This window comes from bacterium (assembly GCA_030704665.1).
Taxonomy (GTDB): Bacteria; Patescibacteriota; Microgenomatia; order Woykebacterales; family RBG-16-39-9b; genus JAUYID01.
Window position 1 is genome coordinate 832,098 of sequence record JAUYID010000009.1, and the last position, 52,395, is coordinate 884,492.

Annotated in this window: 73 protein-coding genes and 1 tRNA gene (1 of these 74 cut by a window edge); 16 read left to right on the forward strand and 58 right to left on the reverse strand. The window is 42.9% G+C overall.

The genetic code is table 11. The features are described from left to right. The first annotated feature begins 1 nt into the window (after position 1). Positions 2-625, forward strand: coding sequence for a hypothetical protein (locus tag Q8P13_04855; GenBank protein MDP2671755.1), 624 nt, complete (start codon positions 2-4; stop codon positions 623-625). A 272-nt stretch (positions 626-897) separates the two neighbouring features. Here the strand turns inward: Q8P13_04855 and Q8P13_04860 are convergent, their stop codons facing one another. The 9 genes from Q8P13_04860 to Q8P13_04900 all read right to left on the reverse strand — a co-directional run bounded on the left by Q8P13_04860 (position 898) and on the right by Q8P13_04900 (position 12,188). Continuing rightward, positions 898-1,350 (reverse strand): terminase small subunit, encoded by a 453-nt coding sequence (locus tag Q8P13_04860; protein MDP2671756.1) that lies wholly within the window; start codon positions 1,348-1,350, stop codon positions 898-900. A gap of 181 nt (positions 1,351-1,531) precedes the next feature. Continuing rightward, on the reverse strand, positions 1,532-1,891 hold the full coding sequence (locus Q8P13_04865; GenBank protein MDP2671757.1) for a hypothetical protein: 360 nt from the start codon (positions 1,889-1,891) through the stop codon (positions 1,532-1,534). Positions 1,892-1,952: 61 nt separating this feature from the next. Beyond that, positions 1,953-3,005 carry a YifB family Mg chelatase-like AAA ATPase gene (locus Q8P13_04870; protein ID MDP2671758.1) on the reverse strand — a complete coding sequence of 351 codons (1,053 nt, stop codon included), beginning with the start codon at positions 3,003-3,005 and terminating at the stop codon, positions 1,953-1,955. 47 nt (positions 3,006-3,052) lie between these two features. Further along, positions 3,053-4,051 carry an AI-2E family transporter gene (locus Q8P13_04875; protein ID MDP2671759.1) on the reverse strand — a complete coding sequence of 333 codons (999 nt, stop codon included), beginning with the start codon at positions 4,049-4,051 and terminating at the stop codon, positions 3,053-3,055. Positions 4,052-4,079: 28 nt separating this feature from the next. Then, a complete protein-coding gene (locus Q8P13_04880) occupies positions 4,080-7,145 on the reverse strand; it encodes an Ig-like domain-containing protein (GenBank protein ID MDP2671760.1) in 3,066 nt (1,021 codons plus the stop codon). Between the two features lie 575 nt (positions 7,146-7,720). Next, entirely contained in the window at positions 7,721-8,752 is a 1,032-nt protein-coding gene (locus Q8P13_04885; GenBank protein ID MDP2671761.1) for an AI-2E family transporter, read from the reverse strand. Between the two features lie 6 nt (positions 8,753-8,758). Further along, positions 8,759-9,796 (reverse strand): AI-2E family transporter, encoded by a 1,038-nt coding sequence (locus Q8P13_04890; protein ID MDP2671762.1) that lies wholly within the window; start codon positions 9,794-9,796, stop codon positions 8,759-8,761. A gap of 26 nt (positions 9,797-9,822) precedes the next feature. Next, entirely contained in the window at positions 9,823-10,842 is a 1,020-nt protein-coding gene (gene miaA / locus Q8P13_04895) for a tRNA (adenosine(37)-N6)-dimethylallyltransferase MiaA (protein MDP2671763.1), read from the reverse strand. A gap of 80 nt (positions 10,843-10,922) precedes the next feature. Next, entirely contained in the window at positions 10,923-12,188 is a 1,266-nt protein-coding gene (locus tag Q8P13_04900) for a trehalase family glycosidase (protein ID MDP2671764.1), read from the reverse strand. A 349-nt stretch (positions 12,189-12,537) separates the two neighbouring features. Between Q8P13_04900 and Q8P13_04905 the strand changes: the two genes are divergently transcribed. Together Q8P13_04905 and Q8P13_04910 are read left to right on the forward strand one after the other, a co-directional pair. After that, positions 12,538-13,371, forward strand: coding sequence for a PD-(D/E)XK nuclease family protein (locus tag Q8P13_04905; protein ID MDP2671765.1), 834 nt, complete (start codon positions 12,538-12,540; stop codon positions 13,369-13,371). 32 nt (positions 13,372-13,403) lie between these two features. Then, positions 13,404-13,802, forward strand: a complete 399-nt coding sequence (locus tag Q8P13_04910) for a hypothetical protein (protein MDP2671766.1) — start codon at positions 13,404-13,406, stop codon at positions 13,800-13,802. Positions 13,803-13,865: 63 nt separating this feature from the next. Here the strand turns inward: Q8P13_04910 and Q8P13_04915 are convergent, their stop codons facing one another. The 6 genes from Q8P13_04915 to Q8P13_04940 all read right to left on the reverse strand — a co-directional run bounded on the left by Q8P13_04915 (position 13,866) and on the right by Q8P13_04940 (position 19,112). Then, the gene (locus Q8P13_04915) at positions 13,866-14,441 is read right to left on the reverse strand and encodes a permease-like cell division protein FtsX (GenBank protein ID MDP2671767.1); all 576 of its coding nucleotides are present in this window, start codon (positions 14,439-14,441) and stop codon (positions 13,866-13,868) included. Beyond that, positions 14,438-15,625, reverse strand: a complete 1,188-nt coding sequence (locus Q8P13_04920) for a radical SAM protein (GenBank protein MDP2671768.1) — start codon at positions 15,623-15,625, stop codon at positions 14,438-14,440. Before Q8P13_04920 ends, Q8P13_04915 begins: the two co-directional genes overlap by 4 nt. A 105-nt stretch (positions 15,626-15,730) precedes the next feature. Then, on the reverse strand, positions 15,731-16,006 hold the full coding sequence (locus Q8P13_04925; protein MDP2671769.1) for an HU family DNA-binding protein: 276 nt from the start codon (positions 16,004-16,006) through the stop codon (positions 15,731-15,733). A gap of 14 nt (positions 16,007-16,020) precedes the next feature. Beyond that, the gene (locus Q8P13_04930; GenBank protein ID MDP2671770.1) at positions 16,021-16,809 is read right to left on the reverse strand and encodes a TIGR00282 family metallophosphoesterase; all 789 of its coding nucleotides are present in this window, start codon (positions 16,807-16,809) and stop codon (positions 16,021-16,023) included. Between the two features lie 55 nt (positions 16,810-16,864). After that, positions 16,865-18,337: a ribonuclease Y gene (gene rny, locus Q8P13_04935; protein ID MDP2671771.1), complete on the reverse strand. Its 1,473-nt coding sequence runs from the start codon at positions 18,335-18,337 to the stop codon at positions 16,865-16,867. A gap of 115 nt (positions 18,338-18,452) precedes the next feature. Further along, positions 18,453-19,112: a RecX family transcriptional regulator gene (locus Q8P13_04940; protein MDP2671772.1), complete on the reverse strand. Its 660-nt coding sequence runs from the start codon at positions 19,110-19,112 to the stop codon at positions 18,453-18,455. Between the two features lie 73 nt (positions 19,113-19,185). Here Q8P13_04940 and Q8P13_04945 point away from each other — a divergent pair, with 73 nt between their 5' ends. Next, positions 19,186-19,644 carry a hypothetical protein gene (locus Q8P13_04945; GenBank protein ID MDP2671773.1) on the forward strand — a complete coding sequence of 153 codons (459 nt, stop codon included), beginning with the start codon at positions 19,186-19,188 and terminating at the stop codon, positions 19,642-19,644. 54 nt (positions 19,645-19,698) lie between these two features. Here Q8P13_04945 and recA read toward each other — a convergent pair whose 3' ends face one another. Beyond that, positions 19,699-20,727 (reverse strand): recombinase RecA, encoded by a 1,029-nt coding sequence (gene recA / locus Q8P13_04950; protein MDP2671774.1) that lies wholly within the window; start codon positions 20,725-20,727, stop codon positions 19,699-19,701. Between the two features lie 144 nt (positions 20,728-20,871). On the opposite strand from recA, the gene Q8P13_04955 reads away from it, so the two are divergent. The 3 genes from Q8P13_04955 (at position 20,872) to Q8P13_04965 (ending at position 22,119) form a co-directional block, all read left to right on the forward strand. Further along, positions 20,872-21,078 carry a hypothetical protein gene (locus Q8P13_04955; protein MDP2671775.1) on the forward strand — a complete coding sequence of 69 codons (207 nt, stop codon included), beginning with the start codon at positions 20,872-20,874 and terminating at the stop codon, positions 21,076-21,078. A gap of 180 nt (positions 21,079-21,258) precedes the next feature. After that, positions 21,259-21,333: transfer RNA gene (locus Q8P13_04960), tRNA-Pro, on the forward strand. A gap of 66 nt (positions 21,334-21,399) precedes the next feature. Then, positions 21,400-22,119: a sulfite exporter TauE/SafE family protein gene (locus Q8P13_04965; GenBank protein ID MDP2671776.1), complete on the forward strand. Its 720-nt coding sequence runs from the start codon at positions 21,400-21,402 to the stop codon at positions 22,117-22,119. Between the two features lie 175 nt (positions 22,120-22,294). Here the strand turns inward: Q8P13_04965 and Q8P13_04970 are convergent, their stop codons facing one another. Further along, positions 22,295-23,011 carry a plastocyanin/azurin family copper-binding protein gene (locus tag Q8P13_04970; protein MDP2671777.1) on the reverse strand — a complete coding sequence of 239 codons (717 nt, stop codon included), beginning with the start codon at positions 23,009-23,011 and terminating at the stop codon, positions 22,295-22,297. Beyond that, positions 23,008-23,496: a copper resistance protein CopC gene (locus Q8P13_04975; protein ID MDP2671778.1), complete on the reverse strand. Its 489-nt coding sequence runs from the start codon at positions 23,494-23,496 to the stop codon at positions 23,008-23,010. Before Q8P13_04975 ends, Q8P13_04970 begins: the two co-directional genes overlap by 4 nt. A 251-nt stretch (positions 23,497-23,747) precedes the next feature. On the opposite strand from Q8P13_04975, the gene Q8P13_04980 reads away from it, so the two are divergent. Next, the gene (locus Q8P13_04980) at positions 23,748-24,323 is read left to right on the forward strand and encodes a hypothetical protein (protein ID MDP2671779.1); all 576 of its coding nucleotides are present in this window, start codon (positions 23,748-23,750) and stop codon (positions 24,321-24,323) included. A gap of 85 nt (positions 24,324-24,408) precedes the next feature. Here Q8P13_04980 and Q8P13_04985 read toward each other — a convergent pair whose 3' ends face one another. Continuing rightward, a complete protein-coding gene (locus Q8P13_04985) occupies positions 24,409-24,693 on the reverse strand; it encodes a hypothetical protein (GenBank protein MDP2671780.1) in 285 nt (94 codons plus the stop codon). Then, positions 24,690-25,019 carry a DUF5674 family protein gene (locus Q8P13_04990; GenBank protein MDP2671781.1) on the reverse strand — a complete coding sequence of 110 codons (330 nt, stop codon included), beginning with the start codon at positions 25,017-25,019 and terminating at the stop codon, positions 24,690-24,692. Before Q8P13_04990 ends, Q8P13_04985 begins: the two co-directional genes overlap by 4 nt. Before the next feature lie 170 nt (positions 25,020-25,189). On the opposite strand from Q8P13_04990, the gene Q8P13_04995 reads away from it, so the two are divergent. Further along, a complete protein-coding gene (locus tag Q8P13_04995) occupies positions 25,190-25,735 on the forward strand; it encodes a helix-turn-helix domain-containing protein (protein ID MDP2671782.1) in 546 nt (181 codons plus the stop codon). Between the two features lie 110 nt (positions 25,736-25,845). Beyond that, complete coding sequence (locus Q8P13_05000) at positions 25,846-26,271, forward strand: DUF1801 domain-containing protein (protein MDP2671783.1); 426 nt, start codon at positions 25,846-25,848, stop codon at positions 26,269-26,271. 19 nt (positions 26,272-26,290) lie between these two features. On the opposite strand, the gene Q8P13_05005 is transcribed toward Q8P13_05000, so the two are convergent. After that, positions 26,291-27,619 (reverse strand): hypothetical protein, encoded by a 1,329-nt coding sequence (locus Q8P13_05005; protein ID MDP2671784.1) that lies wholly within the window; start codon positions 27,617-27,619, stop codon positions 26,291-26,293. Positions 27,620-27,738: 119 nt separating this feature from the next. Here Q8P13_05005 and Q8P13_05010 point away from each other — a divergent pair, with 119 nt between their 5' ends. The 3 genes from Q8P13_05010 (at position 27,739) to Q8P13_05020 (ending at position 29,696) form a co-directional block, all read left to right on the forward strand. Continuing rightward, on the forward strand, positions 27,739-28,224 hold the full coding sequence (locus tag Q8P13_05010; GenBank protein ID MDP2671785.1) for a hypothetical protein: 486 nt from the start codon (positions 27,739-27,741) through the stop codon (positions 28,222-28,224). A 204-nt stretch (positions 28,225-28,428) separates the two neighbouring features. After that, positions 28,429-29,370 (forward strand): lysophospholipid acyltransferase family protein, encoded by a 942-nt coding sequence (locus Q8P13_05015; GenBank protein ID MDP2671786.1) that lies wholly within the window; start codon positions 28,429-28,431, stop codon positions 29,368-29,370. A gap of 110 nt (positions 29,371-29,480) precedes the next feature. Then, positions 29,481-29,696, forward strand: a complete 216-nt coding sequence (locus Q8P13_05020) for a hypothetical protein (GenBank protein ID MDP2671787.1) — start codon at positions 29,481-29,483, stop codon at positions 29,694-29,696. A 68-nt stretch (positions 29,697-29,764) separates the two neighbouring features. Here Q8P13_05020 and Q8P13_05025 read toward each other — a convergent pair whose 3' ends face one another. The 3 genes from Q8P13_05025 to Q8P13_05035 form a co-directional block, all read right to left on the reverse strand. Then, the gene (locus Q8P13_05025; GenBank protein MDP2671788.1) at positions 29,765-30,550 is read right to left on the reverse strand and encodes a hypothetical protein; all 786 of its coding nucleotides are present in this window, start codon (positions 30,548-30,550) and stop codon (positions 29,765-29,767) included. Positions 30,551-30,691: 141 nt separating this feature from the next. Then, a complete protein-coding gene (locus tag Q8P13_05030) occupies positions 30,692-31,243 on the reverse strand; it encodes a GNAT family N-acetyltransferase (GenBank protein ID MDP2671789.1) in 552 nt (183 codons plus the stop codon). A gap of 14 nt (positions 31,244-31,257) precedes the next feature. After that, the gene (locus tag Q8P13_05035; GenBank protein ID MDP2671790.1) at positions 31,258-32,232 is read right to left on the reverse strand and encodes a phosphotransferase; all 975 of its coding nucleotides are present in this window, start codon (positions 32,230-32,232) and stop codon (positions 31,258-31,260) included. A gap of 75 nt (positions 32,233-32,307) precedes the next feature. Here Q8P13_05035 and Q8P13_05040 point away from each other — a divergent pair, with 75 nt between their 5' ends. Beyond that, positions 32,308-32,691: a hypothetical protein gene (locus Q8P13_05040; GenBank protein MDP2671791.1), complete on the forward strand. Its 384-nt coding sequence runs from the start codon at positions 32,308-32,310 to the stop codon at positions 32,689-32,691. A 522-nt stretch (positions 32,692-33,213) separates the two neighbouring features. Here the strand turns inward: Q8P13_05040 and Q8P13_05045 are convergent. The 9 genes from Q8P13_05045 to Q8P13_05085 all read right to left on the reverse strand — a co-directional run bounded on the left by Q8P13_05045 (position 33,214) and on the right by Q8P13_05085 (position 39,481). Beyond that, positions 33,214-35,472 carry a copper-translocating P-type ATPase gene (locus Q8P13_05045; GenBank protein MDP2671792.1) on the reverse strand — a complete coding sequence of 753 codons (2,259 nt, stop codon included), beginning with the start codon at positions 35,470-35,472 and terminating at the stop codon, positions 33,214-33,216. 28 nt (positions 35,473-35,500) lie between these two features. Further along, a complete protein-coding gene (locus Q8P13_05050; GenBank protein ID MDP2671793.1) occupies positions 35,501-36,205 on the reverse strand; it encodes a peroxiredoxin family protein in 705 nt (234 codons plus the stop codon). Next, the gene (locus tag Q8P13_05055) at positions 36,186-37,079 is read right to left on the reverse strand and encodes a cytochrome c biogenesis CcdA family protein (GenBank protein ID MDP2671794.1); all 894 of its coding nucleotides are present in this window, start codon (positions 37,077-37,079) and stop codon (positions 36,186-36,188) included. Before Q8P13_05055 ends, Q8P13_05050 begins: the two co-directional genes overlap by 20 nt. A 5-nt stretch (positions 37,080-37,084) precedes the next feature. Then, on the reverse strand, positions 37,085-37,231 hold the full coding sequence (locus Q8P13_05060) for a YHS domain-containing protein (GenBank protein ID MDP2671795.1): 147 nt from the start codon (positions 37,229-37,231) through the stop codon (positions 37,085-37,087). Positions 37,232-37,288: 57 nt separating this feature from the next. Further along, positions 37,289-37,474 (reverse strand): hypothetical protein, encoded by a 186-nt coding sequence (locus Q8P13_05065; protein ID MDP2671796.1) that lies wholly within the window; start codon positions 37,472-37,474, stop codon positions 37,289-37,291. A 6-nt stretch (positions 37,475-37,480) separates the two neighbouring features. After that, a complete protein-coding gene (locus Q8P13_05070; protein MDP2671797.1) occupies positions 37,481-37,741 on the reverse strand; it encodes a metal-sensitive transcriptional regulator in 261 nt (86 codons plus the stop codon). Positions 37,742-37,860: 119 nt separating this feature from the next. Continuing rightward, positions 37,861-38,631 (reverse strand): ZIP family metal transporter, encoded by a 771-nt coding sequence (locus Q8P13_05075; GenBank protein MDP2671798.1) that lies wholly within the window; start codon positions 38,629-38,631, stop codon positions 37,861-37,863. Continuing rightward, positions 38,621-39,046 (reverse strand): transcriptional repressor, encoded by a 426-nt coding sequence (locus Q8P13_05080; GenBank protein MDP2671799.1) that lies wholly within the window; start codon positions 39,044-39,046, stop codon positions 38,621-38,623. Before Q8P13_05080 ends, Q8P13_05075 begins: the two co-directional genes overlap by 11 nt. A 63-nt stretch (positions 39,047-39,109) precedes the next feature. Beyond that, on the reverse strand, positions 39,110-39,481 hold the full coding sequence (locus tag Q8P13_05085) for a response regulator (protein MDP2671800.1): 372 nt from the start codon (positions 39,479-39,481) through the stop codon (positions 39,110-39,112). A 560-nt stretch (positions 39,482-40,041) separates the two neighbouring features. On the opposite strand from Q8P13_05085, the gene Q8P13_05090 reads away from it, so the two are divergent. Together Q8P13_05090 and Q8P13_05095 are read left to right on the forward strand one after the other, a co-directional pair. Next, positions 40,042-40,422 (forward strand): VOC family protein, encoded by a 381-nt coding sequence (locus tag Q8P13_05090; GenBank protein MDP2671801.1) that lies wholly within the window; start codon positions 40,042-40,044, stop codon positions 40,420-40,422. A gap of 56 nt (positions 40,423-40,478) precedes the next feature. Further along, positions 40,479-40,676, forward strand: coding sequence for a hypothetical protein (locus Q8P13_05095; protein ID MDP2671802.1), 198 nt, complete (start codon positions 40,479-40,481; stop codon positions 40,674-40,676). A gap of 34 nt (positions 40,677-40,710) precedes the next feature. Here Q8P13_05095 and rpsI read toward each other — a convergent pair whose 3' ends face one another. The 25 genes from rpsI to rpsC form a co-directional block, all read right to left on the reverse strand. Further along, entirely contained in the window at positions 40,711-41,175 is a 465-nt protein-coding gene (gene rpsI, locus Q8P13_05100) for a 30S ribosomal protein S9 (protein ID MDP2671803.1), read from the reverse strand. A gap of 3 nt (positions 41,176-41,178) precedes the next feature. After that, the gene (gene rplM, locus Q8P13_05105) at positions 41,179-41,655 is read right to left on the reverse strand and encodes a 50S ribosomal protein L13 (GenBank protein MDP2671804.1); all 477 of its coding nucleotides are present in this window, start codon (positions 41,653-41,655) and stop codon (positions 41,179-41,181) included. Next, positions 41,618-42,103: a 50S ribosomal protein L17 gene (rplQ, locus tag Q8P13_05110; GenBank protein MDP2671805.1), complete on the reverse strand. Its 486-nt coding sequence runs from the start codon at positions 42,101-42,103 to the stop codon at positions 41,618-41,620. The genes rplM and rplQ overlap by 38 nt, the downstream gene beginning before the upstream one ends. Before the next feature lie 5 nt (positions 42,104-42,108). Further along, a complete protein-coding gene (locus Q8P13_05115) occupies positions 42,109-43,005 on the reverse strand; it encodes a DNA-directed RNA polymerase subunit alpha (GenBank protein ID MDP2671806.1) in 897 nt (298 codons plus the stop codon). A gap of 55 nt (positions 43,006-43,060) precedes the next feature. After that, entirely contained in the window at positions 43,061-43,684 is a 624-nt protein-coding gene (rpsD, locus tag Q8P13_05120) for a 30S ribosomal protein S4 (GenBank protein MDP2671807.1), read from the reverse strand. Continuing rightward, complete coding sequence (gene rpsK / locus Q8P13_05125) at positions 43,685-44,056, reverse strand: 30S ribosomal protein S11 (protein MDP2671808.1); 372 nt, start codon at positions 44,054-44,056, stop codon at positions 43,685-43,687. It lies immediately after the preceding gene. Beyond that, complete coding sequence (gene rpsM / locus Q8P13_05130; protein MDP2671809.1) at positions 44,056-44,478, reverse strand: 30S ribosomal protein S13; 423 nt, start codon at positions 44,476-44,478, stop codon at positions 44,056-44,058. Before rpsM ends, rpsK begins: the two co-directional genes overlap by 1 nt. Positions 44,479-44,587: 109 nt before the next feature. Continuing rightward, positions 44,588-44,701 carry a 50S ribosomal protein L36 gene (gene rpmJ / locus Q8P13_05135; GenBank protein ID MDP2671810.1) on the reverse strand — a complete coding sequence of 38 codons (114 nt, stop codon included), beginning with the start codon at positions 44,699-44,701 and terminating at the stop codon, positions 44,588-44,590. A gap of 103 nt (positions 44,702-44,804) precedes the next feature. Then, positions 44,805-45,044 carry a translation initiation factor IF-1 gene (gene infA, locus Q8P13_05140; protein MDP2671811.1) on the reverse strand — a complete coding sequence of 80 codons (240 nt, stop codon included), beginning with the start codon at positions 45,042-45,044 and terminating at the stop codon, positions 44,805-44,807. 29 nt (positions 45,045-45,073) lie between these two features. Further along, positions 45,074-45,817, reverse strand: coding sequence for a type I methionyl aminopeptidase (gene map / locus Q8P13_05145; protein MDP2671812.1), 744 nt, complete (start codon positions 45,815-45,817; stop codon positions 45,074-45,076). Beyond that, complete coding sequence (locus Q8P13_05150; GenBank protein MDP2671813.1) at positions 45,798-46,331, reverse strand: nucleoside monophosphate kinase; 534 nt, start codon at positions 46,329-46,331, stop codon at positions 45,798-45,800. Before Q8P13_05150 ends, map begins: the two co-directional genes overlap by 20 nt. Then, positions 46,331-47,617, reverse strand: a complete 1,287-nt coding sequence (gene secY, locus Q8P13_05155) for a preprotein translocase subunit SecY (GenBank protein ID MDP2671814.1) — start codon at positions 47,615-47,617, stop codon at positions 46,331-46,333. The genes Q8P13_05150 and secY overlap by 1 nt, the downstream gene beginning before the upstream one ends. Next, complete coding sequence (rplO, locus tag Q8P13_05160) at positions 47,610-48,041, reverse strand: 50S ribosomal protein L15 (GenBank protein MDP2671815.1); 432 nt, start codon at positions 48,039-48,041, stop codon at positions 47,610-47,612. The genes secY and rplO overlap by 8 nt, the downstream gene beginning before the upstream one ends. Continuing rightward, on the reverse strand, positions 48,038-48,592 hold the full coding sequence (rpsE, locus tag Q8P13_05165) for a 30S ribosomal protein S5 (protein ID MDP2671816.1): 555 nt from the start codon (positions 48,590-48,592) through the stop codon (positions 48,038-48,040). The genes rplO and rpsE overlap by 4 nt, the downstream gene beginning before the upstream one ends. Further along, a complete protein-coding gene (gene rplR, locus Q8P13_05170) occupies positions 48,592-48,942 on the reverse strand; it encodes a 50S ribosomal protein L18 (GenBank protein ID MDP2671817.1) in 351 nt (116 codons plus the stop codon). The genes rpsE and rplR overlap by 1 nt, the downstream gene beginning before the upstream one ends. Positions 48,943-48,944: 2 nt before the next feature. After that, on the reverse strand, positions 48,945-49,493 hold the full coding sequence (gene rplF, locus Q8P13_05175; protein ID MDP2671818.1) for a 50S ribosomal protein L6: 549 nt from the start codon (positions 49,491-49,493) through the stop codon (positions 48,945-48,947). Continuing rightward, positions 49,494-49,886, reverse strand: coding sequence for a 30S ribosomal protein S8 (rpsH, locus tag Q8P13_05180; GenBank protein ID MDP2671819.1), 393 nt, complete (start codon positions 49,884-49,886; stop codon positions 49,494-49,496). Between the two features lie 4 nt (positions 49,887-49,890). Beyond that, positions 49,891-50,076, reverse strand: a complete 186-nt coding sequence (locus Q8P13_05185; protein MDP2671820.1) for a type Z 30S ribosomal protein S14 — start codon at positions 50,074-50,076, stop codon at positions 49,891-49,893. 83 nt (positions 50,077-50,159) lie between these two features. Continuing rightward, a complete protein-coding gene (rplE, locus tag Q8P13_05190) occupies positions 50,160-50,699 on the reverse strand; it encodes a 50S ribosomal protein L5 (GenBank protein MDP2671821.1) in 540 nt (179 codons plus the stop codon). A gap of 4 nt (positions 50,700-50,703) precedes the next feature. Next, entirely contained in the window at positions 50,704-51,009 is a 306-nt protein-coding gene (gene rplX, locus Q8P13_05195; GenBank protein MDP2671822.1) for a 50S ribosomal protein L24, read from the reverse strand. Positions 51,010-51,115: 106 nt separating this feature from the next. Continuing rightward, positions 51,116-51,484 (reverse strand): 50S ribosomal protein L14, encoded by a 369-nt coding sequence (gene rplN / locus Q8P13_05200; GenBank protein ID MDP2671823.1) that lies wholly within the window; start codon positions 51,482-51,484, stop codon positions 51,116-51,118. After that, positions 51,481-51,729, reverse strand: coding sequence for a 30S ribosomal protein S17 (gene rpsQ, locus Q8P13_05205; GenBank protein ID MDP2671824.1), 249 nt, complete (start codon positions 51,727-51,729; stop codon positions 51,481-51,483). Before rpsQ ends, rplN begins: the two co-directional genes overlap by 4 nt. Beyond that, entirely contained in the window at positions 51,726-51,920 is a 195-nt protein-coding gene (gene rpmC, locus Q8P13_05210) for a 50S ribosomal protein L29 (GenBank protein MDP2671825.1), read from the reverse strand. Before rpmC ends, rpsQ begins: the two co-directional genes overlap by 4 nt. Before the next feature lie 2 nt (positions 51,921-51,922). Beyond that, entirely contained in the window at positions 51,923-52,336 is a 414-nt protein-coding gene (rplP, locus tag Q8P13_05215) for a 50S ribosomal protein L16 (protein ID MDP2671826.1), read from the reverse strand. Between the two features lies 1 nt (position 52,337). Then, a protein-coding gene (gene rpsC, locus Q8P13_05220) for a 30S ribosomal protein S3 (GenBank protein MDP2671827.1) crosses the window boundary here: on the reverse strand, positions 52,338-52,395 show its final stretch. The gene runs 581 nt beyond the window's last position; the window shows 58 of its 639 coding nt (coding positions 582-639); its start codon lies off the right edge, out of view; the stop codon is at positions 52,338-52,340.

Consider the following 52,395-nt stretch of genomic DNA (forward strand, 5'->3'; position numbering starts at 1 on the left):
TATGAGACTAAAGATATTACTGGTGATTTTGGGTTCTCTGCTTCTTGCCTCTGGAATCTATCTCGGAATAAATAAATTTATACTTCAACCAAAAGAAAAAAGCCCTGTTGCTTCTGTTGTGGAAACCAAAGTGGCGACTGAGTCTGCCGAGCCAAAACCCGAAGGAAAGAAGGAGGACGCAAAAGCTCCAACAGGGGAAGTTTCGGGTGCGACTACAAATACTGTCCAGCTCCCAACACAACAGAATACACCTCCACTATCAGTACCAGATGAATCAGGCAAGATCGCTACTCTTAACAGCTTAATTGAGAAACTAGTCGGTTTGGCTGTAAAAATATGGGCGGAGGACGAAAAAATTAAAGCAACTACTCAAGGTTGGTTTGCTGCTCTGGAAAATTGTAATTCCGATCCAATAATTCCCTATGCTGACTGCGTTGAACTAAAAAACACTTATTACTCAGCACTTCTAAACATATCCAATGCTGCAAGAAAGAGTTATTTGGCTGATTATCGCAATTACGAGGCCCAGGCTAACCAAATAAAGGCTTCGTGCTCCTCAGTCTGTCAAACTATTTGGAATGACTACATCCAAGCACTTCAAAAGGGTGGTATTCCTCAACCTTAAAACACTAAGCTGACCAAATACACCACTCCACCAATACAAACAGTTTTACCAGTCAGACAGGTTCGGCTGTGGACTAGAGATGGCTAATTATGTGGTGTCCGCCGACCAACATCGTTAATCCTTATCCCTTGTGTGGCGGCCACATATGGTTTAACCACCTTGACCAGGGAATTAGTAAAATTTATATCGCGGATTTCTGTGGCACTTAACGGTTATATTTATTTTGTAACAAAGGGTGTGGTGGGGGTAGTTCGGGACTAACTGACTTGGTCTTAATTCATCTTGGCCAACACTTGTCTCGTGTTTTCTTGTGTTTCGGCTAGTATCTGCTTTAACTCCTCAATAGTCTTACCCTCCAGCTCTTTGTGAAACTCTAAGTTAGCGTTGAGGTTTAAGTTCCTAGAGGCTGGGAAGCGGTCTTTTAGTTTGTTGACCATTTCGATTGCTTGCAAGGCGACGCTTGGTTTGGCTTGTCGGGCGTTCTTGAGACCTGCTTCAATTATCTGTCTGGTGGATTCATCAACATAAGTATCACTCAAACCCGCTCCTTCAAGCTGTTGTCGGATCGCTGTCAAGACGTGAGGTCTACCAAGATTTTTGTAGGCTTCGTTGTTGGCCTTCGTAATAGAGTACCCAGCCTTGCGAGCCGCCAGGCTTCCGTTGCCGTTAGCTTCACCGACGTAGTATTTAACGAATTTTTCCTGCTTTAGTGTCAGCTTTTTCATATTTAATCTTTTTGCATGGCCTTGCAACTTACCGCCTGGCAGGAAGTTAAGGAACTTTACAACAGCCAGTCAAATTTCTACCCATATATAGTATAACTGACAAAGAATATAGTGAGTTAGATGGTGGAGTAAACAGATTTTAGGTTCAATAATATAGTGAGTGGGGTGGTGGGGTAAACTTTTAGTTAGATTTTTCGACTTGCCAGTCCCCACCTTTAGTGTCGTAAATCACACAGTAACGTCCTTCGAAAGTAACCGCCTTACCGCATTCCTGGCTAGAAATCGAAACGTAGCCGCCATTGGGAAACTCCATCTCAACAATTCTCTTATCCTCAACTGTTACTGCCAAGGTGTAGCAATTATCATTGTTTGGATTGTGAACCACGCAGACTCTTTGGTACTCAGTACCATCCCACCAAGGCTTATCGTAACTGATTCCAAAAGGCCACCAATGAAAAAAGAAAGCACCAATCAAGTAGAGGATTATTAGTCCCACTACTCCACCGCCTACTTCGTTTGTATGATTCTCGTCGTTTTCCAATTAAACCTCCCTAGTCAATTATAACGCTTTTTAGGTGTCGGGATGGTCTTTATGTATATCCTTAAGGACAAGGATTCGCCGCTGCAATCAAGACAAATTTGGCCGGAAAAGTCACGTTGGTCGCTGCCCTCGACACCGTCACAAACCCATCTTCGAGAGGCTGGCGCAGTGCCTCGAGAACATTTCTCGGAAACTCCGGGAACTCATCAAGAAAAAGTACGCCGCGGTGTGACTGCGATATTTCTCCTGGTTTGGGATTGGCTCCACCACCAATGATACCCACACTACTCGCGGTGTGATGGGGACTACGAAACTGTCTTTTTGTGACTAAACCACCGTTGACTCCGCCTAGAACAGAGAAGATTTTAGTAACTTCCACTGCTTCCGAAAAAGTCAAACGAGGCAGTATCGAAACAAAAGTTCGTGCCAGTAGCGTCTTACCCGCCCCTGGTGGTCCTTTGAGTAGAACGTTGTGACCACCAGCAGCTGCAATCTCCAGTGCTCGTTTGGCTTGTTCCTGTCCTTTGACCTCTTTCATATCTAGTTCGAACTCTTCCTCAGGAGCAAAATCAAACTTTCTTGGTTTAAACGGGTTGATGGGTGAGACAGCAGTAAAATGATCAAAAACCTCCCGGATATTTTTCACTGGGAGTATTTTTACCTTCTCAACGACAGAAGCTTCAATTGCATTTTCGGTCGGGAGTATCAGAGAATCAAAATTTTTTTCTTTGGCTAGTAGTGAGAGAAGCAGAGCTCCCTTGGTTGAGTTGACTGAGCCGTCAAGCGAAAGCTCACCAAAAATTAAGGTCTTGGCAATATCAGCTTCAAGTTGACCCGAAGAAAGCAAAATCCCCAAAGCAATTGGCAGGTCAAAACTTGGACCTTCCTTGGGCAAATCAGCTGGAGCAAGGTTGACCGTAATGCGTTTAGCGGGGAAATCAGCACCAACGTTTTTCAGAGCGGCCCGGACCCTCTCGCGAGACTCCTCAACCGCCTTGTCCGGCAAACCAACGATTGTGAATGAGGGTAGCCCTTGAGAAGCAATATCAACTTCAATTGTTACCGGCACTGCTTCCAGGCCAACTAGAGAACCGGAGTGGATTTTGGATAGCATTGCCAAGCAGAATAAAGTAAACAGATCAAGGAATCAAGAGGGCTTTTTCACTTCTTTGTCTGTTTTGTTTTCATAATTTCCTCAACTATCACTCCAATCCCGACCGCAGCGGGAACAGAAACTACCGCTCCTAGAAAACCAAACAAAACTGTTCCAATCAAAAGAACAAAAAGAATCATAAACGCGTTCAGACCAATAATACCACTCATCACTTTGGGTACCAAAAAATTGTCTTTCAATGTCTGGATGATATTGTAGAAAAGAAAAATCCAAACTGCCAGAATCGGGTTCTGTACTGCAGAAATGACGAGTGCCGGTATCAAGGCAAGCAACGGCCCGAGACCAGCAATCGGGCTCAAAAAAGTAGCAATCATGGTCAGGGTCAGACTATAGTTTACTCCGAGAACAGTCAGACCAGCAAAAGTTGTGATACCAACCAAACCAGCAATCAAAATCTGCCCAAGCACCCAACCACCAATACGTCTTTCAATTTCTGCCTCAAGAGCTTTTAGCTTTTCTTCTTTACCAGGAAAAAAACTTGCAAGAAAATCTAGTGTTTCGTCATGCTCCAACAAAAGATAGAAAGTAACCACAAAAACCCCTACGAAGAAAAGAAACCCAGAAATAGAACTCAAGGTCAGATTTATCAAACTACCGATCCCCTGATTCAAGACCGGAGAGAGAGTTTTTTGAAGCTGTTCTGCGCTAACATTGACCCCCAGACTCTGAGCCCGAGCCAGGACCTCGCCTAAAATAGCTGGGAAATTGGCTACGAAAAGTTGAAACTGAGAAATAAAAGGGCTAAAGAAAAGACCCAAGAGAGTAAAGAAAAGCCCAAAACAAACGAAAAAAGTGAGAAAGGCAGATACTTTATAGCTTAAATGAAACCCCCGCTGCGTTTTTTTTACCAACGGACGAAAACCACTAACCAGTATGTAGGAAAGAATCAGACTGAGAACCAAGGTGCGCAGCTGCCAAAGGAAAATTAATAATATGATCAAAAAAACACTGAGAAAAATCGTTTTTTTGGAAATAGCAATTGTCATTTATTTTATTATAGCCTAACTTGGGGATTTATTTACTAACTGTAAAGTCAAGGTCGTTTTGTCCAACCTGAGTTGTATTTGTTGAAGCATAGACAGCGGCTTTCCAAGTCGTTTCGTAAGTACTTAACGGTACCACTAAGGTTAGAGTGCCAGAAGAGTTTGTTTCCAAATTTGGGTTCCAATACAAAGTATCTACTAACTTGTCTGCGGTAATTCCCCCACCTCCTCCACCACCCCCGCCTCCATAGTCGCCAATTTTGATGAGAGAGGAAGAAGCATTGGTTGACCTACCCCGGAAGTAATAGAAAGAAGAATGAATCGCAGGTAAAGCTGATTTCCTTAGTATATAAATGGATTTATCGACAAGGCTGAGCGAGATTTTTGCGGCAATTGGATTACCCGAATTATCTTTGGTTGTGATTGTAAGTTTTGCTTTTTCACTTGGTTTGTATTGATCCTTATCAGTTTTTATTTCTACCTTTACGAGTTTGTGCATTGCAGGTACATTCAAGGAAAGGCCTTCGGAATAGTACTTCCCATCCTTGAAAAAGGTAAAAACAAGACTAAAAGATGGGCTTAGTTCTTCATTTATTTCCAGCGGGAAAATACTTTTGCCTTTTTTAATTTCTTTCCATTCCGAAGAATAAATTCTTCCCCTTTCTGTAGTAACTAAAGCTTTTATGTCCTCTGGTACTTCGATTTGCAAATTAGCGGTGTCCCCCACAAGATAAGAATTTTTTTCAGCGGTTACTGATAACTTTGTTAGATTTTGATCGGAGAAGAAAGTAAAGCCTCTAGGTTCATCAGAAATATAAAGGGATTTTGAATCATCAATATAATTTCCAGACCCATCAGTACCCTTTACTCTCAAAATGTAGGAGGAGTTTTTCTCTTGAACTTCAAGTTTTTGTTTTATTATCCCTATTCCGTTGTTGTCTGTTTTTGTCGATCCTGAAATTTCAACCTTCTCAACACTCTCATATGTTTTGTTGTCATAACTAACTGAACTAATTGTATAGTTAAATGTTTTATTTCCCTGTTTAACCCCTTCTCTAGTCTCGGAGTAAAAACTCGCCACCAAATTTTCGCCCTTTAGGTAGGCCCACTTGATTGGTCTTATAAATAAGTTTGCGTTTCCTTGATGGACTATACCCTTACCTGCGCCAAAAATTCTGTTTTTATTCTCATCGGTTTTTATTGCCACCACAGTTACGTTTTGGCTGCTATTTGTTTTAAACTCGTTTGTGTTGACAGTTACGGTTGCCGTTCCTTTGGCATCCAAAGTCACTTCCGGTGAATCTTGATTTATTGAGTCAAAATATTGATCCTCCTGAAAACCACCCCCACACATACCACCCCAAGAGTTTAGATTGAAATTTTGGTTATAAACTGCCTTATCTGTTTCAAAATAAGAGCTAGTGACATAGCCATAGTTTACTTTTGTTTTGGCTAAAGGTGTACCGTTATTATACTTTCCTCTGATTGTGGCTTGTATTTTGTCTTTTAGAAGATACTCACCCTTATCAAGTTCAACTGTTAGATCAAAATTGGGTTTTTTGTAATCCAATACTTCATAATAGACAGAAGCTTCGGAATAATTTTCCTTAGTTTCTCCAAGAACTTCTGCCGTTAAAGGGCCAGTGCCTTCGGCTGCAATAAGCTCACCGGAAAAAATACCTCCGGAATTTGTGGTCTGATCTTTTTGGAAAACGACTTTTTCACTCTCTGTTTTACTATCATAACTTTTGACTGATACCCGAACGGTCTGGCTACCCGGCATTTTATAGATAGCGTCGTTATCTTTTCTCACTAGCCCACGGTAACGGATTTTGTCTCCTTTTTTGTAAATTGGACGGTCAGTATAAAGAAAAATTTCATTATTTTCACTGAGATTTGAACGGACCCGAATATCGGCTTGGCTAAGCAAAATAGCAACGGGAACGATTAAAACCTCACCTTGAGTTTTTCCAACCACCAAATCGACTTTTTTTGGATAAATGAAACTGATTTCTTTCTGGTCTGTTACTTCGGCACTATTAATAATTGTTGGTTTGTCCAACATGCTGTAAAAATCAACCTCGATTGGTTGAGTTAAAACATTTCCATCCAAATCTTGTCCCGCCAAAAGAATTTTTTGATCGTCTTGTCGGAAAATTAGTCCTTTTGAATTCGAGACAAGCCAAATTTGCCCCACTCTATCACCTCCATCATTTACCGCTTCCAAGAAGTAGATCCCCTTTTCCTCCTTAACAAAATAGTTCTCTTTGTCTTTTACCTTTTCTTTGCTTGATAGTTTCTCCAACTTCTCACTATTGACCAATTTATTTGCATAGTCTAAATAATTAGTGCCCCCTATGTCTTTCTTGGCTCTGTAAACAAAGGAGTTTAATAAGGTATCCAAATCGGCTTTGTAAAGATTGAGGTTTACATCCGAGAATCCCTTTCCAACTCGGACGGTGAGGGTTGAACCTCTAGTTGAAGAAAAGCTTAATAACTTTGTAACTAGGTCTTCATCTTTTTCCGAAAAAAATACTTCGTTAGAACTGAGATCAGTTGAAAAGACTAAATAGTAAGTAGATATTAGTGCTTGTCCAGCTTTTGATCTCAATTGATCGGAGATGGTGATACTATACGAAGTCGTGTCCAAAAGAGTCTCCTGTGGAATGAAAGTTACCTGTTTTTCTGAAGCGCTTAGCGAAAAGGTTCCCTCTACTTCTGGAGAAATACTGAAATTGTGTTCGAAATCGTGCAATCTTACTTCTTGGTTAAAAACAAAACTAATTTTTTTGTTTACCGCAACCCCAACCGCATCGTTTATAGGATCTGTTTGTAAAAGTAAAAATTCGTTGACCACACTTTTTGAACCAACCTTAAGAGTTTTTGGTTGGTTCAATTTGAGGTAAGCTAATGCAGTAGTTGAGAAAAGTATTAAAAAAACACCTAGTCCAATTGCTAAGGAAAGTTTGCGGTGGGAGGAAATCCAGTTTTTTACCCTTTTCTTTAATCCTAATTTCTCAGAACTAGCCAAAGTTTCACTAGAAATCTTTTCTTCCAGTGCCGCCTCGTTAGTAGTATTTGCTTGGTCTTCAGGCATTAATTTTAGTATGGAAGTTTTTTAATGCTTAGTCAAGAAAAAAATCCCACCGAAGTGAGATTTTTTCTGCTCAAAGGTAACCCGTAAGCCAGATTCTGTTTTCCCGCTTCGATACGAATCGAGGCGAGTAGCGACCATCTATCTAGATGTGGCGAATGCTCACAACTTCTTGGGGTAAACCAAGATGCCTGCGACTTTCTGGTTCAGACTAGTAACTCATTACCAGGTTCGGCAGTTACAGCGAGTAGGATTGCCCGTTTCACTTTCACCCCTAATTGTCGAGGGATGAAACTTCGTCTCTGTTGCTCTCGAAACCTGTCAATTCAGGTTCCGTCCGAACAAGGCTTTCGACTCAAACCTTTGTTCGACACTAGCACTTACGTGTTTCGCCTTACGACGAATCCTCCACTAGTCAGCTGTCTGGACTTTCCTCCCCACCCTTTCCAGTCACAAATTTAAACCCTTCAATTCTACCAACTCATCTACTAAAGGAGTCTAACTTCTAACCAGAAAGGGTGGGGCGGCCGCTCAACTACCTTTGAGCGTCCCTATTTTACCATTTTGGAAGAGGTTTTTCAACTTTTAGGGTTTAGAGAGTGGCGACGAGCGTCGCGAAAATGAATGACAACCACTTGCAAAGCTGCGGCCGTTGGAACAGCAATCGCTGCCCCGAGAGCACCAAAAAGGCTCCCTCCCACCAAAATTGAGATGATAGTGACCAAAGGACTCAAGCCGACTACTTCTTTCATGACTTCGGGAACAATGAAGTAGTTTTCGAACTGTTGAATCAGGGTGTAAAGGGCGACTACACCGAGCAAAACTAAGGGTGAGGAACCCGTCGCCAAAACAATGATCAGTGCCGGTACGACTGCAAGAATTGGACCGATGACCGCAACTGTTTCTAGCAAACCCGCGATCACCGCCAAAGGAAGGGCAAACTCAACTCTTAGTAGGCTAAGCCCGACCCAAACAGCGAGTCCGACCAAAAACATTAAAATTAATTGCCCACGAACCCAAGCACCCAACTGCTTTTCAATCTGATGGGCGATCCTTAGTGTTTCTACTTTTGGCATGTTGGGAAAAAAGAGAAAAATGCTTTCCTTGATTTTGTCTCTTTCCAAAAGCAAGTAAAAACTGAAAACTGCAATTGAAACAAAAACCAAAATACCGTTAAAAGCGTTCAGCAACAAGGCAAGGGCATTGGCCAGAGCATCGTTAACTCTCTCGCTGGCAAGTTGAAACAAATGATCAGAGGTCACGACTGGCAATCCCAGACCGTCCAAATAATTAGTTATCCGTTGGATATAGACTGGAAGATCAGCCACAAAGATCCTAGTTTGCTCAATGAGCGGTGGAAGGATGAAAAATAGGAGCGCGCCAAGCCCACCGATAGCAATTAAATAAGTCAACCCAACAGCCAAGGCTTTGGGAAGACCTACTTTCTCAAAACGGTCGACAAGTGGAGCAAAACCACTCATCAAAATCACCGAAATCCCCAAGGCGATCAAAATACCCCGAATCTGCCAAGCAAAGACCAAGGCCACCAGCAAAAAAATAGTGAAAGCGATAGTTTTGGGGGAAATTTCAACTGTAGTTGTATTTTCCATCTTTAATCAATCAGAGCTTTTGGTCCAAAAATAATCTAACAAAATTCTTGCCGAAGCAGCGATCGGTACTCCCAGTATAAACCCAATTGGCCCAGCCAGTTTCCCCCCTGCCAAAACGGCAAAAAGCACTACCATTGGGTGGAGCCGAGTAAGCCGGCCTAACAACTGCGGTATAACGAAGTAATCTTCAATCTGACGAAGGACAAAGTAAATCAAAACGATAACAATTGCCAGGGTCATCGGATCCAACCCAAAACGATTGACTCCAAGTACATAGCCTGTGGTCGCGGCCAAACCTCCAGCCGCGATTGGGCCGATGAAAGGTATCAGTTCCAAAAACCCAGTCAAAACCCCAATAATCAAAGCAAAGGGAACTCCAAGAATTACTAGAGCAATACTAGTGGCAATGCTCATTATGAAAACCAAGATTATTTGGCCGCGCAAATAACCCCCCAGAGCGTTGTTGATTTGCCCAAGCAGTCTTTCTACATCTTCTTGATGGTGTGAAGAAAACCGGCTTTTAATCGCCCGAACTAGATGCTGACCATCTTTGAGAAAGTAGAAAGTGGCTACCAGAAAAACTAAAACTTGCAAAACCCTGGACAAAGCCCCGGTAAAAATCGTCAGGAGTGAGTCTTGCGTGTGACTGATAGCAGTGTTTAAACCAATCAGAACCGCTCTTGCGGCTGACTGAAAACCAACACTTTGTCCAGCGATCGTCCATTCGGGCAAGCGCGCCACTGCGTTCTGACTAAGATAGTTGATATCCTTGACTTCAATTTGTAGCTGACTTATTTCGTAGAGCAGTTTTCCACCAAGCCAAGTGACTGTGTAAATCACCAGTCCAAAAACAACTAAGTAGATCAGCAAGATGGCCACCACTCGATGTATCTTCAAATATCGTTCCAGGAGTTTTACCACTGGGTTCAAAACGTAAGCAAGCAGCCCAGCTAGAATGAAGGGGGTAAGAATATCCCGAATTAGATAAGCAAGGACAAGTAAACCGAGCAAAAAGTAGATAAACAACCAGCTTTTTGATCTCATTAATTTGATTATAACGTTATTTATTCTCAAGTAGTAGGAGTTTCTTCAGAAACGGTAAGCCAGCTTTGGATGAGTCGTTTCATTTCCTTTTTGTCCAGCGCCTCAATATTGAACCAGTTGATTTTTCCCATTTTTCGAAACCAGGTCAGCTGTCGGCGAATATAAGCATGGTGCTTGAATTTTGTTCTTTGGATTGCTTCCTCTAGAGTCAACCTACTTGTCAAAAGACCAATGACATCTTGATAACCCAAAGAAGTAAAACTTGGTAGATCCTGCGGATAGTCTTGCAACAAAGCTTCAACTTCTTTTTGAAAAGCTCCTGAGCCGAACCACTCATCGACGCGCTGATCAGTGTTTTCATAAAGCCTTTCCCGGGTTGCGGTCAAACCGAGAATAAGTAAGTCAAAATTAACTTTGTATTTTTCCCTAAGCTCCGAAAAGGGTTTTCCAGTTGCCTGGTAAACTTCCAAAGCTCGGGTGATGCGGCGGCGGTTGTTTTGGTCAATTTTTTTGTAACTAGCCGGATCAATTTCGAGAAGCAGGCCTAGCAAGCGTTCCGTAGATTTCTTTTCTAGCGATTCACGCAGGGCCGTGTCCGGAGCAACTTTGGGAATTTTCAGCCCTTCCGTGATTGCTTGGACGTAGAGCCCGGTGCCACCAACCAAAATCGGTAGTTTCTTTCTGGAAATGATTTCAGCAATTTTTTCTAAAGCCAACTGCTGAAACTGCGCAACTGAAAAGCGCTCATCTGGATCGACTACATCATAAAGGTGAATTGGTATTCCCTCAACTCGCCAAAAACCGTCATGCTTCTCAAACCTCTCGTTAATTCTTACTTTCGAAGAAAGCAGTCTCTGAGCTTGCGAGGAGTTTAATTCTTCATTCTTCATTCTGAATTCAACTTTACCTGTCCCAACATCCATACCAGAAAAAATTTGCCGGCTGTCAGCACTGACTAGCTCGCCGTCGAATTTTTTTGCTAGTTCCAGGGCGAGACTGGTTTTTCCGGTTCCGGTCGGACCAACAATGACTAGTAGTTTGTTCATGGGTTTAGTTTAACAGAGGGTTCAACTAAATTCGTAGTTTAACTGTTTTTTCCCGACTCTAAATTCATCATTCTGCATTCTTAATTCTGAATCATATCCACCACCAAAGTCGACCAGCTGAAATCTTCAGCTCCAAAGCCTTTGCCGCTGATGGGATCGAAAAATTCTCGGAAACCCTGCTGTCGCACTAGCCCAACTGAGGCCTCAACAATTTTTTCTGCCTGCTGCCCAAAACCGTGTTCCCTCAACCCATTAACTAGGTACCAGTTGGTGCTGATCCAGGTTGGTCCGCGCCAAATCAAGGGCTCTCCAAAAATCATGGTTGGTCGGGCTCGAAAATCAGGATCATCAGCGGCTACTGTTGGAACTGGATAAGGTAGGTCAAACTCATCTTTGTTGGACAGGTGTTTTGTCACCAAATTTTTAGCAATTTTCTCATCGATACCCAGAATCAAAGGCATCAGTCCTTTGATCGTTTTTGCGGTTGTGTTTTTCTCTTCTTTGGAATAGGTATCGAAGAAAAAGTTTGTTTTTTCATCAAAACATTTCGCAATTAGATTGTCCTGAGCTTTTTTGGCAATTAAAGAAAACTTTTTAGCTTGTTTTTCTTCCCCAAAACTTTCAAGTAGTCGAACTAGAACTTTTAAGTTTTTAATATAAATAGAATTTACAAAAACATCCTCAACGTTGAAATAGTCTTCGGCAAAAATTTTCTTCAGGTCATAGTTGTGAAGCATGTGGCGCAAGGTCACTTTGCGGCAGCCGATCGCAACTCCCAACTTGGTTTTGCTACGAATATCACAGACTTCATCGTAGCTTGGCGACTGATCCATACCTGATTCATAAGGAGCAATGATGGAAAGTAAGCCGTCGCGATCCGGATCGCGGTTGTCCGCAAGCCACGAGTAATAATCAGTCAGTTTAGGTAGCATCTCTACCAAAAAATAGCGGTCTTTGTCTTTTTGATAAATTGCGTTCACTGCCTCTGCCAAAAGTGGCGGCTGGATCAACTCCGTGGTCTTCGGAAAAAGAGAAAACTTCGACTCAAGAGCTGCTCCGTGTAAGGAAAGCAGCGGTGGGTCCCAAAAAATGACGTGTGGGATGAAACCATCCTCTCGCTGCATTTTCGTCAAATTGCGCAGCTCATTTTTAGCTAGTTCCGGATCAAAGTGGGAAAGAACGATAGCGTGAAAACAGCTATCCCAAAACCATTGGTGAGAGTAGTGATGGCGCGAAGGACAAATATATTTGTACTCCATCTTGGCCCAGTTGGAGTAGCCAGTCTTGAGGTTGCCGTAGATAACTTGCTTGGCTTTATCTATAACATCCTGGGCAGGGATTTTCATTGCGAGCTTGCGAGCAACATCGACCGCATATTAATAATCTTTTAGTTTTTCAAAAACTCTCTTTAGGTCGATATTATTTTTAGTTTAATGCAAATAGAGTGCCAGCGCTAGACTTGCTACTTTGTGTCATCCTGAGAACTTAGCAAAGGATCTCCTTCGACAAGCTTAGGACAGGTCGGAGATTCTTCATTTCATTCAGAATGACACGAACAAAAATGTTAAACTTGCGAAATTGTCATCCTGAACTCGGTTCAGGATCTAAGGGATTCCGAAACCTCTCTCGCGACAAGGTGGACAAGTTCGGAATGACATAACTGCTAAACCTTGTCCTGCCTGTTAAACTATTGATATGGCTTTTAATCCGAACACCATCTGGGTTTCACACACCAGCCTCAATGATTTTGGGAAATGCAAACAGCTCTACTATTTGCGCGGTCTTTATCGCGACCAAAAGTATGGTAATAACTTTCGAATTCAAGTCGCCTCACCCTATTTAAGTCTCGGAGAAGCGGTGCATGACGCCATTGACCAATTGATCAAGCGCTACCCAAAAGGCGAAAGAAGCAAGGACAAGCTCTTTTATGAGTTTAACCGAGGCTGGAAACTAAAACCAGGCAAGGTGGGTGGCTTTCAATCAGAGTCTCAGGAAAAAGAATTCAAGGCTCGTGGAGAAGCCATGCTCGAGCGCTTTTGGAAACACGAGCATTTCAAAAATAGTGAGCCAATTTTAGTCGATTTTCCAAAGCTTCCCTTGATCGGTCAGGATGAGGCTATTCTCGTAGGCAATTTTGATTGGCTCGAAAAAAATGAATCCGGGCTACATATACTAGACTTCAAAACTGGCCAGAACGAAGAAGAGGAGGGCTCCCGCCAGCTTCCACTTTACGCGATACTGGGTGAGCACGTACTGAAGAAACCGGTGACCAAAGTCAGCTACTGGTATCTCGACAAAGACGATGAGCCAGTTGAGATGACTCTTCCGGATTTGGGGGGAACTCTAGATGAAGTAAAAACACAAGCATTAGAAATGCAAAAGGCTGTGAATAGCAAGGATTTTGCTTGTACCACAGATGTCGGCTACTGCCGAGCCTGTCATGATTATCATGCGGCAATTAATGATATTGCCGAACACGTCGCCACTGATTTCAAACGCAAACGTGAGGTCTTTTTCCTTCCAACTTGACAAACAAAATTGGGGGGGGTTAAACTTAAACCATGGGTGAAACTATGGGGCCATCTCCCGAAGAGATGGGCTTGAGACCAGAACCAAAAATCGATCTTGAAGGTGGGCAACAAGTACCTAAACCAGAATTTAATAAAATAGACCCTGAATTAAAATCAATAGTACAATCACGGGCTGGAGAGTTCGTGGAAGGTGTGATGGGAAGCGACGTTGAAGGAAATCTTTATGAAGACAGAGTCAAAGCACAAGAAATGGAAAGGATATTAAGAATATTGGAGTTATCTTTGGGATCCTCTCTTAAAGATACTATTGATCATGAGGAGATAGTGAGAGCACAGAGAAACCCAGACTACCAGAGTACAACAAAGGTTATGGACAATTTTATCCAAGCTGCTCGAGAAAGACTAAAGGGTCCCAAGACTTCAGAGTAAGAGTTGTTTTTAACAGTTTCGTTGGTAACGACTTCGCAAGAGGTCGTTTTTCTTTTATGAAATTTATTTCGTGTAGTCTTCTAAAACCGTATCCTCTGTTACAACCTGAACAAAAGTTTTTTTCTTGGCTAGTTCCGCGACCTTGTGTTTGATCGAAAAGTCGTCAAAATAAACTTCAATAGTAGCTGGGAAAATGTTCTCTGTGACAAACTTTGTCAATACAGGATAATCTTTATTTCTTTCCTTGTATCTTTTCAAAGCCTCCTCCTGTGAAATTATTTTTACCTCCCTTACTCCCTTTACCTTCTCAATCTCATTCTTAAGACTTTCTTCTTGTTCAGTGCTTGCCTCACCCTTAAGAAAGGCAATGACTTGCGCTCTTTGTTTTCTTGCTTCTTCGCCTTTACTGATGCTTGGATAAAGTCGGGGGTCTAGATACAAAAGCCCACACTCTTTTCTAGCTGTGTAGTACTGAATCAAGGCATACCTTTCCTCACCGTTTTTCAGACTTTTGTTCCCGATCGAGATCCGTTCCTGAGCTTTTTTGCACGCAGAATTAGGAATAAAGAACAAAGAGACGGCTCCAATTAAAGCAAGAACAAGGGTACCTCCAAGAATAAGAACGGCTCTTTTTTTCACCCTGATACCCCAACTTTCTGCTTATTAATAAGGTTGTCGAGGATGTGGAAGCGGCGGTGTTTTTCTTCGTTTGAGATGTTATCTTCAAGGTTTTTTTGCGCTACTGTCCCCGGTCTGGTAGAATACATGCCAATGTAGGCGACAACCCAACCGACTTTTTTTGCTAGTGTAACTGTCGACTGAAATTCGTCCTGCGTTTCTCCGGGAAAGCCCACGATGATATCAGTTCCAATCTGCACTTCGGGAATTTTTGTTTTTAACTTATTAACTAATTCTAGATAATCATTTTGCGTGTAATAGCGGTTCATTCGTTTCAGAACTGAGTCAGAACCAGATTGCACCGGCAGGTGAATATAGCGGTCAATATTGGGGTACTTGGCAATAAGGCCAATTAGCTCATCAGAAAAATCCCAGGGGTTTGAAGAAAGAAAAGAAACTTTTTCAAAGCCTTTTCTGGCAACTTCCTCGAGCAGTTGCGGAAAAATGGTTGGGATTCGCTTTCTTCCCATACTCATCTTTACCATGACTGGGAGTAACGAACGGCCGTCCTGCCTCGATTTGCCATTCTCGTCAAGGCTGGCAGGCAGGGGATACAGACCGTCCTTAAGGTTTTCTTTGATGAAATCAGCTCCGTAAGAATTGACGTTTTGTCCGAGAAGTGTAACCCGCTTGTAACCGGCGGTCTGAAGATCGTCAACTTCGTGAATAATGTCATTCCAGGGTCTGGAAATCTCTCTTCCGCGCGTGAAAGGGACAATACAAAAAGTACAAAAATTGTTGCAGCCTTGAGAAATGACTACCCAGCCGTGCTGCCGATCTTCCCGCCGGATGGGGGTGTTGAAACCGACCTCATCAATAGGAAGAAATTCGTCCACAAGTGGGAGTCGTGCTTTCATCACCCGGTACATTTTGCCGCTGGGATCGCGCACCATTGCCCCAACTAGACAACCGGTGACTGTAATTTTGAAGCCGGGTTTGGCCTCTTTGATTTTACCGAGTTTCTGCATCATACCGTAGACACGGTCTTCAGCGTGTTGCCGCACCATGCAAGTGTTGATGACAACATGGTCAGCTTCTTCAAGATTTTTTGCGGGGGTAAAATTACGCGATTCGAAAGCGCCGGCAACCCGCTCCGAGTCAGCGAAGTTTTGCTGACAGCCAAAGGTGGTAATGAAGTATTTCATAGACGAATTAAGAGCAAAACCCAAAATTCACCTTTTACGCTTGCGCAAAAGGCAAAGTTCTGCGCAGTAAGCAGTAAATTAATCTCACTGCGAACCAGCAGGTCTTTACTTCCGGACTTGTTTCTTAATCCCTTTGGCAGCAATAAACCCAACTGTATTCATTTGCGGAAGTTGCAAACTTTGTCCTGTCTTGGGGTTGCGTCCAGTTCTAGCCTTTCGACCACGAATGATAAAGGTACCAAAACCTGAAATGACGACCTTGTCCCCTTTTTTGAGGGCTTCCTCAATCGTATCAAAAGTAGAGTCAACTGCTTCTTTGGCAGCTTTCTTGGTCAGGTGAGCTTCTCGGGAAACTTTTTCGATTATATCTGCTTTGAGCATGACAACACCTCCTTTCAGTCAACACTACGATCTATTCTTAAAATCGACTTGGCAGCCCCTTTTTTGTCGGTTTCGATCAGTACCGAACGGAAAACTTTCGGGCCTGAATCAACCCATTCGAACTTCGCGGGCGCCGTGTCTTTTTGTTTTTTGATAATTATTTCTGGGACCACTCCAAGAACTGAGTGGAGAGCTCCGGTCATACCAATGTCAGAAACGTAAGCTGTCCCCTTTGGCATGATCCAGTTATCGGCCGTTGGCACGTGGGTGTGAGTTCCAACCACAGCAGTCACCCGACCGTCAAGAAACCAACCCATGGCATTTTTTTCACTCGTTGCCTCGGCGTGAAAATCAACGAGGATGATAGCAGGCTTTTCTTTTTCAACTTCATTGAGCAGAATGCTATCCACAGTTCGGAAGGGCTCGTCTGTTGGCTCGGGAATCCACTGTTTTCCGATGAGATTGATAAGCATCACCTTTTCCTTCCCGACATTAGCGTAAGTAAAACCAAAACCAGGATTGTCCGCCGGGTAGTTCGCCGGCCGGATCACGGTCGGATCGTTGTTGAGCTCAGAAACAAATTCTTCTTTAAACCAAATGTGATTTCCAGAAGTAAAAAGGTCAACCCCGTAGCCACGCAGCTCGTCAACCTTATCTTTAGTCGCCCCTTTGCCATGGGCGAGATTCTCGATATTGGCGACCACAAGATCGATTTTTTCTTCTTTAATTAGGTCCGGCAAAACCTCGGCGACTGCTCGCCGACCTGGTCTTGCCACTACATCCCCAATCATTAATATTCGCATAGATTTAAGGTTTAAGTTTTAAGATATCTTAAAGCTGACATCATAAATCTTATAACTATTTAGCTATTGCCTCCGCTCTTGTTTCTCGCATCACGGTAACTTTGACTTGTCCCGGGTAAGTGATCGAGTCATGAATTTTGTCAGCAATGTCATGAGCCAACTTTTCAATGCTGGCATCATCCATCTGTTCTGGGAAAACAATGACTCGGACTTCCCGACCCGCCGCGATCGCGAAAGAGCGGTCAACACCTTGGAAAGAGCTCGCCACATTTTCGATTTCAGTCACCCGTTTGATGTAGTCTTCAACTGATTCGTGGCGCGCTCCGGGGCGGGAACCGGAAATGGCGTCCGCAATCCAAACGATGACTGACTCAACCTGAGAAAAGGGTATATCCTCGTGGTGCTCAGCTACACAAGCAATGACTTTGGGATCGACGTTAAATTTCTTAAGATAATCGACTCCAAGTTGAACGTGAGTTCCTTCTTGCTCACCGGTGAAAACCTTGCCAATATCGTGGAAGAGACAACCCAAGCGGACGATGTTGACGTCAGCTCCTACCATGCGCGCAATTGCCATGCCGATTTTCGTTTCTTCGATCGTATGCAGCATCAAGTTCTGTCCGTAGGAAAATCTCCACTTGAATCTGCCGAGTGTTTCGACAATTTCGGCCGGAAGGTTGTGGACCCCAACTGTAGTCAAAAGCTTTTCGCCCTCCTCACGGCGGATTTTTTCAAAGTTCTTGCGCACTTGCTCGACGATTTCTTCAATCCGGCTTGGTTGGATTCGTCCGTCAGCCATCAAGCGCTCAAGAGCAACCCGAGCAATTTCTCGTCTCTCCCCATCGAAAGAGGAAAGTCGGATACTTCCCGGTGTATCATCGAGATCAACGTCGACTCCGGTCGCTACCTCAAAGGTTTTGATGTTTCGCCCCTCTCGACCAATGATGCGACCTTTCATATCTTCATCGGAAAGTTTCACCGTGGAAGTCGTGTACTCGGCCACATAGTCGGTGGCTCCGGCCTTCATCGCGTCAATCAAAATTCCTTTGGCTTTTTCATCGGCTTCGCGCTTGATTTGGTCTTCTGCTTCTCGAATCCGACGGGCGATTTCTTCTTTAAGGTGTGACTCAGTTGCATCAAGAATAAGCTTTTTTGCTTCCTCTCGTGTCACGCCGGCGACTTTTTCGAGTTTGGCTCCGAGCTCAGCTTTGGTTTTTTCTAGATCGTCAACCTTGTCCTGAATTGTTTTGTCTTTGCTCTCCACTTCAGTCAGTTTTTTCTCGATTGATTCTTCTTTGACTGCCAAACGAGACTCTAGTCCGAGCACCTCGGAACGAATCTTGCGCGCCTCTTCCTCAGCTTCTTTTTTGATTTTTAGGGCTTCTTCTTTCGCCTCTAGAACAATTTCCGAAGCAGCAGTTTCTGGCTTCGCGGCCTTTTTGCTGTTTGGCTGAATTTTATTTTGATAAACGTAGGAAACCCCTCCTCCGACCAAGAGGGCTATCACTGCTATTGCGATTGGATCCATAAATTATTTTCACCTTTTTACCTTTCCTTGGGCAAAGTTCGCCTCGTCTCCGAGACGTGTAAGAGAATTGCTTGATATAACAATGAAAAGTTCTCTATCTTTTCGTTCCACTATTCTAGCCTTTTTGCACTAGCCTGTCAACGATTTTTTTGATTAGGTCCCAAGCAAAGCCACGGCGGGCCAAAAACTGACTAAGTTTTCGCCGAAATTCCTCCTTTGCTAAACCCCTCAAGGTTTTTGCTTTTTTCTGCGCAATCTTGTTTGCTTTTTCTTCTTCTGATTCAACTTTGTTCAAAACTTCGTTAACAACCTCTTTGTTGACCCCCTTCATGACTAGCTCACTTCTCAAGATTCTCTCTGAAATACTTCTTATTTCCCCTCTTTCTTTCACCCACCAACTAGCAAATTCAGTATCATTCAAATAATTAAGTTCTTTTAATTTAGCGGTAACTTGGTCCATGGAACCTAAGTATTCCTGCTTCTCTTCTTCGGTTTCCAGGTCTTTGAGCTTGCCCTTGTAGGTCAAATAGTCTTTGACTTCCTTTTCCGAGTGAGGTCGGGAGCCGAGGAAACGCAGGGCTTTGTTTAGTAGTCTTTCAACTTGATCTTTGTGAATGAGATCCTTAATTTCGCTGTCAGTAACTTGCCTACCGATTTTGAGCTTGTTGAGGTAAGCAATCTCGGCTGAACTTCCGAAAGCAAACTCCTCGTCAATGAAAACATTGACTCGGTCAGCTCTTTTCTTTTGTTTTTCTACAGCAGTAATTAAGCCCATATAAATTGATTTTGAGGTTACTTTTTAGTATAATACGCCGTAACTGAGCGGAATTCAAAGAAGGAGTCTGATCATGCCGATTCCAGGTGTTGTCATAGTGAAAGGTGAGACCCTCGTTGCTGACGAACAGGTCGTGATTACCCAACATGGTAAAGATCTCGTCTGCACTGTTCAGCTCATGGAGAGTAAGGTCTGGGCAGTTCACCCGAAACTCATCAACGAGGGAAGAGTGTGTATCTGGCCGCGCGACAAAATCGCCAAGTACAACTCGAGGAAGGCTAGTCCCCAACCGAAGTACAAGCTTGTCCGCGCCCGAGAAGCCACTGGCCTCTATCCCGTCCTTTACGAGGGGAGAACCCTGAAAGTTGTTCCACGCTGGGGACAGAGTCCGGAGTTCTGGGATGGTGGGGCCAAGGTCAAGGTCCCTGACAACGACTTCGTCATCATCAAGATTGAAGAAACCCACCCAGCTGCAGCAACAAAACCTTCTCTCTGGAAGCGCCCACTGAAAACACTAGGCATCGTGAAGTAGACGTCAGCCACGGACTGCTCAAACCCAGTCGGAGAGAAACTCTTTCCGACTGGTTTAGTCCTCCTCTGGACCTACAACCATCGGAGTTTTACCATTCGCCATTGCTTCTCGAACTTTTTTGTCAATCTCAGCATAGATCTTGGTGTTTTCAGCTAAATACATTTTGGCTGCTTCCCGTCCCTGAGCAATTTTTTGTTTGTCATACTCAAACCAAGCTCCGGCTTTTTGGATGATTCCAGTATCAACTGCGGCATCGAGCATCGAGCCTTCCCGGGAAATACCTTTGTCAAACATAATGTCGAACTCGACTGTTCGAAAGGGCGGCGCAACTTTGTTTTTGACGACTTTGACTTTGACTTTGTTGCCCACCACTCGGTCTCCATCGGTAATGCTCTCAACCCGACGGACCTCAAGACGTACTGAGGAGTAAAACTTCAAGGCTCGTCCACCCGGGGTCACCTCAGGATTGCCGAACATGATTCCCACCTTTTCCCGCAGCTGGTTGATGAAAACTACCAAAGTGTTTGATTTGGAAATTGCACTAGTAAGCTTTCTCATTGCTTGAGACATAAGCCTAGCCTGAAGACCGACGACCGCATCCCCCATATCCCCTTCAACCTCAGCGCGAGGAACTAGAGCCGCCACCGAATCAATGACCACAATATCAATTGCTCCGCTGCGAACTAAAGTCTCAACTATCTCGAGAGCTTGCTCACCGGTATCTGGTTGGGAAATAAGCAATTCTTTGATGTTAACCCCGATTGTTTCCGCTCGCTGTGGGTCCAGTGCATGCTCAGCATCGACAAAAGCGGCAGTTCCCCCTTTTTTCTGAGCCTCAGCAACGACATGAAGAGCAAGAGTCGTTTTTCCGCCGCCTTCCGGGCCAAAAATTTCCACAATTCTTCCTTTTGGCAAACCCCCGACTCCAAGAGCCATGTCCAAACCCAAAGACCCGGTCGGAATGACATCTACATTCATCTTGTCCCCAGCTTCTCCGAGCTTCATGATCGCGCCTTTACCAAACTGTTTTTCGATTTCCGCCATTGCAGTTTTGATGGCTTCTAGTTTTCCGTCTGTAGACATGTGAATTCCTCCTTAAAAATTAGTCTTATAAGAGTAGATATTATCGTTAACGTACCATAAGAAATGGGGTGTGACAAGCGATCATTTTTGGGGATTTTTCTGGATGGTTGCTTTTAAATCCTGCTTTGCTCTAAAATAAAGATAATGGACAAAAGCTTTAGGTCAGTACTCACTCTAGTTGCCTTCATCAGTATTTTGGTCTGTGCTTTGCTCGCCATTGCTTTGATTCTTGATCTTGCTCCTTCTGAGGAACTTCGCACCGCACTCTCAAAAACTCTGCAGGTCCTAGGAGTGATAGCAATCGCTTCCCTTGCCATTTCATTTATCTTTTCCCTAACCAACAAATCTTAAAATTTTTCTAGCATTGAAGATTGACCGCAAAGTAAATATAATCTGCTAACTCCTTTAGTTCGGGGAGTAGGACTTTTTTGAGAGTTATATCAAAAAAGATCCTGCGGGCTTTAAAAGCCCTTAGTTCAGTGGTAGGCTAGTCTTACCGACTGGTCCTCCCACTTCACAAATTAATAATATCGGGGTGTAGTTCAGTGGTAGAACGCAGGGCTGGGGGTCCTGATGTCGTAGGTTCGATTCCTATCACCCCGACCAAGGTTTTTGAAGCTAAAACCCTTCTCAACCCTAAAATTTAATCGAACCTTATGCTAGAATTTAGGGGTGAATATTTTGTTTTTTCTCTCCGCCTATGTCGCTGAAATCATTGGCACAACTGCTGGTTTTGGCTCCTCCACTGTTTTTCTCCCATTAGCGTTACTGTTTTTTGATTTTCGGACAGCTTTAGTCTTAGTTGCTTTCCTTCATATTGCCGGAAGTATCGGCAGGATTAGTTTTTTCCGATACGGGTTAGACCGAAATCTTATTATTAAGTTCGGGATTCCTAGCGTTGTATTAACTTTGGTCGGGGCTTTACTTGTTGCTCAACTTAACCAAGAGGTTTTGAAAGGTATTCTTGGTACCTTCTTAATAATGTACGCCAGTTACTCTCTTTGGAAGGAAATTTTTCAGTTTAGTGCTACAACAACCAATGCAGTGATTGGTGGAAGTCTGTCTGGATTTCTGGCCGGACTCATTGGAACAGGAGGGGCCTTGAGAGGAGCGTTTCTGACTGCCTTTGGGTTACCAAAAGAAAAGTATATTGCCACCGCTGCTTCTATCGCCCTTGCGGTTGACTTAACAAGAATTCCGGTCTACCTACAACAAGGCTTCTTAGACCAAAAGTATTACTGGTATTTACCGGTGTTAGTAGTTTTGGCTTTTGCGGGCTCGTTTACTGGAAAACAAATCGTTCAACGTTTGCCCCAAGATAAATTTAAGAAAGTTGTTTTGGTAGCAATTCTCTTGATTGGTTTGAAGTTTATTTACGATTGGTTGTTTTAACTAGCCAAGAAAAACCTATTTAGGTTCGCGGGGCTGAAATCTAAAGAGTTCGTCTGAGGACAAAGTTTCCTGATACGTCCAACAAGGCCGACCAACACAATTTGTGCCTGAGTTACTCTATATCATAATATATCAAGGCTGAAGTGTTATCTAACCTCTGAGGCTAATAAGCACGTCAATTAGATACAATTAGACTTGCAGACATTGTTGAAGCGTGAGCACTACAGTGGTAATTATATTGACCTAAAGTCGTGAAGATTTGAGAAAAAGTTTGTCCTTGAGTTAACTCTCTTGAGTTCTGTTGTGGAAAATAAGTGTGTTCTGGGTGAGTTTCTGTATTAACAAAGTGTCCAACACTATCTTGATTTACCCAAACAACTTTAGTTCCTGGTGAAATAATTACTTTATCCTCCCCAAACTTAATATCTTTCATTTCAATCGCAACTTCTGTTTGACCTCTTAAATCTTTGTATGAGGCTTTTTTTGAAAAATCAATTGTAAAGGAAAAATTACCCTCGTGGCAGCTATCGTCAGGCCAACAAGCCGTATATTTTACTAAATATTCGCCATTAAGCATCTCTCCCTTAAGCATCCTCTTCAGAGCTGTTTTGGAATCCTCAATTAAAACTTCTCCCTCTGACCACTCCTTCCCAGATTTATCAGTAACAGATACCCTACTTTTATCTGAGAGGTCAAAATCAAAGTTTATTGTCACGTTTATTGGTTGGGCTGCATAAGTTTCGTTGTGTAGTGGGGTTGAGTCCAGGAAATGAGGGGTTTTCTTCTGTCCCTTGGAGGAAGTTTTGTCTTGGTTGAGAAAAAACACCACTCCAACCACAATCAGTAAAGAAGTAGCAGCTATCCCAGTTAAAATTATATAAGTTCGTTTCATAACTTAACTGAGAAGCCAAAAGAACCTTGATGGCAGCTTCCATCTGGCCAGCAAGCAGAATAAGAAACGGAGTAGTTTCCAGTTTGAGAGGTGTTTATAGGTACATTAATATTAAGCTTATCGGAACTTATTTGCTTTTCTCCGGTAACAACACTAACCCCATCGCGTGTGACTTCAATAGTCGAGTTGTTCGCCAGGTCAAAGTTAAACTGAATTGATACCTGATTTAAACTTGTGGTTAACAGCTCATTATTGGCTGGGGCGCTAGACACATAATGGGGCGTCTTAATGTTTTGAAAAGTTTCCTGGATAAACTCTGTGTTTGTAGGGATTGTTGAGGTAGCCTCGTCTGTTGAATTTGTAGAAGAAGTTAGTGAAGATGTTGTGTCCTCACCTGTCTTAATATTGTTGTAGTAAAGGATAAGAACTACGGTGATTAATGCCAAAATTACTACGCCAGCTGAAATAATCGCCACTTTTTTCATATTAAAGCTATTCTAACACATAAAATTAAAATCCTGACTGAAAACGGTTTAAATTTGCAGGAGAGAAATTAAAAGAATTTAATTGAGACCAGAGGTGCCTGAAGTTTCTTAACACAAGATTCTTTAGAATTTTACATCGTCTACCTGTCTTACAGCTCCAAAGCCGAGCAAAAACGAAATATACCCGTCCACAATTCCTTTATTAAAATAACCAGTTTGCGATACTTACAAGAAAGGATATAATTTACTCAATGGTCGAGAATCCAAATTCAACAAACCAACCAAACACTCCCAATAATAAAGTGAGTAGTTTGTCTAAAAGGAAACTGGTTTGGGTGGTTTCAATAATTGCCCTGATAATATTAGCTGTTGTATTGTACTTAACTTTTGTATCGGACAACCAAAAGACAACTGATACGAACAAGGCCGATAATAAAACGGCAACAAAAAGTGTTGGAAAAAATTCAACCGCAGCAAATACTAAAGAAGATACGAAAACGGTCGAGGAGGGTGCTACTACTCAGAAAGAGGGGGAATTAATTATTACTGAAAAAGACTTTGGTCAGTTCTTTGCCATAAGTAATGGCCAACAAGTTTTTCTGAGGTTGTCAAACAAGTACAGTTGGTCAGAAACAGAACCAAAGACCACCGGGGAAATTACGTTAGTTCCGACTAACTATAAAACTGACCCAGGTTTCAAAGAATGGCAGGTGAACTACACAACCTCTTCAACCGCAACTATTGAATCAAATATCACAACCGGAACACTGGGAACAGATGCGGAAATTACAAAGTTCTTTGTCACCCTAAAAATCCAAAAGATCTAAAGAAGTGTTCCTAAGTCCAGAGATTTCTCAAATTGCCTGCTGCGCGAAGCTTTAGCGAAGTGTAGTCCAACAAGGACGACCAAATTTAGGCAAGTTTTGCTCGATGTTGAAGAATGTTAGCCCATGTTAAGGCCTCTTCGGCCCAAACTTCGTCGTATGAAGATTTGCTCTTTAATTCGTTAAAGGCAGATTTGAAATCCTGAATTGTTTTTTCAAACCGAGAATTCTTCTTAACATTTTCTAATTCAATTAAATAATCTTGAGTCTCACTAATAAAGGCGGGGATCCGTGCTGTCTTTCCCTCATCTGCCCAACGACCCAGTCTCCCTAAATTTACAGCAATGTTTAAAGTTATTTCTTGTGCAGTCATTTTAGTAGCTTAATGATAATTTCTGTCATTGCCGAGCGGGTTTCCTCATCCAACACCTCACGACTATTATTGTTCTGAATAGGTCTTAAGTTTATCATTGAGTCGTAATCAATTTCACCTGTTTCTAAATCTAAACCCCCACCCCAAAGACTGCTTTGCTTACTTCCGTTTTGCAACAACATTTGCTCTCCGTCAAAATGTCTTTTACCTCCGGCCGTTAGGATTTCTTTTTCAATATCGACGACTACTTTAATATAGCCATCAAACTCTTCGGCTGCTTTCTTGAGATTTTCTTCTGAGATTGACTTATCAATTAGTAACAACATACAGCTGCCATTTTAACACGTAGTGAGAAAATATCGATCGTAATAATGATAAATGCAGTATTTCTCGGAAACTTCCCTTTGATCGATATTCTAGCATTTTCTATAAAACCCCAAAACTTGACATATACGCCAGTTCTGTTACAATTCCAGTTAGACTTGTAACAATTTCTATGGAAAAGGTAGCTAATTTGTACACAGCTCAGGAATTGGAAGAACTTCTCGGGAAGAAGTACTTTTATAGACAGGGAATATATCGACTTGCTGAAGACGGCAAAATAAACTCTTACCAAGTCAGTGGTGTGTTGTATTTCTCCCGTGCTGAATTAACTCTGGCAGCTCTTAACAAACTGGTAGAACGAATCAGGTATAGATATCCTTGGGTGACTAGGTTTCCACTAAAGGTTAGGGATACCGATAGTAAAGAGATAATAGTTTACGGGTTTCCTGATGGCAGAGAAATAGCGGCCGATACAGAAAGTGAAACAGAAGAAGATTTATTAAATAAACTTGAAATTCTACGAGAGGAGGTGACAAGAATGGCAGACATACCAGTTAACCCACCACATGAACCAGGACCACTACCCCCGCCACAGGGGCATCATGGTCCTCCACCGCCTCCGCCTCATCACGGACCACCTCCACATCATTTGGAGATGATGGAAGCTTTGAGACGAATAGAGGATAAGTTGTCTAGAATAGAAGAAAAGATTGGTTAAACAAAAAGAGTAGGCCTACTCGAAAATTTAGTTGTACTGAAATTAAGAAACCAGTTTAGGCTATTGTGACTGAAGTAAAACTATTTAATTACAATAGAAAGGAATCCTCTATGACAGCGAACAAGAAGAAAACCAAGGGATTTTCAGACGAAGAGCGAGACGCAATGAAGGAGCGCACCCTGGAACTGCGGGCAAACAAGGCGGACGGTGAAAGCGCCGTGCTCGCTAAGATCGCCGAAATGCCGGAACCGGATCGCGCCATGGCCAATCGGATCCATACTGTCATTAAAGAAAGCGCGCCAGAGCTCTCGCCGAAAACCTGGTACGGTATGCCCGCGTATGCTAATAATGACGGCAAGGTCGTCTGTTTCTTCACAGCTGCGTCAAAGTTCAAATCAAGGTACGCGACGCTCGGCTTCAATGATACAGCGAAGCTAGACGAAGGCCACATGTGGCCGACCTCCTTCGCGATCACGAAGTTAACAGATGCCGAAGAAGCAGAAATCACCGCGCTCGTGAAAAAAGCAGTGGGTTGAGAACAAACCTTTTGTCCTATTAGGAAGCTCTGGCAAATTCAACTGCGTTATCTGGTTTTATAAATGGCAAGCGATCTTCGATAAAAGCGAATCTTCTGGGGTAATTCTCTTGCAGGTATCTCGAGTTGGTAGTGTAAATTCTGACAGATTCAGCAAAGTCCTCGCTCATTATCGTGTCCTCACCACTTCCATAGATATCAGCGTGCCTTAAAGCGTAATCACTGACAAATTTTCTTCTTAAAGATGATGCCTCGGTTTCAACTATATTCTTATACTGTGTTCGAGCTTCTTGATCTCCTTGAAAACCAAAGCGATGGGCAAACTCATGTGAGACCGTACCCAAAATAAAGGCCCTCATTTTATCCTCGTCAGACTCCAAATCTATGTCCGCTAAATAATCATAATCTCCTGGCTTTTCTACCCCAAAGGCCCTCAACTCAATATGATGGAAACCTCCGTGGTCACCGGCTGTAGCTCGAACCTTGTAAAGGTTTTTGACTTTACTTGGATCATCTACTCCTTCAAGGAACATAGCAGCTTGAAGATAGCGGTCTCTGTCATCTGCGATCAAGACTACACCCTCCCAGTGAGCAATATTTCTCTGGTGCAGTTCATTTCCTCTTTGAATATCCTTTTCCCCGATAAATATTTGATACTGATCATTTTTCGAAATCTTTGCAATTTTTGCTTTTCTAACTCCTTCAGGGCTGAAGGTAGCCTGCAAAAACTGCAGAACTTTCTCATTGGGAATTTTTGGATCTTCGGTAGTTCCAAACCCCTCAATTTTTGGCCCGACTAGGAGCAGTCTTTTCGCCTCTTCGTAGTTCTGAGCCATATTATTGACTAGAATTGACTCAACCCCAACCTCTATTTCTGTTCTGTCATCAGGAATCTTATTAGCAATATCATCAACCACCGCCCGGAAGTCTGTCTCCAAAGAGTTTAACCTCTGATTTTCTTCTTCTGTTGTTAGGCTCAACTCCCGAAGAGATGCCAAACGGTGTCTTCCACTGACCAATACTCTGTTCGATTCAGAAGAGTACTGGACCCCAAAAAATTTATGATTATACTTTTTTTCTGCTTCAAGAATTCTAGCCTTTACTTCCTCCGGATTCCAACCTTCGTTTGCTTCCAAAACCTGGATCGCAAACTCGTTGTACGCATCAATTGCCTCTTGTGGAGTAAATTTAAACCCCTCGTCCTCTTTGGAAAACAGAAGCTTGACTCCAAAAGCAGCTTCAGCTGGTGGTTTGGAAAAATCTTTTTCTTTTCCAGCCCGGAAATTCTCTTGGGCCTTTTTAGCATCAAAATCAATTGCTTCTGGTCCGGAATTCTCAATTTCACTCATGCTTTGATTATAAGATCTGGATATTTAAAAAGAAACGATCTGGTTCCTAAAGTTAAAGCTTATATAAGCAATTAGAGGCTACCCTTCTAGCACTTTGGTGTTAAGATAGAAAATAAAATATGATTGGTAGAGTCAAGTACATGGCAATTTTTGTTTCCATCCTTCTTGCCTTTATGGCGATGTCGGCTATGGCAGTTGCCATGGAAGGTCAAACCGGTGGAGTCTTTGGTGAAAGGATGCTTTTCGGGTTCTCGGCAGATTTTTGGATTCTTCGGGTAATGGTTCCACTCTTTCTGCTTCCTGTAATAATTGTTGCCGGTCTTGAATCACGAATAGTTGGAACACTTGCCATTGCTTACGTCATTGGCAGTGTAGTTGAAGATTTTTTCTGGTTCGTTGTTAATCCATACTACGGTCTGGGAAAGTGGAATAGTACTGACGCTACCTGGCCTAACTGGATTAAAATTGGACCTTTTGAACTACCTCTTTTCTACCTTATCAGCTTTGCAGTGACGCTAATATTGTGGTTTGTCTTTTTCAAAAATGCCAACAGGGTTAATTTATTTTTTAAGAAGTATTTACCTTGGGCAACGACTAAACTTTGACTCGCCTCGACATATTCAAAACGCTTCTTTGCTTGCAACCATCTGCCTTTTAAAGCAGCTAGACTCTCCAAATTGGGTTTATATTTGGTCAACTTTTTAACATTTTTGCTATCTAGACGTATAATTGTAAAATCCCGAATTCTTAAGAATTGACAGATCAAAAGAAGGAGACTGATCTTGAAGAGGGACCGAGGATACAAGCTAGTGGTACTTTTAGTCGCTACTGGCGTGATCGCTATTGGTGAAAGACTCCGTCACTGGCTCAAGGATACGAAGAGTGGCCTGCAGCTTGATGACGATGACCCTGCGGGATTTCATCCTCGTGACGAAATCATCTGGAGACTTGCCCAGGCGGTCATTCTTCCTTTGGGTTACCTGAAGTGGTGGACTGGCACTCTGGAAGTAAGGGGTAAAGAAAACGTCGAGACGGCTATTGCCAGCCGCAAGGGTACCCAAGTAGTGGGGAACCACAAAGCGATACCTGATGCCTTCACTCCCCAAACTGCCATCAGGTTTCTCGGGCATGTCCGACTCGCCGAAGACCATTTTCGCTCTGTCATCGGCATGGTCTTCGTCAACCGCCGACCCATACTCAGCAAAGTTCTTGAAGGTGGGGACTACATACCCATTGTTCCGGAACGAATGCTCGAAAATGAATTCCTGCGCACCCTGACCCCTGCCGAACGCAAAACGCATTTGAGAAACGCTAGGCGCATCAATTCCGCAGCTTTCCCACTGATGCGAAAGTTCCTTGGCTTGAGGTACTGGACTCTCCTCTACCCCGAGGCAACTCGTGTCTTGGAGCCGGGAATGAAAAAAGTCCATGACGGAGTGGCAACTGCCTTGCGACACCCGGGAACGAACCTTCTGCCCGTAGCCCAGATCGGCACGGATCAGATGTGGAAGCCTGGGAGTTGGCGACCTCAACCGCTGAGCAAAATCACGGTCATCTTTGGTGAACCGATCAGCTCTGAGGAAGCCGAGACTCGTGCCCGAAAGATCAGCCAACGCTACGGTGTCAGTGAGGATCGAGCCCTGTGCGATCTGGTCATGCGCCGAATTGCTCGACTCATGATCGAAAACGGTCACCCGCAGTACGCCGGCTTCTACGCCAAACCTCGCCGCGAACGTCTTGGAGTGAGCTAAGGAGGTATGTAAAGTGGTCGAGTAGATCCTGCAAACTCGACCACTTAACTTCTTTAAAGCCTTTTGGCTATTTTTGTTGTATATTCAAATCAAGGAGGTGATTCACAAAGATGGCAGAAGAAAATAATTTATTCAAAGTTCAACATGTTGAAAAGGTAATCAACAACACTGGTTCGGGGGCTATTTACGGTTTGGGCATCATTGGAGCTCTGATTTATTTCTTACAACGAGCTGACAGCTTTTGGGCAGTGCTACTGGGAATTGCAAAGGCTGTTTTTTGGCCAGCAGTTATTCTCTATGAAGTTTTGAAGCTTCTAAACTTGTAAGGACGGAGGATTCGAGAGGTTTCGGAAAATTTTTGTCTACAAAAGCTCTAGCTCTAATTATTTTTTTTCTAGTCGGCAGCGAAAACAACGAAGGTAACTAGCTTGTGTTTCTGACCCAAATCTCTCTGGTAAAGACCCACCCTTCGATTTTTCTTCAGCTCGCGTCCCCACTCTTTTCGAGTCTCAAAATTCTGGTTCTTTTCTCCTTGGGCTTGTGGAAGTTTTTGGCTGGTAGCTTTGAGGCTAGTGAAACTATCAAGGTGACTATAAATGGTTTCCAGCTCATCATAGTCGTGTTGGTTCGGGTGTTGGTTAGGCGTCGGCTCACTCGTGTAATCCATGCAACTTCCCAGGGGTAAGTTGTAGAAGTCCTCATCCTGATGATCAAGTCCCAGGGTATGTCCTACCTCCTGACACATTACCAAATTTCTCCAGCCAGGACTGTTGTAGGTAGAAGTTTTAAAATAGGTATCATTCAGTTTGGTTACTGCTTGAGTGATGTGACCCCCACTCACCCAAATTTGAGCAAGCCCAAGCCAACCGTTTCTACCGTAGGTGTAGCTACAAACTTCAAGACGCCCAGCTGTCGGCCGACAGCGCCGGGCATTAGTCGATCCAGCTACAACCGCTAGATCAAGAACTGACGACTGACTCCAGTCAGAGGCGGTAGTCCGCAAATACTGGTCCCAAGCTAGGGAAACGTTGTCTCCAGTTTTAAGAGTAAAAGGATTGGCTGTTCGTGCCCAATGAAAATTACCCCAAGAGTGGTTTGCCGAAGACAAAGGAGGTGCAATAAGTAAAAAAATCCAAAAGAAGGATGCTAAAAGCAAAGTTTTTCGGTTTGAAAATTTCATATTTTTCTATCTTTACTTTAGCGTTTTTTTTACTCTAAGTCAAACCAAATCTTTTCACTGCTCGCGTGTGAGACTTCTTCGCTTCGACTTCGCGGTCCCGCGGTTCGGCCGCTATCTTAGTATCAAGTTCAATCCGAAAAATTAAACTCTCTTGTACATGAGAATATGGTCGTCGTGGCCCTTTTCCAGCTTGACACCGTCGGGAAGTCTGCCATATTCGGAAAAGCCAAACTTTTCATAAATCTGCTTGGCTTTTTCATTTTTGGCAAAGACTGAAAGTTTAACTATTTCAAGCCCCTTGAGATTTTTCTTCCCTTCCGAGATGACAGTTTCAAAAAACTTCGAGCCAATCCCTTCGTCGCGAAAACCGCGAGCAATGGAAATTCCCAGGCCAGCAATATGTTGACTGGTTCTGACACCCAAATCCAAATTCACAATTCCAATCAATTTTTCTCCAAAAAAGGCGAGTAACTCTACCGACCGGCCTTCCTCAACCGCCTCGATTTTCCGCTCAACATATTTTTTCTCTTCCTCAGGCACCAACTCTTCCCCCTGATAGCTGATGAAGGTTCGTTCCTGGGAGATGACGTTCATGTAGTCACACATTGCCTTTGCATCTCCGTCTTGGATATATCGAATAAGAAAATTTCGACCTTTTTTACTTTTTCCTTCAAAAACTATTTTTCCTACCATAAATTCTTCCAGAATTATAATGCTTCACTAGTGTACTTCAAACCTACTTTACCAAGGTGTAACCAATAATCGTTCTCCTCGGAGGTGTTTTGGTTAAATTCTCTTTCTTTGGTAGCCCCAATTATGTGGGTCGCGTGAGCGATCTTCACAAATAAAGGTAAGTATTCCAATTCCTCCTTGGTAAGAGACACAACTTTTTGATATTCCTGCAATGCCAACTTGTAGTTATCCGGAAATGCCTCTAGCTTGTCTTCGTCAAAAAGGATGTTGCAAAGAAGAACCGCTAGCTCTTGAATCCTTGGGTAGTAATTGCTAACCGAAAAATCAATTAGGAAAATCTCTCCTTTTTTATCTCTGATCACGTTAGTTTTGATGATATCTCCATGGACAAGACAATGGGGTAGTGTGTCTAGGTTAATCCGCGCAAAATTTTCTAAGAGCGGTGTAATTAATTGAGCGTCTTCTTTCTCAAGAAATTTTTCGATTTTTTCGAATTCTTTTGGAAAACTCGTTATCGCCCAACTGTCGTAAATAAACGCGGGTTTGAGATGAATATTATTTATCTTGGCTGCTTCACGAACCAGGATTTTTAACTCTTCCTTGTCGGGTACACTTTTTGACTGGTAGAAACTCTCACCGTTAATGAACTCCATGACACAAAGTCGTATGTCTACCCCATCAAATTTCTTTTGAAAAAAGTAATCCCCACCAAAACCGAGCAATTTTGGATGCTTTACCCCAGCTTCCAGCACTTCTTCAATGATTTTCAAATAACGTAGGCAATTGTCGAGATCACGAAAAGTGGCGAAAATTTTAACAAAAAACTTTCCTTTTTCGGTCTCTAGAACAAGGTTAAAATCTTCATACCCAGAGGTTAAAGTTTTCCAAGAAAAGTATTGACCAAAACCATAGGATAGACAGACCTCCTTGAGCAAAGGTTCAATCTCGCCTTCATAGCCAATTCTTTTCTGAAAATCTTTTTCCGTCATAATCTAACTTGCTGGCATTTTAGCACTTTGACACTAAATCCTAAAGAAGATTAAGATTACCTTGGAGGTGAGATCGTGAAATTTGCTGGACCGATCGTCTTTTCGACACCAGCCGAGGCCGGCCCATCAACTAGACAGGCCGGCCAAAACCACCGGGAGGAATTGAGAAGCTTCGCTGACCAACTCGAAGCCGAGGAGCCCTCGATCGCACAAAGAGCAACCTTAGCCACGACCTGGTTGCACGACGTTCGTCCTGACATCCGTTTCGGAATTGCTTCCGAATTCAACGACGAGCGGTGGGTGATTTTCATTTACCTACCAGAAGAAGACCGAACCAGTTTCCTATACGAATACGACGGGATTCTGAAACGCTACGGGGGAAACGGTCTGGTCTTTGAGGTTCAGGAGAAGGGAGATTACGATTCGGAAATCTTCGACACCGAACCAATCGAAGTCTAGCCTTCCCAAGCGGAAACCATATCTACAGGTGTGGGACCAATCGCCTCTCACACCTGTAACCAACCATTTGAAAAGTAACTTACTCAGACATTCACAAGATCTTTTTTCGGCCCTATTAATGAATATGTACAGTGGCCTTTCCTTGACAGGCTTCGCAGTTTTCCCGCCTATTTAACTTTATGTTTAAATCAATTAGAGCTGCAGAGCTTAGGAATAGAATACCCATAACCAGAAACAAGATACTCACTCCGGGGGCTGTATTTGCATAGATCACACCTGTTCCACCAGTGATTGAAAGTACTAAGGGATAAATATTATGGTGGCCCCTGTAGCTGAGATAAAAACTCAAGACGCTGATCGATATCAAGCCAATTAAAATTGGTGTGAGTACCTTCGCTAAAGCGAAAAGAAAGCTAACTTGACCAACCGCTATAAAAGCGGCCGTAAAGGTACAAAGTGGACACATTGCCACCAAGGGGGTTGCAATCCAAGAGACAAAGTTTCCTAGTCCTGAGAAGTTTTTCACACTTCAACCAGACTTTTCTCGGCCCTATTGAGCAAGACTGCATTGGTCGCCACTATTATTGACGAAGCACTCATCAGCAACGCCGAGACTTCTGGCCGCAGTGAGATTCCAAAATTCGGATAAAGGATGCCAGCCGCAACCGGTATCGCCAACAAGTTGTAAATTGACGCCCAGAAAAGATTTTGCTTCATCTTGGTTACGGTTGCTTTAGAAAGACGAATTGCCCGAAGCACATCGACTGGATCGGATTTCATTAAGACGACCTTGGCAGTTTCAATCGCGACATCAGTCCCTGCACCAATAGCAATTCCGATATCCGCTTGGGCGAGGGCCGGAGCATCGTTCACCCCATCCCCCACCATTGCCACAAACTTTCCTTCTTCCTGTAGTTTCTTGACATAATTAGCCTTTTCTCCCGGAAGTACTTCAGCGAAGACCCGTTTTATTCCAATCTTTTTAGCTACGGCTTCAGCGGTTTTCTGATTATCCCCAGTAATCATTGCCACTTCTATACCAAGTTCAGTTAGTCTTTCAACTGCTCTCTTAGCGGTAGGTTTAATTGGGTCGGCTGCTGCCAATACTGCCTTTACCAGACGGTTTACGGCCAAAATCATAATCGTATTACCACCTTCCAAAAATTCATCAATCTTCTTTTCCAAGTTGTTTATTTCAACCTGATTTTCTTTCATTAATTTAACTGTCCCCACCAAGACTTCTTGACCGTCAACTCTCGCCTTCACGCCTAGACCGGAAAGATTTTCAAATCCCTCAACCTTAGTTGGCAGAGAAAGTTTGCGATTTTTAATTTCTTCAAGCACTGCCTCACTCAGTGGGTGGGAAGATTTTTCTTCTGCGGCTCCGATTAACCTTAACGCCTCATTTTCATCAAAGGCTGACACAGTCGCAACTGCGTTTACCCTTGGCTTTCCTTCCGTCAAAGTACCCGTTTTATCAAGAACCACTGCTTCGATCTTTGAAACTTGTTCGAGAGTTGGGGCGTCTTTAATCAAAATGTTGTGCTTGGCGCCAAGTCCAGTCCCAACTGCTACTGCGGTTGGGGTCGCTAACCCCAAAGCATCAGGACAGGCAATTACAGTTGTTGATATAGCAAAGGTTAGGGCAAAAAGAAGTGGTTGGCCGATGATGAAGAACCAAACCGCAAAGGTGAGCAGTCCTCCACCAACGGCAACAATAACTAAGTATTTTGCAAAACGATCGGCTAGTTTTTGCCCCGGAGCCTTGGAGTTCTGGGCAAGCTCGACCATTTTGACAATCTGTGCAAGCGCAGTATCTTGGCCAATTTTGGTTGCTTTAAATCTAACTGAGCCATTGGTATTTATTGAACCGCCCACTACTTGATCACCTTTTTTCTTGGCAACGGGAATAGATTCACCGGTAACCAATGACTCATCAATGGCGGTTTCACCTTCCGTAATCTCTCCATCAACCGGTACCTTGTCACCGGGTTTGAGAACCAGAATGTCTCCAAGTTTAACTTCAGAAGTTGGAATTAATTGTTCTTTTCCATCACGAACTACCCTTGCTTGTGGAGGAACGAGGGCAAAAAGAGCTTGAAGTGCATCTGTTGTACCGCGCCTGGATTTCATTTCCATCCAGTGACCAAAGAGTACAAAAGTAATCAAAAGGGCTGCAGCTTCGTAGTAGGAGTCGGCACTGCCTAAAAAGCTAAGTAAAACACTAAAAGCATAGGCGGCCGTGATACCAACTGCTATTAGTACGGCCATGTTGAGAGTTTTTGCTTGCAGGGCTTTGTAAGTGGAGTAGAGGAAAATCCAGCCGGAATAGAAAAAGACTGGGGTCGTTAAAATAAACAGTATCCAGGTTGCTGGAATAGGCTCAGGCAAGCTCAATTTGAAAAACTCAGTACCTAATGGTGAGTAAGCGATGATTGGACCTGACAAAACCAAAGCGAAGAAAAATTTGTTGCGAATGTCCAGTTCCATGAGTCTGGCCATCTCTCTACCCGCCAAGCCAGTGTGTTCCATCCCCATACTCATCGTCATACTCATCTTGAACTTTTCCCACCAACCCATTTCCAAGGTAGGTTTCATTTCGTGATCAGCATGATCATGACGGTGAATTTCCCCTTCGTTTTTCTCATTCTGACTTCTGACCTCTGACTTCTTAGTTTCCTCCAGCCTCATCCCACATTTTGGACAACTTCCTGGTTGGTCGGAGACAACTTCAGGATGCATCGGACAGACGTAGGTAATCTTGCGAATTGATTCGCTCATAAAATAAAAATAACTGTGTTAATTTTTCCTAAAGCGCTTTCTTCAGAGCCTCTTCAACAGAGCTGAGAATCTCCTCGTTACTCACCCGCATTGTCGAGTAGTCAGCTATCCAAGCAATCTTACCTTCCTTGTTGACCAAAACAAAGGTGTGTCCCGGACGATCTGAGTGCATTTGTGATGGCATTGAAAGCACTCCGTAGGTTTGCGACATTTCTCGGTCCGCATCTATCAGGATAGGTATTTCCTTGATTCCTTCTGCTCGCAATATTGGTTTCCACTCAGCAGCAGAATCAACACCAACGGTAACAATTTCCGTCTGTATTTGTTCAAAAGAAGCTAAATCTCTCTCCAAAGTACCAATTTGTTTCCAACAGGGTTGGCACATTAACCCCTCTTGAAAATAAAGCAAGATATTTTTTCCTGAATAATCGGCCAAAGACACTTGCCTACCATCGGCCGCTGGCAGTCTAAAGCTCGGTGCCGAAGCACCAAGCTTCAAATTACTAGTTTGCGCTAGTCCAGACGTAGCTGAACCACCTTGCTCAGTAGGTTTGGCTGTTAACCAAAGGTAACCTAGGCCCAGAATCAACAGCAGCAAACTAAAACCGAAGGCCAATTTTGTAGTCAACGATTTTATTTTCTCAGATTTTCTGTTTTGCTCTTGAAAATCTTTGAGAAACTGGCGTTTTTCTTTTTTTGACAGCGCTGACAGGTCAGTTTGTTTCTGATTCATCAGTTTTCACCTCCTTCTTTGGTGTTTTTGAGAAGAAGCCTTTGTAGATAAACAAGCCCGCAATTACAAACAAAATCACTAAAAAGATAAAGTCTGGTAAGCCTTTGGTGGCAAGCGCAATGCTCTCAATTTGGGAGCTAGCATAACCTGAAAGGGCTTTTTGCCAACTCGGAGCCAAAGACTCATTACCTACCCAAGCTAGGTAAAGCACGAAAATACCCATCAACAAAAACATTGTTCCAGAAGCAAGGTTTGTGGTGTGAGAGTGAAATTGTTTTCCGAAGACTTTAAAAGAGAATAATTTGCCTTTGACGAGTGGGCTTTTGGACCATTCAAATTGATCCCAGAAATAAGCCATCACAAAAAGAGGAAAGACCATTCCAAAAACATAGATCAGACTGAGAATAAGGGCTTGAACTAAGCTAGCTGAAATCGCAGTTAGCGTCAGCACTCCGGCCAAAACCGGAGCGCAGCAAGAGCTAGCTGCCCCAGAAAAAACCCCCAGAATAAAAACAGAGGTGTAGTTTTGTGGGTTCCATTTCACTGCTGTCTTAGCAAAAGGTAGTTCAAAACTTTTGCCTAACAGGGAAAATAACCCTAGAAATACCAAAAAGATTCCGGCAAGCAGAAAAATTTCTTGATGAAACCTACTAAAAACCTGAGCTAGAGCTGCTACACCAATTCCGATCGGTACCAGAACTACCGCGACTCCAGCGCCAAAAACAGTTGTTACCTTGAGAATATCAACTCGGCTTTTGAAAGCGTGGGCAAAGTACGATGGCAACATAAACGTGATGCAACAGGGAGCGATCAAAGCTAACATCCCGCCAAAAAAAGCGGCTACTGCGGAGGTGTTAAAAAGAAGTGCTTGCATAAATTTTAACCTTCAGTGGCAAATTCGCTTGGAGCTTTTCTAAATTCTTCAAGACAGTTTGCAGAGCAAAAATAGTACGTTTTGCCCTTGAAACTTGCCTTCAAATCCTCGTTTCGCAAAACTCGCATTCCGCAAACTGGATCGCTGGCCATCTCTTTTTCGGCGGCGAAATATTTACTAAAATTAAAAAATTTCATGTCTTCCTCGAATTATTTTTTCTGAATCTGCTTCCAAAGCCAAACTATCCCAAGGACCAAAGCAATAATTACCAAGATCCAGGTTAGCAACATAAAAACCATCATCGACCCAAAGAAAAAGGGTGAGCTTCCATACATATGATCAAAGTAAACTGGACCGGCAGAGTCGGTTGCTCGATAAAACATAGGGCCAAACATTTATTTTCACCTCCTTTTGAAAACTTCTAAGAGCTCTTCTAAGGCTTTCTCGTCACTCTTTCCACCCAACTTTGGTACTACACAGGTATGTAAGTGTGAGTTCAGAATGACCTCATCAGATTTTTTTATTGCTGCCTGGACCGCGGACGATTGCAAGAGCACGTCCGGGCAGTACTCACCATCATCAACCATTTCAATAACTCGACTCAAATGTCCCCGAGCTCTCTTTAGTCTTTTTAAAACTTGCTCTTTAATTTCTTGGTTCATAGGTTTTTACCAAATTTAAACCATCTTCTAGTATCCCCCCATGGGGGTTATACCCTAACTATACACTTCTTGTCAAGGATAGGAAAGTCTTTTATCTTGATCTAGCAGAAGGTTCGGGGTTAAACGTGTAGAAGCTTGATAGTTGCATACACAGCCACTACCCCAACAACAAAAAATATTGCTTGGTGGAATTTCCGATCGCGCAAATAAAGATGCTGAAGCTCGGGGATAATGTCAGAAGCGGCAATATAGATAAACATTCCACTAGTAAAAGCCAGAATAAGGCCTAAATAAGGGCTTATAAGCTCTGATAGAAATAAAGCCAGCAAGGCCCCTAATATCGCCGTCATTCCCGACAAAATATTAAAAAATATCACTTTTTTCGCCCCGAGATCGCTTCTCAGCAAAATAGTAAAATCTGATATTTCTTGAGGAATTTCATGAGTAGCTACAGCCAAAGAAGTAGTAATCCCGATAGGAACACTTACCAAAAAACTGCTGGCGATAGCAAAACCATCGATAAAATTGTGAAAGCCATCACCAAACAAAATCAAACTAACTATGGATTTTCTTCTTGAACCCTCCAACTTTTCTTGATCTTGCTCATGAGGATGAAAGGCAACGAAAAACCTCTCTAGAAAAAAGAAGGTAACCAGCCCCAGCAAGGCAGCCAAAAATATATTTGGGTCTTGCTTTGTTTCTCTCAAAGCCTCTGGTAGAAGGTCCAAAAAGGCAGTCGCAAGCAAAACACCCGCAGCAAAGGAAAGTAAAAGCACACTATTTTCTCCTTCCCAAAGCCTGCGTTTCAGCAATATTAAACCTCCAGCCAAAGACAAAATACTGCCAATGAAGGTAAAGACCAAAACGTAGATAGTTGTTTCAAGACTCATTTTTACACTCCCTACAAAGACCAAAGAATTCTAAATTGTGGTCTTCGATTTTGAAATTAGTTTTTTGAGCAGTTTTTTCTACAAACTCTTCGGCCGCCAGACTACTCAAATCTTCAAGCTTTCCGCAATTGCGGCAAACGACATGGTGATGATGGGGTCGATCACTAACTAGCTCGTAAGAGAAACCGTTTTTATCAAAGCTAAGCCGTTTAACCAGATTTAGTCCTTCAAGCATCTCCAGATTGCGATAAACGCTCGTCAAATTTGCTTTCGGAAGTTTGGTAGTTATTCCGAAAAAAACAGCCGCCGGGGTGAGAGGCAGCTTCGTTTTTTCAAGGACGGCAATAATTTCCTGGCGCACATCAGTAATTTTGACTTTGTTTTCTTTTAGAAATCCCAAGATATCTTTTCTCATGTTGCAAATTACTTGCAACAATATATGCAACTCACTTGCATTTGTCAAGAGCTTTTTTGGCTTTTAGTTGGGTAAAAGTCTTTTGATATGGGCCACGACCTGAGACGGAAGTGTGTTGGCTTTAATTAAATATTCGGTCGCTCCGAGTTTAATCGCTCGGCGCAAAAATTTGTCGTCGTCCAGGTTCGTCAGAACTACTACCGGCGTCTCGGTGGTTTTTGGATTTGCTTTGATCTTCTCCAAAACATGAAAGCCGTCAAACCCTGGAATCATAATATCGAGAACCACCAAATCAACTTCTTCTTTTCCTAGCATATCAACCGCTTTCGGACCGGTATCCGCAACCGAAATAGCAAATCCGGCTTTTTCAAGTTGATGCTGGTAGGCCTCGCGTTCAATATTGTCGTCCTCTACAAAGAGAATTCTTTTGGCCATGATCTAAATTTTACACGAAGACAAGGATTTAGCAAACTATTTTTCTTTTTGTGACCTAGCTTACGCTGAATCTAGCTCATGCCCAACCTTCTCTGGTTTAAAGATCTCTCTATCTTGAGTTGATTGTGAGAGTGAATTTAGGTAAATGATTAAACAAAGTTTAGGATGGGGAGGGAGCGTGCTTTCACAGAGGCTCCCTTCCACAAGCAGCACTCTCCCCTTCACGCCTACCTCGATAACGACTTCATCCACCCAACAGTACCAAGAAACGTGGCTATTCCAATAGTGAACAAAACCACGCCCGAGTTCCACATCGTTGAGCTTCTGTTCACCAACATGAGGATTTCCCCAGCCAGGGCAATCTCACACTCAATGAACATAAGTGGTACCAGGACAATAATGTCCTCGAGACTAGGTAGATTCGAGACTACCTTAGACACAGTTCAACCTCCTCTACTTTCCGTTTTTTGCTATTCTAGCATATTTTCTAGCCCTTGCTACCTAACTTGACTTTTTCTACACTGGTTTCTATATTTAACTGACCAAAGGAGGTATTTATTATGATTCGTGGTTTAGAATCCGTCATGCTTTTTAGTGGGAGCCCAAAAGAATTGGCCAACTTTTATCAAGACAAGGTGGGTCTAAAGATAAAAGAAGAATTCGAAGCCGAAGATGGAGCGGCTGGCTTTGAAATGCAAATTGGTGATGGTGGTTTGCTCTATATCAACCCTAGCTCAGAAGTAAACGGTAAAGCAAAGGACCCGCAAAGAATGATGCTTAATATCGAAGTCGATGATGCCGAAAAAGAAGCTGACCGTCTCAAATCATCTGGAGTAGAGCAAATCGAACCTGTCTACCATATGGAAGGTTACGGTTTGATTTCCACTTTTGCCGATCCAGATGGAAACTACTTTCAGCTTGCTCAGGTTCGCGCTTCTTGAGTTGGGAAAATGAAACATGGTTTGAAAAGAACCTGTTGTTGTGTCAGAATTAAGACATGTTTGAAACAAACCGGGCTGATAGTCCTCTAGTTCGTTTGAAACGAATTAGCCCACTTTTTTGGGGAATTCTACTTCTTGCCCTGGCCTCTTTGTTGGTTCTAATACCTTGGCGTTTTTTCAAACTCTTGGCAATCCTTCCTCTAGTAATTGGGGGCCTTTTGGTTTACCAAGCCATTTGGCACAACAAGTATTAGTCCAACCCTCTATTACACCTATTCCAACTTAACTTTATCGTTTTGGAGATTGTTTGCGGGCGCGAGCTTTTCCAGCAAAACCGTATTTGCGTCTTTCTTTTTCTCGTGGGTCACGCGTCAAAAGTTTTTTCTTTGCCAAAGGCTCACGAAGGGTTTCATCAAAAGTAATCAAAGCATTGGCAATCCCATGGACAGTTGCTCCAAGCTGGCTGGATATACCCCCACCGCGTACTTTTACTGAGACGCCAAGTTGACCGACTCTATCAACAACGTTGAGTGGTTCTTTTAAATTTGCTTTCAGAGCCTGACCCTTAAAATAGTCTTCGGCTGGCTTTTCATTGACGGTGATTTTTCCATTCTTTTCTAGCCAAATCCGCACCCGAGCAACGGCTCGTTTTCGTCTTCCCACCGCACCAAACCACTCAACTTTCTTGCTTGGTTTTTCTTTTTCCGGCTCTTCAGTTGTTTTTTCTAGTGCTTCTTTTTTTGCTTTTGCCATATTTTAAACCTCAAGTGTTTCAAATTTTTGCGCCTCGTGTGGATGACTAGATCCAGAGTAGATAAACAGATGTCTTCGCAAAGATTTGCCCATTCTGTTTTTTGGTAGCATACCAAAAACTGCGTGATTAATTATCTCCTCAGGTTTTTGACTTCTCAATTGAGCTAGGGTCCTTTCTCTCAATCCTGAGGGGTAGCCGGAGTAACGATAGTACTTTTTGTTTTCTTCTTTTCGACCGCTGACTTCAACTTTTCCGGCATTGATGATCACGACTCTGGATTGTGGGATTTCATAGCTTTTTCGCTTTGGGTCGTTTTTGTCCAAAAGGATACTGGCGACTTTGGCCGCTACTTTACCCAAAATGCTTCCTTGAGCATTAACCAAATACCAGTTTATTGGTTTGCTGGTTACTTGCTTCTTAACTCTCGTTTTGTTTAAAACGTTACTTTTTACTTGTTTTTCTTTCTTTTTTTGTTCCATCTTTGCTTACCTGCGCTTTGGCTGGCGTTGTTTTCTTTACCTTGGTTGTTTTTGTTTCTTTCTTAGCCTCTACCACTTCCTCAGTCTTCTTCACTTTGTTTGGAGCAGAAACCTCTTCGACAAATTCTATTTTTGCCATTTTTGCCCTATCCCCGAAACGGGGGTTAAGTTTGGTGATACGAAGATAACCTCCTGGTCGGGTTTTGAATTTGGGTCCCACCAGATCAAACATTTTGGCAACTGCGTTGGGATTCCCTAGTGAACCCGCGACTTGGCGGCGAGAGTGAATGTCTGCTTTTTTTGCTTTTGTTATCAGTTTTTCAAGGATTGGTCTGACCGCCTTAGCCTTAGCTTGTGTTGTCTCGATCTTCTCATGAAGAATCAAAGAAACAGCTAAGCTCCTAAATAAGGCTTTTCTTTGATTTGTGTTGCGGCCAAACTTTCTCATTATCTTTAGAATCCCTTTTCTTTAAGTCTTTGTTCAATGTCGCTGATTGATTTTGCGCCCATATTTTTGAGTTTAACCAACTCTTCTTTGGGGGTTTCAATGAGCTGGCCGACAGTATTAATATCGGCATTTTTCAACGAATTCGTAATTCGGGTCGAAAGCTCTAGCTCTTCAATCAAAGCTTCTTGATCAATTTTTGGTTTCGGTGCAGATTCTTTTTCTTTTTTAGCACTTTTCTTCTGTTCAACCAAAACATTGAAGTAGCTGGTCAGGATTTTCGCAGCTTCTTTCACTGCCTCTGCCGGGCTTACAGTTCCGTCTGTGGCGACATTCAAGGTCAGTTTGTCAAAATTGGTAATTTGTCCGACACGAGTGGCCTCAACTTTGTAATTTACCTTGCTTACTGGAGTAAAGGTTGCGTCCAAAGGAATGGTGCCAATACCCAAAGACCTTCGATCCTCAACCGGAACGTAACCAATTCCCTTTTCAGCTGTCAGATCCATCTCAACTTTGGATTTGGTATCCGAAAGTGAGGCGATGTGTTGATCGGGGTTGGTAATTTTTACTCCCGCCGGTAATTTAATATCGGCAGCAGTAATATCCTTGGGTCCTTTTACTTCCAAAGTGAGCTTGACTGGCTTGTCGGAATCTATCTGCAAACGGATTTTCTTTAAGTTCAAAAGTATCTCAACTACATCCTCCTTAACACCCTTGATAGTCGAATACTCATGGGCAACACCAGCTATTTTTACTTGAGTAATCGCCCCACCGGGAAGCGAGGAAAGCAGGATACGACGCAAAGAGTTACCCAAGGTCATACCATAACCTTGTGGAAGTGGCTCGACAACGATTGAGCCGTCTTTGCTACCACCTTCTTGGTGAATTTTAACTTGGTCTACCATTTATACCTCCAAAAATAATAATAAACGACCTTTCAAGGCCTCAGCTTAAAGAAGCTTATCGACTATAAAACTCGACAATCAACTGTTCGTTGATGTCAGCACCAATATCTTCTCGGCTGGGCAAAGTTTTGACTCTACCAACCAAGGCCTTGCGTTCCAACCATTCGGGAACACTGTCTTTGGTTGCTTCAACAGCCTCTTTTACCAATTCAAACTTTTGTGCCTTTTCGCTCAAACTAATGACATCTCCGCTTTTGGTTGCGAAGGAAGGAATATCAACCTTTTTTTCATTGACTCGAATGTGCCCATGATTAGCTAGTTGTCGAGCCTGTGCTCGAGAAGCAGCCAAACCGAGCCGGTAAACAACATTATCAAGCCTGGTCTCAAGGTTTTGCAAGAGCGTTTCTCCGGTTGCGCCTTTTTTCTTGGCCGCTGCTTCGTAGTAGCGTCGAAATTGTCTTTCAAGCAGCCCGTACATTCGCTTTACTTTTTGCTTTTCGCGCAGCTGGATACCGTAATCAGAAACCTTACGTCGACTAGATTTATTACCGTGCTGTCCCGGAGGAACAGCCCCTTTTTTTGAAATTGGATGCTTTGTGAGACTTCTTTTTCCCTTTAGGAAAAGGTTTGTGCCCTCACGACGATCCAGTCTAAATTTTGGTCCAGTATAGCGTGCCATTTAAACCCTACGTCTCTTTCTTGGTTTTGGTCCATTGTGCGGTATCGGAGTGACATCGGCAATTGCTTTGATCGCCAAACCACTATTGCGCAAAGCCCTGATCGCTGCATCCCGGCCCGCTCCTGGTCCCTTGACATAAACTTCAACGTCTCTAACCCCTGCCTCGTTTAGTTTTCTACTCAAATTCTCGACCGCGGTTGAAGCAGCATAAGGAGTTGATTTTCGCGCTCCTTTAAAGCCTGACGCCCCGGCACTACTCCAGGCGATAGTGTTTCCGGTCATATCAGTGACAGTCACCAGAGTGTTGTTAAAACTGGCACTGATAAAAACTTTGGCTGAACCGACTTGTTTTCTTTCTTTTGCTTTTGCCATTATTTAGTTTCCTTTTTTGCCGTTGTGGTGGCGGCCTGTTCCATCTTTACCAAAACTTCTTTCTTCATCGCTCCAATTGTTACTCTTTTACCTCGTTTTGTTCTTGAGTTACTTTTTGTTCTTTGTCCTCGAACTGGTAGGCTTTTTCTATGTCTTAAACCACGGTAAGTACCTATGTCCTCCAAACGGCGGATGTTTTGCCCAACCATTCTTCGCAGGTCCCCCTCAACTGGAATTTGCTCAACTGCTTTTTGGATCTTGGAAAGCTCTTCTTCCGATAAATCTTTGACTCGCTTGTCTGGGTCGATTTTAGCTGTTTCGACAACTTTTTTGGCCAGCGTCGGACCGATACCATAGATGTAAGGTAAAGAAAAAACTATTTTTTTGTTGTTTGGCAGTTCAATTCCAGCTATTCTGGCCATATTTAGCAACCTTTAATTCTATAACTTCTAGTCTAAAAATATCGACCGTAATACTAATTTTTAGTTTTCCAAAAACAACCTTTTGGTCGATATAATTGCTCATAGTAACTTAGCCCTGTCGTTGTTTGTGACGAGGGTTTACACAAATAACAAAAAGCGTTCCTCTACGCTTTACAATTTTACAGTTTATACAACGTTTTTTTATTGATGCTTGCACTTTCACAGTAAACAACCTTACTTTCTATGATTTAGTTTAACAGTATCGACCGTAATACTAATTTTTAGTTTTCCAAAAACAACCCCGGGCAGGTTTACAGTAATCAATGTTAACGATCCCGATAGACAATTCTGCCTTTGGTTAGATCGTAGGGTGTGATCTCAACCCGTACTTTGTCACCAGGCAAAATTCGAATGTAATGCATTCTCATCTTACCGGCCAAATGAGCCGTGATCACTTTTCCTGCCAACACCTCAGGAGCAGTCTTATCAACTTCCACTCGAAAAAGAGTATTGGGCATATTCTCAACTACTTTTCCAGTTATTTCAATATTTTCACTAGCCATAATTTAGCCTGAGTATTTTAGCAGAAAACTACCTACTGGGTCAACACTACAGGTCCTTTTTTGGTAATCGCGACTGTTCTTTCAAAAAGACCCGACAAACTTCCGTCACGGCTTGCAATAGTCCAGCCATCCTCTAAAAGAACAACCGGCCCCTTCCCTTGGTTGTAAATCACCTCAATCGCAATCACCATACCTTCTTTCAGAACCGGTCCAGTCTCCTTCTTTCCAATACCTGGAACCAAAGGATCTTCATGCAAGGCTGTCCCAACACCATGACCCACCAGCTCTTTTACTACAGAATACCCTGCTTTCTCAACAGTTGTTTGGATGGTTGAGCTGATGTCCCCCACTCTGTTACCAACCTTTGCCTGGGCAATTGCCTTGTTCAGAGCTTCCTTTCCTGTCTTTAAGAAATTCTGGACCTCTGCTGAAACTCTCCCAACTGCGAAGGTCTCTGCCATGTCGGAGTGAAACCCTTGGTAAAGTGCTCCAATATCAATTCCTACTATGTCTCCCTCTTTAAAAGCTACCGCAGTGGGAATTCCGTGAACTACCAATTCGTTTTCAGTCACACAAATACTATACTGATAGTCCTCAACGGTCATGAAAGAGGGTTTTGCACCTTCTTTTTTTATGACTTCCTGAGCGGTCTTGTCAAGAGCGAGACCCGTCACACCACTTTTAATGTGCTTTTCTATTTCACCTAAAGCTTTGGCGGCAATTCGACCGGCCTCTGCCATAGTTTTTATTTCTTCTTTAGTTTTCAAATAAGCCATCCAAAACCTTTTCTACTTCTGCTTCTGCTGGAGTGTTGTCTACTTCAAAAAATTTCACTCCGCGATTTTTGTAAAGTTCGATGACTGGAGTCACTTTTTCTTTGTACCAACCCAACCTCTTTTTGATACCCTCTTCAGTATCATCAACACGACCTCTATCCAACATGCGCTTGAGTGCTTCTGTTTCAGAAAGGCTAACCATGATGATCAGGTCTGGTTGCTTGCTCATCAGCCCTTCTTGAACCAGGTTTCTCGGCGCGCCGTCGAGAATAAAACCCTTTTCCGTATCTGATTCATTTATTCTTTTGTTAACGATCTGCATAGTTAAATCATCAGGAGACAGCCCACCCCGATCATAAAGACTTTTAACGCGCCTTCCTGTTTCAGAATCTTCCTCTCGGAGTTGTCGAAAAATATCTCCAGTCGCAATAAAAGGTACTTTTAACTTTCCTGCCAAATATTTTCCGATTGTACTCTTTCCGGCTCCCTGAGCGCCAAAGAGAAAAATATTCATTATCTGTTTAAAAAGCCTTCATAGGATCGCATGATCAACTGCGACTCAAGTTGTTTTGAAGTTTCAAGTATGACAGAAATGACAATTAAAAGTCCCGTTCCACCAAAAGCAAGAGTACTTACGTGACTGATATTGGTAATAATAAAAGGCATTACCGCCACAACACCAAGAAAACTACCACCAACCAAAGTCAGACGGGTAGCAATAAAGTTTAGGTAGTCTGAAGTTGCTTTTCCGGGACGAATTCCAGGTATAAAACCACCGTATTTTTTGATTTCGTCAGCAACTTTGACTGGATTAAAGACAATCGAGGTATAAACGTAAGTAAAAGCTAAGACCAAAACAAAGTAAATACCACTATAAAAATAGCTGCTATCGTTGAACAAGTCTCTGACAAACTTTGCGATATTCGCGACCTGGTGGTTTTGAGAAGTAGCAAAAAAGGTCCCCAACATCCCTGGGACCAAAATGATTGAAACTGCAAAAATAATTGGGATGACACCAGCTTGGTTAATACGAATCGGTAAGTGAGTAGTCTGGCCTCCGTAGAGTCGGTTCCCCCGAATACGACGGGCGTATTGAATCAAGATTTGCCTCTGTCCTTCATTACCAATGATAACCCCAACAATTAAAATGATTCCCAAAGCTACGACCAAGCCAATGGTAAGAAGGTTGTCCGGCGTCAAAATCTCTTTGGTTTGCAGCAGAGTAACTGGCAACCGACCAACGATACCAGCGAAAATTAAAATTGAGATACCGTTTCCAATACCTTGTTCGGTTATTAGCTCTCCTAGCCACATCAACATGATTGTCCCAGCAACCAAAGTCGCCATGATAGTCACCAGTTCGATTAGATTTAAGTTCAGCAAAACTCCGCCACCTGATCTTTGCAAAAAGACTATCACTCCGTAGGATTGAACAATAGCAATTGGCACCGTCAGGTAGCGCGTGTACTGATTGATTTTTTGTCGTCCGTACTCGCCTTCTTTTTGTAAAGCTTCTATTTGTGGAACGACTACCCCCAAGAGCTGCATTATGATGGAAGCATTGATGTACGGATTCAATCCCAAGGCGATTATTGAAAAGTTAAACAAAGTACCCCCTGAGAAAAGATCCAGCAGCTGTAAAATTTGATTTCCACTCACCAAGCTTCTCAAAGCATTAAGATCAACACCGGGTATAGGAACGTGGGCTGCTAGGCGGAATAGGACGATGATCCCAAGAGTAAAAAGTATCTTTTGCCGCAGGTCGGGAGTTTTCCAAATGTCGGTCAGCAGTCTAAACATGCTCTACTTTCCCTTTGGACTTCTCAATTTCCTTTTTGGCTGATTGTGTAGTCGGTAACTGAATGTTTAGTGCTTTGCTGATTTTCCCGGCGACAATCTTGATTTTTTTTGTCGCATCGCTTGCGCTTATGATCTTTTTTTCAACAAGAGAGTCTAAATTAACACTGTCTCCGCTGTTGAATATTTCTAAAGAAGAAAGGCTAACTGCAAGTTTCGACCCCGGTCTTTTGTTTCCGACACCACGTTGGAAAGGCAGACGTTTGATGATTGGCAATTGACCACCCTCAAAACTTAGCGGTAGTTTGCCCCGGGCTTTTTGCCCTTTCATTCCTCGACCAGAGGTTTTTCCTTTTCCCGAGGACTCTCCACGACCCACTTTTTTGGCTCTTTTGGAAACTACTTTTCCCAGTTCATGCATTTTCATTTTTTTGCCTCTTTCTTGGTTTTCTTTTCTCTTTTAGCAAGAACAACAGCTTTTTCCCTAACATCCGTAGCCGCCTCTGTTTTCTTTTCTTCTTTCTTTTCTTTTTGTGGTACTGCTCGCAAACTTTTCAATGCTTCGAGTGTTGCATAAACATTGGAGGCTTTGTTTGAAGTACCCAAGACCTTGGAAAGGATATCATGAATACCTGCTGCTTCCAGTACAGCGCGGGCAGCCCCGCCGGCGATTACTCCGGTGCCTGGGTAAGCAGGTTTGAGAAGTAGTTTGGCGGCTCCAGTTTTTATATAAACTTCATGAGGAATAGTCCCGTCCACCATTGGCACTTCAATCAAGTGCTTTTTCGCGTAAGCAACGCCTTTTCTAATCGCTGCCTGGACTTCAGGAGCTTTCCCCAAACCAACTCCAACCCTACCTTTGTTGTCACCAACCACGACTAGGACGGAGAAGCCGATTTTGTTTCCACCTTTAGTTTTTTTGGAAACACGGCTTACTCGAACTATTTTTTCGCTAAACTCACCTTGTTCGTACATCATTAAAATTCAAGCCCTCCTTCACGGGCTCCTTCTGCCAAAGCTTTTACCCGACCATGATAAAGATATCCCGAGCGATCAAAAACTACTTTTTTGATCTTTTCCTTCAAAGCTTTTTCAGCAAGAAGCTTTCCAGCAGCAAAGGCCTTTTCAGTTTTTTTCTGGTTTTTCCCTTCTTTTAAGACCCTATCTCCAACTGAAAGTAGTGTTTTTCCAACGGTATCGTCGATTAACGAGGCGTAAATATGTGTGTTGGAACGAAAAACATTCAACCTTGGTACCAGGGCGGTTCCAGAAATCTTTGCCCTGATAGCTGTCTTTCTCTTTAATTTTCTGACAATTTTGCTTCTCATCTTTAGGCTCCAGTTCCTACTTTTCCGGCCTTACCAGCCTTACGACGGATTTGCTCACCCTCATATTTAATTCCCTTGCCTTTATAAGGTTCTGCTGGCCGGACTTTGCGGATTTTTGCGGCTACCTCACCAACCAATTGCTTGTCTATCCCTGATACAGTAATTTTGTTTTCTTTGACCAAAAAGACGATCCCTTCCGGTGGGTCTATTTCAACTTGGTGGGAATAACCAACTGAAAGAACTAATTTCTCTCCTTGCAAGGTGGCCCGAAAGCCAACTCCGGAAAGCTCGAGTGTCTTTGAAAAACCCTCAGAAACCCCTTGAACCATATTGGCGATCAAGCTACGTATCAAACCATGAAGTGCTTTGACTCTTTTCTCTTCACTACCAACACTTACTTTGGCAGCACCTGTTTCAACCTCGACTTTGACTTCAGAAGGAACTTTCTGCCAAAGCTCTCCCTTTGGCCCCACAACACTAACACCACCTCGATCAAGGCTTATTTGTACTGCACTAGGTATTACCACTGGTTGTTTGCCAATTTTGCTCATTTACCAACCCTCACAAATTACTTCTCCCCCGATACCCATCTTTCGCGCTTCCGCTCCAGACAAAATACCTTTTGGGGTACTCATGATAGAAAATCCCAGGCCACTCAAAACTTTTTTAATCTCTTTTTTGCCTCGATAGGTTCTTAAACCTGGTCTTGAAACTCTTCTGATTTTGGTCAGAACAGGTTTTCCGTCTTCGTATTTAAGTTGAAGATCGAGTTCTTTAAACTTACCTTCCTTATTTACCTGGACCCCAGTCAAATACCCCAACCCTACCAATTTCTTGGCAACTTCCTCGCGCAGTTTTGAATGCGGTACCACCACCTCTTCTTTAGAGGCAGAATACCCGTTGCGGATCGCTGTCAGCATATCTCCAATAATATCTCTGCTCATAAATTTACCAACTAGCCTTTACCACACCTGGTAAGTTTCCCTGGTGAGCTAAATTTCTAAAACAAATCCGGCAAAGGCCAAATTTTCGTATGTAGGCTCGAGAACGTCCACAGACCAAGCACCGATTGTGTTGCCGGGTTGTAAACTTTGCCGTTCTTTTTGATTTTACGATCATTGCTGTTCTTGCCATAATTTCTAAATATCCTTACGTCCTATCCTCATTAAATTTAGCAGTTATAGCGACAACCTCTCGGTCTGAATAATTTTTCATCATCAACTTACCTTTCTGAATGGAAAACCTAGGTTTTCCAACAAACTCATCGCTTCTTCTTTATTTTTTGTCGTTGTCGTCAGGGTAATTTCCATTCCTGATTGGCTATCCCCTTTGGTGTACTCAATCTCAGGAAAGACTGTCTTTTCCTTAAACCCTAGAGTATAGTTCCCATTCTCATCAAAACTGCTAGCCGCGATGCCACGGAAGTCACGGACTCGAGGCAAAACAATCCGTGTCATTTTTTCAACAAAGTCCCACATCCTTTTTCCCCGCAGGGTGACTTTTGCTCCAATCAGCTGCCCTTTACGAATTTTGAATGACGCGATCGCTGCTCGAGCAGCTCTTAAAGAAGGCTTTTGTCCGGTGATCTTCACCAAATCAGTTTGAATCGCCTCAACTGCTTTTTGATCGGCAGCTACTTTACCAAATCCAACATTAATTGTCACCTTTGAGAGTTTGGGCACACTCATTGGGTTTTTGTAGTCAAACTGTTTGGTAAGTTTTTCCTTTATTTCTTTTTCGTAGATTTCTTTTAACATTTTTTTAAAAACTCTGTTTACATTTTTTGCAAATTCGCAATTTTTCTTTCCCCTTTACTTCAAAACTGACTCTGGTAGGCAAATTGCACTTAGGGCAAACCAAAGCTACATTACTTATTGCCAAGGGTTTGATGATATCAACTATTCCAGCCTGCGCAACGCCTTTTCTTGATTTCAAATGTTTTTTGTACATATTGATACCGGCAACAGCTACTTTGGCTTCAGAGGTAAAAACTTTCTCGACTTTACCAGTCTTGCCTTTATCTTTTCCCAAAGTAACTATTACATTGTCACCTCTTTTAATTTTCATTTTCGGGCTCCTAGAAAGAAAGCATCGACCAACATATTAATTTTTACTGTCTGTAAAATTGCACCCTGCTTCTCCGAAACAACCTTCTGGTCGATATAGTTCATTCTCAAACCACCTCTGGGGCAAGAGAAACTATTTTTAAAAACCCTTTGTCTCGAATTTCACGAGCGACGGGACCAAAAATACGAGTCCCTTTTGGATTGCCCGCGTTGTCAATCACTACGGCCGCGTTTTCATCAAAGCGAACATGGCTACCGTCGGCTCTTCTTTTTTCTTTCTTTGATCGAACCAAAAGCGCTCTGACAATCTCAGAATCTTTTACCGTTCCGTTTGGATCTGCTTTTTTCACCACGCAGGTTACCACATCCCCAATGCGGGCAAAGCGTTGCCTTGACCGTGCGGGTATGCCGATCACCATCAAACTCTTTGCGCCAGAATTGTCGGCAACTTTTAATATACTGCGGTTCTGAATCATTTCTTTTCTACCTCTTTTGCTTGTCCCTCACTAAGGACTTCAATTACTCTGTGGTACTTTAATTTCGAAATTGGTTTGGTTGCTTCGAAACGCACTGTATCTCCTTGTTTTACCCCCAACTCATCGTGAACGTGAAACCTTGAGGTTCTCTTCAGACGTTTTTTATAAACGCTGTGGGCAAAAGTACGCTCAACCTCAACTACGACAGTGTTTTTCATTTTTGTACTGACTACTTTTCCAATCATTGTGCGATTTCCTTTTCTCTGGCAGCAGTTAAAATACGGGCCAGCTCTTTTCTCTTTTCTCTGAGCTCATGAATATTCTTGAGCTTTCTTTGTTGTTTTTGAACCCCCAGGTTGACTAAAGTTTTTTTACTTTCGTCTGCCAAAACCTTCAATTCTTTTAGATTTTTTTCCGTAAATTTAGTTTTGTTCATTTTTAAATCAAGTGCTTTGTTATAAATTTCACTCCTAGAGGAAGCTTTCTGGCCGCCAACCTCATTGCTTCGGCGGCAACTTCCTCGCTGACCCCACCCATCTCGAAAAGGATAAGTCCAGGTTTGACCACAGCAACATAGCGATCGACCGCACCTTTGCCACTACCCATCCGTGTTTCAGGTGGCTTCTTGGTGACCGGTTTATCAGGGAAAACTCTGATCCAGATCCTTCCCCCTCTTTTTGTGTAGTGAGTCATAGCTCGACGAGCGGCTTCAATCTGACGAGCACTCACCCAACCACTCTCCTGTGCCTTCAAACCGTAGTCACCAAACTCTAAACTCGAACCTCGGGTCGCTACTCCACCCATATTACCTCGGAAACCTCTTCGATATTTCACTCTTTTGGGTTGTAGCATATTAGCCTTCCTTTTCCTCTTTTTCCCGATAAATCCAAACTTTGACTCCGACCACTCCC

What these genes read in the sequence shown, in the direction of transcription:
- Q8P13_04855 (MDP2671755.1), top strand. Translation starts at nt 2, where the DNA reads ATGAGACTAAAGATATTACTGGTGATTTTGGGTTCTCTGCTTCTTGCC.
- Q8P13_04860 (MDP2671756.1), bottom strand. Translation starts at nt 1,350, where the DNA reads ATGAAAAAGCTGACACTAAAGCAGGAAAAATTCGTTAAATACTACGTC.
- Q8P13_04870 (MDP2671758.1), bottom strand. Translation starts at nt 3,005, where the DNA reads ATGCTATCCAAAATCCACTCCGGTTCTCTAGTTGGCCTGGAAGCAGTG.
- Q8P13_04875 (MDP2671759.1), bottom strand. Translation starts at nt 4,051, where the DNA reads ATGACAATTGCTATTTCCAAAAAAACGATTTTTCTCAGTGTTTTTTTG.
- Q8P13_04880 (MDP2671760.1), bottom strand. Translation starts at nt 7,145, where the DNA reads ATGCCTGAAGACCAAGCAAATACTACTAACGAGGCGGCACTGGAAGAA.
- Q8P13_04885 (MDP2671761.1), bottom strand. Translation starts at nt 8,752, where the DNA reads ATGGAAAATACAACTACAGTTGAAATTTCCCCCAAAACTATCGCTTTC.
- Q8P13_04890 (MDP2671762.1), bottom strand. Translation starts at nt 9,796, where the DNA reads ATGAGATCAAAAAGCTGGTTGTTTATCTACTTTTTGCTCGGTTTACTT.
- miaA (MDP2671763.1), bottom strand. Translation starts at nt 10,842, where the DNA reads ATGAACAAACTACTAGTCATTGTTGGTCCGACCGGAACCGGAAAAACC.
- Q8P13_04900 (MDP2671764.1), bottom strand. Translation starts at nt 12,188, where the DNA reads ATGAAAATCCCTGCCCAGGATGTTATAGATAAAGCCAAGCAAGTTATC.
- Q8P13_04905 (MDP2671765.1), top strand. Translation starts at nt 12,538, where the DNA reads ATGGCTTTTAATCCGAACACCATCTGGGTTTCACACACCAGCCTCAAT.
- Q8P13_04910 (MDP2671766.1), top strand. Translation starts at nt 13,404, where the DNA reads ATGGGTGAAACTATGGGGCCATCTCCCGAAGAGATGGGCTTGAGACCA.
- Q8P13_04920 (MDP2671768.1), bottom strand. Translation starts at nt 15,625, where the DNA reads ATGAAATACTTCATTACCACCTTTGGCTGTCAGCAAAACTTCGCTGAC.
- Q8P13_04925 (MDP2671769.1), bottom strand. Translation starts at nt 16,006, where the DNA reads ATGCTCAAAGCAGATATAATCGAAAAAGTTTCCCGAGAAGCTCACCTG.
- Q8P13_04930 (MDP2671770.1), bottom strand. Translation starts at nt 16,809, where the DNA reads ATGCGAATATTAATGATTGGGGATGTAGTGGCAAGACCAGGTCGGCGA.
- rny (MDP2671771.1), bottom strand. Translation starts at nt 18,337, where the DNA reads ATGGATCCAATCGCAATAGCAGTGATAGCCCTCTTGGTCGGAGGAGGG.
- Q8P13_04940 (MDP2671772.1), bottom strand. Translation starts at nt 19,112, where the DNA reads ATGGGCTTAATTACTGCTGTAGAAAAACAAAAGAAAAGAGCTGACCGA.
- Q8P13_04945 (MDP2671773.1), top strand. Translation starts at nt 19,186, where the DNA reads ATGCCGATTCCAGGTGTTGTCATAGTGAAAGGTGAGACCCTCGTTGCT.
- recA (MDP2671774.1), bottom strand. Translation starts at nt 20,727, where the DNA reads ATGTCTACAGACGGAAAACTAGAAGCCATCAAAACTGCAATGGCGGAA.
- Q8P13_04955 (MDP2671775.1), top strand. Translation starts at nt 20,872, where the DNA reads ATGGACAAAAGCTTTAGGTCAGTACTCACTCTAGTTGCCTTCATCAGT.
- Q8P13_04970 (MDP2671777.1), bottom strand. Translation starts at nt 23,011, where the DNA reads ATGAAACGAACTTATATAATTTTAACTGGGATAGCTGCTACTTCTTTA.
- Q8P13_04975 (MDP2671778.1), bottom strand. Translation starts at nt 23,496, where the DNA reads ATGAAAAAAGTGGCGATTATTTCAGCTGGCGTAGTAATTTTGGCATTA.
- Q8P13_04980 (MDP2671779.1), top strand. Translation starts at nt 23,748, where the DNA reads ATGGTCGAGAATCCAAATTCAACAAACCAACCAAACACTCCCAATAAT.
- Q8P13_04985 (MDP2671780.1), bottom strand. Translation starts at nt 24,693, where the DNA reads ATGACTGCACAAGAAATAACTTTAAACATTGCTGTAAATTTAGGGAGA.
- Q8P13_04990 (MDP2671781.1), bottom strand. Translation starts at nt 25,019, where the DNA reads ATGTTGTTACTAATTGATAAGTCAATCTCAGAAGAAAATCTCAAGAAA.
- Q8P13_04995 (MDP2671782.1), top strand. Translation starts at nt 25,190, where the DNA reads ATGGAAAAGGTAGCTAATTTGTACACAGCTCAGGAATTGGAAGAACTT.
- Q8P13_05000 (MDP2671783.1), top strand. Translation starts at nt 25,846, where the DNA reads ATGACAGCGAACAAGAAGAAAACCAAGGGATTTTCAGACGAAGAGCGA.
- Q8P13_05005 (MDP2671784.1), bottom strand. Translation starts at nt 27,619, where the DNA reads ATGAGTGAAATTGAGAATTCCGGACCAGAAGCAATTGATTTTGATGCT.
- Q8P13_05010 (MDP2671785.1), top strand. Translation starts at nt 27,739, where the DNA reads ATGATTGGTAGAGTCAAGTACATGGCAATTTTTGTTTCCATCCTTCTT.
- Q8P13_05020 (MDP2671787.1), top strand. Translation starts at nt 29,481, where the DNA reads ATGGCAGAAGAAAATAATTTATTCAAAGTTCAACATGTTGAAAAGGTA.
- Q8P13_05025 (MDP2671788.1), bottom strand. Translation starts at nt 30,550, where the DNA reads ATGAAATTTTCAAACCGAAAAACTTTGCTTTTAGCATCCTTCTTTTGG.
- Q8P13_05030 (MDP2671789.1), bottom strand. Translation starts at nt 31,243, where the DNA reads ATGGTAGGAAAAATAGTTTTTGAAGGAAAAAGTAAAAAAGGTCGAAAT.
- Q8P13_05035 (MDP2671790.1), bottom strand. Translation starts at nt 32,232, where the DNA reads ATGACGGAAAAAGATTTTCAGAAAAGAATTGGCTATGAAGGCGAGATT.
- Q8P13_05045 (MDP2671792.1), bottom strand. Translation starts at nt 35,472, where the DNA reads ATGAGCGAATCAATTCGCAAGATTACCTACGTCTGTCCGATGCATCCT.
- Q8P13_05050 (MDP2671793.1), bottom strand. Translation starts at nt 36,205, where the DNA reads ATGAATCAGAAACAAACTGACCTGTCAGCGCTGTCAAAAAAAGAAAAA.
- Q8P13_05055 (MDP2671794.1), bottom strand. Translation starts at nt 37,079, where the DNA reads ATGCAAGCACTTCTTTTTAACACCTCCGCAGTAGCCGCTTTTTTTGGC.
- Q8P13_05060 (MDP2671795.1), bottom strand. Translation starts at nt 37,231, where the DNA reads ATGGCCAGCGATCCAGTTTGCGGAATGCGAGTTTTGCGAAACGAGGAT.
- Q8P13_05065 (MDP2671796.1), bottom strand. Translation starts at nt 37,474, where the DNA reads ATGTTTGGCCCTATGTTTTATCGAGCAACCGACTCTGCCGGTCCAGTT.
- Q8P13_05070 (MDP2671797.1), bottom strand. Translation starts at nt 37,741, where the DNA reads ATGAACCAAGAAATTAAAGAGCAAGTTTTAAAAAGACTAAAGAGAGCT.
- Q8P13_05075 (MDP2671798.1), bottom strand. Translation starts at nt 38,631, where the DNA reads ATGAGTCTTGAAACAACTATCTACGTTTTGGTCTTTACCTTCATTGGC.
- Q8P13_05080 (MDP2671799.1), bottom strand. Translation starts at nt 39,046, where the DNA reads ATGAGAAAAGATATCTTGGGATTTCTAAAAGAAAACAAAGTCAAAATT.
- Q8P13_05085 (MDP2671800.1), bottom strand. Translation starts at nt 39,481, where the DNA reads ATGGCCAAAAGAATTCTCTTTGTAGAGGACGACAATATTGAACGCGAG.
- Q8P13_05090 (MDP2671801.1), top strand. Translation starts at nt 40,042, where the DNA reads ATGATTCGTGGTTTAGAATCCGTCATGCTTTTTAGTGGGAGCCCAAAA.
- Q8P13_05095 (MDP2671802.1), top strand. Translation starts at nt 40,479, where the DNA reads ATGTTTGAAACAAACCGGGCTGATAGTCCTCTAGTTCGTTTGAAACGA.
- rpsI (MDP2671803.1), bottom strand. Translation starts at nt 41,175, where the DNA reads ATGGCAAAAGCAAAAAAAGAAGCACTAGAAAAAACAACTGAAGAGCCG.
- rplM (MDP2671804.1), bottom strand. Translation starts at nt 41,655, where the DNA reads ATGGAACAAAAAAAGAAAGAAAAACAAGTAAAAAGTAACGTTTTAAAC.
- rplQ (MDP2671805.1), bottom strand. Translation starts at nt 42,103, where the DNA reads ATGAGAAAGTTTGGCCGCAACACAAATCAAAGAAAAGCCTTATTTAGG.
- Q8P13_05115 (MDP2671806.1), bottom strand. Translation starts at nt 43,005, where the DNA reads ATGGTAGACCAAGTTAAAATTCACCAAGAAGGTGGTAGCAAAGACGGC.
- rpsD (MDP2671807.1), bottom strand. Translation starts at nt 43,684, where the DNA reads ATGGCACGCTATACTGGACCAAAATTTAGACTGGATCGTCGTGAGGGC.
- rpsK (MDP2671808.1), bottom strand. Translation starts at nt 44,056, where the DNA reads ATGGCAAAAGCAAAAGAAAGAAAACAAGTCGGTTCAGCCAAAGTTTTT.
- rpsM (MDP2671809.1), bottom strand. Translation starts at nt 44,478, where the DNA reads ATGGCCAGAATAGCTGGAATTGAACTGCCAAACAACAAAAAAATAGTT.
- map (MDP2671812.1), bottom strand. Translation starts at nt 45,817, where the DNA reads ATGGCTTATTTGAAAACTAAAGAAGAAATAAAAACTATGGCAGAGGCC.
- Q8P13_05150 (MDP2671813.1), bottom strand. Translation starts at nt 46,331, where the DNA reads ATGAATATTTTTCTCTTTGGCGCTCAGGGAGCCGGAAAGAGTACAATC.
- secY (MDP2671814.1), bottom strand. Translation starts at nt 47,617, where the DNA reads ATGTTTAGACTGCTGACCGACATTTGGAAAACTCCCGACCTGCGGCAA.
- rplO (MDP2671815.1), bottom strand. Translation starts at nt 48,041, where the DNA reads ATGAAAATGCATGAACTGGGAAAAGTAGTTTCCAAAAGAGCCAAAAAA.
- rpsE (MDP2671816.1), bottom strand. Translation starts at nt 48,592, where the DNA reads ATGATGTACGAACAAGGTGAGTTTAGCGAAAAAATAGTTCGAGTAAGC.
- rplR (MDP2671817.1), bottom strand. Translation starts at nt 48,942, where the DNA reads ATGAGAAGCAAAATTGTCAGAAAATTAAAGAGAAAGACAGCTATCAGG.
- rplF (MDP2671818.1), bottom strand. Translation starts at nt 49,493, where the DNA reads ATGAGCAAAATTGGCAAACAACCAGTGGTAATACCTAGTGCAGTACAA.
- rpsH (MDP2671819.1), bottom strand. Translation starts at nt 49,886, where the DNA reads ATGAGCAGAGATATTATTGGAGATATGCTGACAGCGATCCGCAACGGG.
- Q8P13_05185 (MDP2671820.1), bottom strand. Translation starts at nt 50,076, where the DNA reads ATGGCAAGAACAGCAATGATCGTAAAATCAAAAAGAACGGCAAAGTTT.
- rplE (MDP2671821.1), bottom strand. Translation starts at nt 50,699, where the DNA reads ATGTTAAAAGAAATCTACGAAAAAGAAATAAAGGAAAAACTTACCAAA.
- rplX (MDP2671822.1), bottom strand. Translation starts at nt 51,009, where the DNA reads ATGAAAATTAAAAGAGGTGACAATGTAATAGTTACTTTGGGAAAAGAT.
- rplN (MDP2671823.1), bottom strand. Translation starts at nt 51,484, where the DNA reads ATGATTCAGAACCGCAGTATATTAAAAGTTGCCGACAATTCTGGCGCA.
- rpsQ (MDP2671824.1), bottom strand. Translation starts at nt 51,729, where the DNA reads ATGATTGGAAAAGTAGTCAGTACAAAAATGAAAAACACTGTCGTAGTT.
- rpmC (MDP2671825.1), bottom strand. Translation starts at nt 51,920, where the DNA reads ATGAACAAAACTAAATTTACGGAAAAAAATCTAAAAGAATTGAAGGTT.
- rplP (MDP2671826.1), bottom strand. Translation starts at nt 52,336, where the DNA reads ATGCTACAACCCAAAAGAGTGAAATATCGAAGAGGTTTCCGAGGTAAT.